We start from the raw sequence: 57,671 nt of genomic DNA on the forward strand, positions 1-57,671 counted from the left end.
TCGATGATAATTTATTATGCGCAATAGATCGGGCCACTACTTCCAAGGGTTCGGGGAGATAATCACTGCAACATACTTCACCCGCATAACGCGCAGCGATCAAAGAAGGGAGCGCCAGGCCTGCGGCCAGTTCCAGCACTTTTTTGTTTCGTAGTAAAGATTTGTTTTCAACCACCCATCTGCCCATTGCTATGGAAGCAGGCCATAAACGGGCCCAATAAGGAAAAGGAGCCGTAGTATTTTGCTGGTACAAACGGCGTACCTGCTCCTGGTAGGGAACATACAATGCTTGCTGGTGACCATCCCATTCAAAATGCCGCAGTTCCAGTTCAAAAATCATGCGGCAAAGGTGCAACAATCAACATCAACTGCCCCAGATATTCGGGTGTTCTGCAAAATAAGGCAGCGCAAATGCACCCAAGATGCCGGTAATGATCTCAGTGCCCATGGTAAGACCGCGTGCAGCAGGAGGCATGGCAACACCCGAGGGTAACATGTTGGGCCCAAGGGGAATGAATGCTACGATCACGGTCAATATTACCGCAAGAACGATATACACGATGAGACCGTTTTTAATGTATTCGCGAATAAAGGCATACACGATTCCCGCAGCGATCAAAGTAGGAATGGTAAAGAAAATGATGGAATTGATGCCGATGTATTCGGCGAATTCATAACCGGTGATCTTACGGTAAATAATGTCAAAGGCAAGATTGATAACTGTTCCAGCGATGCCTACAAACAAACCTCCGAGGATTCCTCTCACGGGGAGGGTGTACTTATACGGTGAAGGGGATTCCATATATTTCTGGTTTTAAGTTCATTACTGAAATCATAAACCATACAACCGGGAAATGCCATGCTGGTCCAATGCCTTGTAGAAGAGCTTTTACACTACAAAGTTGGTTAAATTTATTTACATTTTTCCAGGTTCGGTGTTTTATGTCTGAAATAGGGTGTTTTTCCCATTGCAAAAGCTGGCCGCAACGAGTAATTTAACAGCTCGTACGCCAAATTGATCTCCTATGAACCTACCATCTATTCCCATCCTGTCCATAGCCGTTTCCATTGTTATTTGCTGGGCGCTGTTTGCCGTGCTGTGCAGCATGGTCCACGAGTCCGTTACGAGGGTAAAAGCCGAACGAGGCCGGTTCATGAAGCAATACCTGCTTCAGCAACTACACGACTATCCCAACGACATCAACTGGGCGAAGCTCCTTTATGCGCATGGCTCGATCGATCTGTTGAGCAGGGCGGTCAATAAACCTACCAGTAATATACCGCCTGAATTATTCGCGGCAGTCATGATAGATATTGTGGGCCAGTCGCAATTGGTACAAAGAAAAAAAGAAGCTGCCGCAGAAGCGATCCGTTACCAGAACCCACTGTTGCACGATTTCAAAGCAGCTACCCTTGTGCTGCAGCCCAGCGATGTGATGGTTTCATTGAAACAATTCATGGATAATGCAGAACTGCGGTCAACTGTCAACGGCACGGTAGATGAATCGAAAGTATATGAGCTGCTGCTGGCAAACATAGCACAGTGGTTTACAGAATTGACAGGCCGCATAACAGAATGGTACCAGAAAAAAACACGCATGCGATTGTTCATGCTGGGTGTATTGATCGCATTGCTCATCAATGTTGACAGTATACAATTGTTCAACCTGTTCAGCAAAGACAATAACAGCAGGGGAGCGATCATCCATTTTTATCAACAGAATGAAGAATGGCTGGAAAAACAGGCAAAGGGCGATACCGCGCATGCCGATCTGCAAAGCATGATCCGGCAGACACAGGCTTATGAAAACAAAATAGATTCATTATCCCAATCGCTGAAACTACCGGTGGGCATGCGTCACAGCATTATCAAACGATCGGTGTGGCACGCGATGAGCTGGAATGAAATATGGACAAAGTTATTGGGCATCCTGATCAGCGGTTTTGCTGCCAGCTTCGGCGCTCCCTTCTGGTTCAACCTGCTGAAGCGAACCAACACCAACATTCCAAAACCTGCTAAATAATCCTGCCATGCAATATTATAATGTACACAGTCATGTTTTTACGATGGACAATGCCCCCAGGCGGTTCCTGCATATGTATTTGCCCGATGCTGTTGCAAACGCCATTGATACCATGACGAATACCCGGCCCGGAGCCCTTGCGCTTGCGTGGCTGTTGTCTAAATTACCCGGAACAGCAGGAAAACGCTACGCCAGTTTTTTGAAGATCGGCAAAAGCTGTGGGCAGCTCGATGTTTTTGAAGACTTGTTGAAGCAATACAACGATCCGGATATCAAATTCGTGGCGCTGTCTATGTTCATGGAGGAGTGCGGCGCCGGCAATTCCACTTCGGGCTTTGCAGGGCAGATAGAGGAATTGTTGCAGGTGAAACAGCAGTATCCCGACAGGCTCCTGGTATTTTTAGGGCTCGACCCGCGATGGGATGCCAAAGGGAAGAAACTGAAAGATATGGTGGCCGGTTATTTTGATACCAAGCTCCGGATAAATGCTTCCCGTTCGGTATATCCCTTTGTGGGCCTGAAATTGTATCCCAGTACGGGCTTTTATATTTTCGATGAAAGGCTGAAGGAAACACTGGAATGGGCTGCAGAAAATGAAGTGCCCGTTCTCAGTCATTGTAATTACCTGGGAGGCATTTACAACAATGATACCCGCCACCTGCAATCGACCCTGAACTTTTATGATCCCTATGCCAGGAAAATGTACGACCAGCCCGTTTATCAGAAGGAGTCTCATTTCTGGAAGAAAATATTCGGCACCAATACGGCGAACAACAACAAGATCAGTTGCTCGTATTTCCTGGAGCCGGCCAGTTACAAATCGGTGCTGCACTATTTTAAATACCAGTTCAAGAAAGAACTGAAACTATGCCTGGCCCATTATGGTGGCGACCAGCACATCCTGGCGGCACATGGTTATCCCATCAACGAACGTACATTATATGGTGTTGAAAAAAAGAACTGGTGCAGCCAGATACAGGAACTGATGCAGGAGTTCTCTAACCTGTACACAGATATCTCTTATGCAGTGCACAATACCAAAGTGCATGCACCGGTCTTTGATGACCTGAAAAACAACTTGTTTACCGACCGCCTTCTTTTTGGTACCGATTTTTTCATGACAGAACAGGAGATACCGGAAAAGGATGATTACAATAAATTCAAAACCGATGCCATGGCGCAATCTTGTGGTAGTGGCACTGCCTGGGACCAGATGGCGGGCCACAATGTGGAGCAGTTCTTACAGAGCAAATATTATCCAGGGCGGGTAGTATAAAAAAATAAGCATACTTATATGCTATTTATGCAAAGCCATCCGAAGAAGGATGGCTTTTTATTTTTTCCGCTTATTTTAGAGCATTCACCAATCTTTTGTTTGCCATGAAGCCTTCCGAAAAATCACGCCGTTCCTTTTTAAAAAATGCAGCATTGTTATCAGCAGCATCTGCATTCCCTTCTATCATCACCAAAGCATGGGGTGGGCCTGCACCGAAAACCATCAAGCCCGGCGAAAAAGTGAACCTCGCCTGTATTGGCATCGGTAACCAGGGCGGATCGGATGTAATGTCTTTCGATAAAACAGGACTGGCCAATTTTGTTGCGTTTTGCGATGTGGATATGGGAGCGCCCCAGACACTGGCTGTATTGCAAAAATTCCCCAACGTGCCCCGCTTCCAGGATTTCCGTGTGATGTTCGATAAAATGGGCAGCCAGATAGACGCGGTATGCATCGGCGTACCCGATCATTCGCATTTCGCTATTACCATGATGGCATTGGCACTGGGTAAGCATGTATATGTGGAGAAGCCCATGGCACGCACTTTCAATGAGGTAGAGTTGATGATGAAAGCTGCTGCGAAACATCCTAAAGTGGTTACACAAATGGGTAACCAGGGACATTCAGAAGCCAATTATTTCCAGTTTAAAGCATGGAAAGAAGCAGGCATCATCAAAGATGTTACAGCTATCACAGCACACATGAACAGTGCCCGTCGCTGGCATGGCTGGGATGCACATATCAAACAACTCCCTCCCAAAGAGCCCATTCCTTCTACGCTCGACTGGGATACCTGGCATGGTGTAACACAACTGCACGACTATAACCACGATTATATCAACGGCCAGTGGCGTTGCTGGTACGATTTCGGTATGGGCGCATTGGGCGATTGGGGTGCACACCTCATCGACACCGCTCACCAGTTCCTGTCATTAGGGCTGCCTTATGAAGTGGGTATGCTGAAAGCAGAAGGACACAATTCATTCTTCTACCCGCAATCATCCACCATCCTCTTCCGTTTCCCCGAGCGTGGCAATATGCCGGCCTGTGATATCACCTGGTACGATGGAGTGAACAACCTGCCGCCAATCCCTAAAGGGTATGGCGTGATGGGACTCGACCCCAATATCCCGCCGCCCAGCAGCGGAACACTGCAGGCGCCCAAACTGAATCCCGGTAAGATCATCTACAGCAAAGAGCTTACTTTCAAAGGCGGGTCGCACGGAAGTACACTTTCCATTATACCCGAAGAGAAAGCAAAAGAAATGGCTTCCAGGTTGCCGGAAGTACCCATAAGCACTTCGAACCATTATGCCAACTTTTTGAAGGCTTGCAAGGGAGAAGAGGAAACGCGTTCACCATTCGCGATTGCCGGTCCGCTGAGCCAGGTATTCTGCCTGGGTGTGCTAGCGCAAAAACTGAACACTAAACTGCAGTTCGACCGGAAAACGAAGACCATCACCAATAACAAAATGGCCAATGAAATGCTGACGGGACTTCCGCCCCGCAAAGGATGGGAGCAGTATTATAAAGTATAATGGCAGCTACTCTTTCTTGAACTTTCTTTTCAAACGGATGATCCGGAATTTAACGCTGTCGTAAATCAAACCGGCTAGCAGCATTACAGCCCCAACGGTAAGCGCATGCATTCCAATCTTTGTATAAAAGATACCGCCTGCAACGCCTCCTATAAAAAAGAAGCTGATGATGGTAAAACGGAGTTTGATGGATGAACGCAGCTTTTTTTTCTGTTCTTCAACCTTATAGAAAAACAATTGGGACAGTTCGATGCCCAGGTCTGTAAACAGACCCGTCAGGTGTGTGGTCCTCACACTGGCGTTGGAGATAGTAGTTACCAGGGAGTTCTGTAAACCCATCGCAAATAATAAACAACAGGCAATAGCATCCGGACTGTCAACCATCCAACGCCATCCCCAAAAACCCAACAGGCCCAGGATAATGCATTCTATAGAAGCGGGTATGGTATAGATGAATCGTTCACTCTTCCTGGAAATCACCTCGATGAGCAAATTAGATACAAAGGAACCCAGGAAGAAAAAGAAGATGTAAGAAAAATAAACCCATCCCTGCCACCAATGTAATTTGAATACCTCGTCGATGAAGAAAGCGAAATGCCCGGTTACGTTGGTGGTTAGCCGACGCACGGCCAAAAAGCCCGCTACATTTACCAGCCCTGCCACTGCAGATAATAGCGAAGCGATTTTGAGGTTGTGCTGTAAGGTTCGTGTTTTGCCCTGGTGTCTGAACATGACACTTTATTTCCCGGTCAGAATAGAGGTTGACGGAATCAAATATAGAAAAGATTTACCTTCGGCTGTATCGCCGTAGAATAATACATCAAATGCACTGGAAGCAATTAGTTGATCCGTTTGATAATATAACATTATCTGCATTGGCGGCCCTTTTGCCAATACTGTTTGTATTCTGGGCTCTCCTGGTTAAAAAGATGAAGGGCTACCAGGCCAGCCTGCTGGCAACCGCCCTGGCCATACCCATTGCTGTTTTCATTTACCAGATGCCTGCTAAACTTGCATTATTGTCTACTGCGCATGGCATTTTATATGGGATATTCCCGATATGCTGGATCATGATTACCGCAGTATTTCTTTTTAATGTAACGGTAAAGAGCGGCCGGTTCGAAATCATCAAGCAGTTTATGGCTTCCATCACACCCGACAGAAGGTTACAGGCTTTGCTGATCGCTTTTTCATTTGGTTCTTTTTTGGAGGGAACAGCAGGTTTCGGATCGCCTGTAGCCATTACGGCAGCTATGCTTGTAGGGCTGGGCTTTGATCCGTTGTATGCAGCAGGCTTATGCCTGATCGCGAATACAGCGCCGGTTGCCTTTGGTTCTATCGGCATCCCGGTAACAGTTGCATCGCAGGTAACAGGGATACCCGAAATGGCCATATCACAGATGGTGGGAAGAACACTGCCATTTTTATCTATGCTGCTTCCTTTTTACCTGGTGGTATTGATGGCCGGATGCAGGAAGGCCATGGAAGTGCTGCCCGCGATTTTGGTATCGGGTTTGTCCTTCGCTTTTTTTCAGTGGTTCACATCAAACTTCCTGGGGCCCACACTGCCGGATATCATTGCAGGCGTGTGCTCGATCGTTTCTTTGCTGGTCTTGCTGCGTTACTGGAAGCCAAAAACGATATGGAGATTTCCCCATGAACCGGCTGTGGCGGCATCGAATGAAACCCCTCATTCTACTAAAACCATTATCAAGGCATGGGTACCGTTCATGGTGCTCACGGTTTTTGTGATTGTATGGGGATTAAAGCCGGTAAAAAGTTTCCTGGATAGTATCAGTCTTTTATCGTTTCCAATACCCGGTTTGCACAATGCCATTATGCTGCCGGAAGGAGACAAATTGTTACCGCAAGTGTTCAAGTTTAATTTTCTTTCCGCGGCGGGTACCGCTATTTTATTTGCGGCTATGGTGGGGGTATGGTTATTAGGATTAAGCGTTAAAGACGGATGGAAAATATTCATACAAACCCTCGCACAGCTTAAAATACCCATTATTACGATTGCTGCTGTTTTGGGCTTTGCTTATATCCTGAACAATTCAGGTATTACCGGCACCTTATCGAAAGTATTGTCCAATACGGGCGTACTGTTCCCCTTCTTTGCGCCGGTACTGGGCTGGCTGGGTGTTTTTGTAACCGGCTCCGACACATCGTCCAACGCCCTGTTCTGCCATACGCAAAAAACAACGGCGGTTTCAATAGGCGTTGATCCGGTGATTACGGTTTCAGCCAATATTTCCGGGGGCGTAGTAGGTAAAATGATCTCGCCATCCTCTATTGCCGTAGCGGCCGCAGCCGGCTCTATGATTGGCAAAGAATCGAACCTGCTCCGGTTTACGATAAAGCATAGCTTTATCATGCTCTTGTTCATCAGTATGATGACTTTGGCGCAGGCATACTGGCTTAAGTGGATAGTGCCTTAAAATAGAACAGACATGAAAATAGTTGTATTGGATGGATATGCATTGAACCCGGGAGACCTCTCCTGGGAGGCTTTGCAACAATCAGGTGAGTTAACAGTTTATGACAGAACCCCGGCAGATCAAATCGTAAAAAGATGCGAAGGCGCTGAGATTGTTTTTACAAATAAAACACCGCTCACAGAGGAAACGCTGAAACAGTTAAACAAGCTGCAATACATAGGCGTATTGGCCACCGGGTACAATGTGGTAAATACAGCTGCTGCTAAAACGCAGAGCATCATCGTGTGTAATGCACCGGATTACAGTACGGCATCTGTGGTGCAAACGGTTTTCGCGCTCCTGCTGGAACTAACCAATCATGTACAGCGGCACAGCGATGCCGTAGCATCGGGTAAATGGAGCCAGTCGAAAGACTGGTGCTTCTGGGATTATCCGCTTTCAGAGTTATCAGGTAAAACCCTTGGTATCATTGGGTTTGGCAATATAGGCCAAAAAGTAGCTGCTGTTGGCGCTGCATTTGGTATGCATATTTTGTGTACCAGCAGAACCCGGCGGGCACATGCGGGTGTACAGGATTTCCGCTGGGTAGACACGCCGGAGTTGTTGTCAAATGCAGATGTGATTAGCCTGCATTGTCCGCTCATGCCCGAAACAAAAGGGTTGATCAATAAAACCACTTTATCGCAGATGAAACGAACGGCTTTCCTGATCAATACATCGAGAGGGCCGGTAGTGGAAGACGATGACCTTGCGCACGCACTCAACAACGATGTGATTGCCGGCGCAGGACTGGATGTATTGACTACAGAACCTCCGCCACTGGATAATCCGCTGTTGAAAGCCAAAAATTGCATCATCACACCACATATCGGTTGGGCAAGTAAAGAAGCCAGGCTTAGGTTGATGCAGATTACCATTGACAACCTGAACGCATTTATGCAAGGCAAACCGGTAAATGTTGTAAACTAAAATTCACCATGCATATCCTGATCTCACCGAACGCTTTCAAAAGCAGTCTTGATGCAGGCAGCGTTGCCGATGCTATTGAGATGGGATTGCAAAGCAGCCGGTTGCATTTCACCAGCGAAAAAATACCGGTTGGCGATGGCGGCGATGGAACAGGAGAACTGCTCATCAAACAAAGCAATGGCATTCATATAACGGGCAGGGTACATAATGCTTTGGGAAGTATCATAGACAGCTCATTCGGACTAATCGATAACCAGGATACTGCTGTGATAGAAATGGCCAACGCCGCGGGTATCCGTTTATTAGAACGGGCAACCCTGAACCCATTGAAAGCCTCTTCTTACGGAACAGGCGAACAGGTAAAAGCAGCGCTGGATAAAGGCGTAAAGAAAATCATCATCGGCATGGGCGGCTCTGCAACGGTAGATGGCGGGGCCGGGATATTACATGCATTGGGGGTTCGATTTTTAAATGCATCGGGTGAGGAGCTATTTCCCAACCCGGAGAACCTGGCAGCACTAAATGAAATCGATACCAGCAAGCTCGACAAGAGAATACCGGGTACAGAAATTATTGTCATGTGCGATGTTCAAAATAAGTTATTGGGTGATAAGGGTGCGGCCAGGGTTTTTGGTCCGCAAAAAGGCGCTACAGCAGAAGGGTTGATCATACTTGAAAAATACCTTACACAGTTTGCAACGATCATTCATCGCAACACGGGTAAAAAAGTGGATGACATCAATGGCGGTGGTACGGCAGGAGGAGCGGCAGCAGGACTGTTCGCGTTCCTCAATGCTCAACTGGTGAATGGGATCGATTATTATCTCGACCGGGTAGGGTTTGAAAATGCCCTGTCAAAAGCCGATCTTGTGATTACGGCGGAAGGCAGTATCGATGAGCAGAGTCTTGAAGGCAAAGCGCCGTTTGGAGTTGCATTGAGAGCAAAAGTAAAAGGCATTCCGGTGGTAGGGATGGCAGGGAAAGTGCCGTTGAACACCGATCAGAAACTCAACCGATATTTCGATGTTTTATTGTCGATAGCAAATGAACCATCGCCTTTAACAGATGCATTGAAACATACGCATCAAAACCTGGTAAGACTTGCCGGTCAGCTGGGAAATTTATTAACGTTGAACACCTAAAAACAGATACATGATAAACATAAATGCAATTGTTGCAAAAGAAGTGGTGCCGGGTTTTTGGGCAAGATTCGTTCATAGCGATTCCATGACACTGGCCTACTGGGATGTAAAAAAAGGATCTTCCATTCCATTGCATAAACACATCCATGAACAGGTAATGCAGGTACATGAAGGCGAATTTGAATTTACGGTTAATGGAGAAACGAAAGTGTACACCCCGGGCATGGCCGTGGTCATCCCTTCAATGACGGAACACGGCGGAACGGCTCTTACCGACTGTAAACTTTTCGATGTCTTCAGTCCGGTTAGGGAAGATTACAAAGCCTTTACCACGTAATATTTTAGCCTTGTTCAAAGTGCTGGGTTTTTATACCGGCAGGCAAGACCTTGCGCATATCAGTTTTGTGCAGGAAGCCTAGCCGACCGACTTTTTTGTTTTTATATGCTGTTTCAGTTTTTCTTCATCGATGATGCGTATGCTTTTCCCCGAAGTGGCGATGATCTTCTTTTGTGTAAGTTCTGAGAGAAATTTAAACACGGTTTCGTAAATGGTGCCGGCATAAGCGGCTATATCGCGCCTGGCCACAGGAACCGAAATATAACCTTCGCTGTTAATACCCCATATTTCTTTCATTTCCAGCAGTGCATCGGCAATCCTTGCATTCACTTCCATAAGCGCCAGGTTGCGCATGCGTTTTTCGGCTTGCTGTAGTTCAACTGCATAAAACTGTACCAGCTTATGGGTAAGCGCGTGATTGCTTTTCATGGTTGCTTCCCAGAAAGCATTCTCAATAAAACAGAGTTTCACATCTTCCAAAGCTGTTGCAGAGATCGGGTATATCGGATCGCTTCCCATACCCCGGTGCCCCAGGATATCTCCTTTTTTTGCAAAACGGATGATCAGTTCTTTTTGCTCCCCCCATTCTTTATGCACTTTTACCGACCCGGAATACAGGAAATAGATACCAGTCACTTTCTCACCTTCACTAAATATTTGCTCTCCTTTTTTGAAACGCAGGGTCGTCTTTTTTACTTCTACCAAGGCCTTCCATTCGGGCAGGCAGGAGCTGCACAGAAAACAATCTGAAATATTACAGGAACTCACTTGCATATAGCAATGATACAAAGATTATGTACAAATACGGGTTTTATAAAATATGGCATATACCATGTTTTTAATATTATTTAGCTTTCAAAATGATTAAAAACATATTATTTGCAATAATTTTGCACCTGCTGGAAGAAAACCGCTAAAGAAATTAATTTTTATCATAATAAAACAAGTTTTATGGATTACAATTATGAGCAAACGCCTTTTTCGAAATCGGTTTTCACGGGTTTGTTTGCGGGGCTTGCAACAACGCTGTGTTGTTTGGTGTATGATTTTATTTACAGGTATAATACCGGGTTTACGCTTTCGGCCATTATCAATGTAGCTTCTATCATTTTCGCTTGCAATGTAATATTGGTTGCTTGCGGCATGTTGTACCAGGCATTCAGGAAAACGATCAAAGGCGGTGGCGTTGTGTTTATTGTGCTGTTTACAGCGCTTTCATTGTTTTGCCTTTGGAAAGCAGCAGGTGTTCAGCGTTCTCCTATCGAATCGGTTTCTGTGCAGTTCAGGGGTTTGCTCATGGGCGTGATTGCTATAACCGGCGCAAGCATTTCCTTTCTTGTTCCCTACCTCTACCATAGTAAGAAGTTTGCCGAACACGTTATATAACATGGCAATATTGAGAAAGGACTGTTCTTTTTCATCGCAGAAGGCGATGAAGAGGCTTACTCTTTCGTCGCTTTTCTCAGCATTGCAATACTTTTTGGTACAGCGGTAGCGGCATTTTCTTTTCCTTCGTATTCGAGCGAAAGATAACCGTGATAGTTTACGTTGTTGAGTATGGAAATGATGCGGTCGTAATCAAGGTCGAGTGTGTACCATTCACCTCCTCCGTAATAGGTCTTTGCTTGCACAAAAACGGCTTGGGGCGCAATCTTCTCTAGTTTAGAATAAGGATTTTCCAGGAAATTACCGGTATCCATTAAGAGGCCCAGCCAGGGTGAGTCGATGGCTTTTTTAATGCGCAGCATACCTTCGGGAGTGGAGCAGAGGCCCCAATGGTTTTCCAGTGCCAGCACAACACCGTGCTGTTCGGCTGTGGGAATGCATTGTTGAATGGCTTCTATGCACCATTTGAAACCGTCGTCTTCTGTGTAGCCTGGAAGGATGGGTTCGATACCACGGTTTTTCATCAGTTCATCGAATGATGCGGTAGTACCCCATCTGCCCGAATTGAGCCGCATGCAGGGTACACCCATTTTTGCAGAGAGTTCAATCCATTCTTTTGTATTATCGATATTTTTTTGCCATTCTTTTTTATCGGGTGTTACAAACCCCTGGTGAATAGAAAGGCAGGTGAATGCAATGCCGTTATTATAGGCGCGCCGTTTTAGTTCATTGATGTATTTGGTGTCTGTGCCGTTCATTTGCCTGTGCAGGATATCAATGCCTTCCACTCCCAGTTTTGCCGCTTCATCAATTACTTTTTCAATGGGAAATTTTTCTCCTTTGAAATGCCAGTACGAATAAGAAGAGATACTGAGTTTGATACGCGGTTTGGGCTGTATAGCAATTTCGTTGGTGTTGCTGATATGAACGGCGGGTAAAACGACGGTGGCCAGTGCACTGCCAAACCCATTGCGGATAAATGAACGACGTGAGTTTTTCATACTTGATGCAATCAGGTTTTAGAGGTTATTTGAAAATTAATAAATTATATTCAATAATCGTAAACCCTTTTTTTGTATTATTAATGAATAATTGTTCCTAACACCAACTACCATCTTTATGAAAAAGATCTGTACACTTTTCACCGGATTGTTTTTACTGCTTTTATCTTTTCACGCCAAAGCCCAGTCGCCACAAACCAACGACTATTTTGTAGGCAAATGGAATGTTGATGTGAAAGCTACACCCGAGGGCGACAAGAACCTGATCGTTAACCTGGAGCGTAAAGACGGCAAGCTGGTTGGCTATTATACTTCAAAAGCAAGACCCGATACCGTTCAGTTTTCTAAAGTGGAGGAAAAAGAAAAATCCGTGACGGTGTATTTTACTTACAATGGAAACGACGTGTACATCAGGCTGGATAAGAAAGACGATGATCATACCGCCGGCAGTACACTGGACACGTACGATACCATCGGCGAGCGCATCAAAGCGGCAGATGCCAAGTTGTAACCAGTGATTCAACCATTCGAGACTCAGGCACGAACAATGGTGCAGATATAACAGCAGGCGATGGCACTTCTTAGATGAAGGAAGTCGATGTGAGCGTTTTTCTCAAGGACCTGGTTGATCTGTTGTTCAATTTCCAGGTTGTTGGGAACCAGTTCGGTATGCACCATGCGTTGTTCATGGCTGTAACCAATGAGTGTGAGATGAAAATCAGGATTTTCTTTGACGGCAGGAGGGAAACCCGGCAAGGACCCAGTCCGGTTGCAACTTCTTCTACAATTTGGTGGCCAAAATCATCTACCCGGCTGCTACGCAATTTTGCTGCATATTCTTTCGATAGGGGCACTACTTTGAATTTGTTCATGATGGCATGTTTTGATCTCAAAGGTCAAAACATACATACGGCAGCACAACCCGAAACTTGCGGAATCTTCAATAAGAATAAGTCAAACTGAGATTCCAAAGAAAATCATCGTCTGGTATGGTTGTCCGGATTGTTTTATTCATAACCGATGAAACAGAAAAGGGGTAATTTTTTTTGGATAATGCAACAGACTAACTTTTGGCCGCAATAAGCCCGTGTTTTGCCATTACCATCTTTAGTTTTTCTATATCGGGCGGGCCACCGGCATTAATAATTTCGGCCATTTCCTTGAAGAAAACAGAGCCGAGCAATCCGGGTGTAATAACCGCTAAACTTTTAGCCTGCGCTTGTTGAAGATTGTTGAAGCCATGAACAGCGCCGCGGGGAATAAAGCAGGTGTCACCAGGACCAATGTCGATGGCCTTTCCATTCACGGTAAAAGTGATGATGCCTTCTAAACCATAAATGATTTCATCATAGCTTTCATGGTAATGCGGAACAGGAACCCTGGCACCTGCAGGAACGGTGAATTCAAACATGGCCATCGAGCCAATGGTATCTGCCGCTTCAAGGAGGAAATCGATGGTAATCTGACCTAATTTAATGGTTTGCTTATTCATGATGATCAATTTTTTCTTCTAATGCCCCAACAACGTTCGCAGCGAATTCTTTTGGATTGCGGCATTAAGATATTTAAAAGTCATCTATTTATTGTACCGGGGAATCCATTAAGGCTTCAATTTGTATTTTTCAATCAGCGGTTGCCGTTTTTCGTGAAAAGTAGTAACACCAAAACGGCTGTCGAGTTCGGCCATGCGTTTAACAATGACCGGGTCTGCAGGCGACAAGTGCAGTTTCTGCATATCCGGTATGATTTGATGGAACAGCTCTTCTAAGAAATCTTCAAAATTCTGGTTGAAATACATATCAATGAAGCGAAGCGGTTTATCAGCGCCGTTCCAAAATGTATGTGGTATTCGCCTCGGCCGCAAATGCCATCCGCCTGCTGCTATTTCCTGTACTTTTCCATCCATCCATACTGTAGCTGTTCCTTCCAGTACAAACATAATTTCATCCAAATCATGGTGAACATGCGGAGCTGGTCCCATTTGCTTGGGCGCTACTGCTGTTTCTACGCAGGAAAACTGCTTATTGGTTTGTGAGCTTCTTACCCAGGTTCTTATGTTATATCCGATGGGGCCGGGCTGTAAAGGAGGTTGGGGAGGCAGGTAAAATGGAGATAGCTGCGGCAAATTTCCATGCGCATTAACAACGGTATTGCCGGCGGCAACATTCAGCAAGGCCATTCCGGCACCTGCCATCGTAATATGTTTAAGAACAGAGCGCCTGCTGACAGCAGCAATTTCCTGGGTTGCTTTTACTTTCATGGGATATCTTTTCATACAAAGAAAACTTGTTGACCCAGTAAAGCGAAGAGATTTACGTTAAGGTAATTAGCTTACTTTTAAGTAACTAAAGGTCATTGCATGGCAACAAAACAAATGCTGGCGGGTTGTCCGGTACAACATGCCCTTCAATATATTGGCGGTAAATGGCAAATGGGTATTCTATGGCACTTGCGAAAAGGGGCTACCAGGTTCAATGTTATTAAAGAAGCCTTGCCCGGTTTGAGTGAAAAAGTATTGGCCGATAACCTGAAGTTTTTTGAAAATGCCGGCATTGTAGAAAAGCAGGTTTTTGCTGCCGTTCCACCCAAAGTGGAATACAGGCTTACGCAGGATGGGCAAACTTTGCTTCCTGTTATTGAGAAGGTCGTGGCATGGGGCTATGCCCATTTACAGGAAGAGAAAGTAAATGCTCACATGCAGTATACGCCTTTGTCAACCATGGAGGGATTTGCCGCTTCGAGCTACCCTGTAATGATAGGATGATATTGGCTATATAGCAACATACAGGCTCCCTTTGGGAACAACGGTAGTTGACGACAAAACCGAATAAGGCAAATAAAAGTATCCGTAATAGCCCCAGCCGGTGCTCCATGAATTTTCACAAATGAAAACCCCGCCTCCCGGCTGATTGGCATCGTTGATATAGCCGATGATCGGCACGGCATGTCCTCCCAGGAGCCTTACTCCTGAAATAAGTTTACCATTTGCTGTCAGTGGATTATAAGTATACGAGCTGGTATTCAATCCTTCAAAATACTGGTACCTGCTGTTATCGTATACATTAAAGCCCATCATAACAGGCTTGTTATTGACCAAAGCCGTTTTTACATCGGCCACAAGATTGGTTGAATTTATTACATAATAACCTGCATTGGTAGTGCCGCTGCTGCCTGTTGTGCCTGACTGAACGCCTATTTCAAAATTAGTGGCGTTGGCTATGGCTGTAGCATTGGGTGGTGTGGTATATTCACTGGATGTGTTTGACCCGTTGGAAGGATAAGGGTATAAATTTTCCATACAATTTCCTGCAAATGTTGTTCCGTTCAGCGTAAGTGGTGTTCCCGATCCGGTGTTGTTGCTTAACCCTTGCAGTGTTTGTGGAATGTTTACCATATAGGCGCCCTTATCTGTGGTGATGGATTGTTTATTGATAACGCAACGCTCTACATAATACAGGAACAACGGACTTAAAGCGGAAGATGAACCGAACAATGCGGAAGGATTTGAAAACTGTGTAGTGGTAGCAGTAGCTGCTCCGTTGGCTACTGTAAGGTTGGTTGCGGCAGCAGGACTGTTGCTCTTGTAATAGTATAATATTTCACCAGCTTCCGATCCGCAAAAACCGGTGCAGGAGCCAATCTGGCCCTGATTTCTTACGGCAGGAGAGGTAAGCAGGTAACTGCCCGGAAATGCGGGTGCATAGGATAAACCATTTGATCTTACAGAACCCATGAAAATATCGGCCGAAAAGGTTGGTACGCTCACCCATTGCTCAGGCTGCATGGGTAGCACACCATAATTATGTAATGCTGTTACGGAAGCATCAGGAGACTGCGGGTTGCTATTATCAGCGGTTTTGCTGCAACTGAATAATAACACACTTGAAAATGAAAGTGCAGCAAGGATGGTTTTAATGGAGGGTTTCATAGACAGAGATTTTAACGGTTATTAAAGGTGCCTATTAAAATTAGAAAATGGTTTAGGAAAATCAAAGCGGAGAAATCCTTATAAATAGGTATAGTGCAGCCTTCCGTGCGGATAAAAACCTTATATCTGGCCACAACTCGGCTATTTTATGACTTATGGCTCGATATAATTTAATATATTTGTCCACAAGTGTCTTTTTTTATGACTTGTGGCTAAAGATAATTCTATGGATACTGTAATTGGAAGGAAAGAAGAAAAGAAAATTCTCTCGCAGGTACTTGCTTCGGAAGATCCCGAACTGGTAGCTATTTACGGAAGAAGAAGGGTGGGCAAGACTTTTCTGATTCAGGAAACTTTCAAAGACCATATGGTCTTTGAATTTGCAGGCATACACGGGGCCAGCATGGCGCAACAACTAGAGAATTTCAGCAAAGCGATGCAACGGGCTGCAGGATCACCTTTGCCGGTATTGCCGCCAGCAAACTGGATTCAGGCTTTTAGCCAACTGGAAACAATAGTTCAGCCCAAATTGAAGAAGGGCAAAGCTGCCCTGTTTTTTGACGAATTTCCCTGGATCAATTCGCCTCGTTCCGGGTTTCTTGAAACTTTTGCTCATTTCTGGAATACATGGTGTACCAGGCAAAATAACCTGGCAGTAGTTATATGTGGCTCAGCAGCTGCATGGATGATCAGGAATGTGGTCAATAACAAAGGCGGACTACACAATCGTATCAGTCGCAAAATCCGGTTAATGCCCTTTTCATTGGCAGAATCAGAGGCATACCTAAAAAGCAGGCATATCAATTTGGACCGCTACCAGATTTTACAAATCTATATGACCATTGGAGGCATACCTCAATACTTAAAGAACATTAAGCCGGGTCAAAGCGCTGTAACAGTTATAAATGAATTGTGTTTTGCCAGAAATGGATTATTACGTGGAGAATTCAATAACCTGTATCAATCTTTGTTCGACAAGGCAGAGCATCACATGAGTATTATCAAAGCATTAGCGGCTAATAAATCGGGTTTAACACGAAATGAGATCATTAAGACCTGTAAGTTATCTACAGGTGGAACAACAACAAGGTTAATGGAAGAGCTGATAGAGTCTGGATTCATTGCACAATACGTTCCTTTTAATAAGGACATCAGAGAGAGCATATATAAAGTAACAGATGAATATTCACTGTTCTATTTAAAATTTATGGATGGTAGAACGGCAACAGCAAAAGACACATGGGACAAAATGAGTGGTTCATCTTCCTGGAAATCTTGGAGTGGTTATGCTTTTGAAAGCATTTGCCTGAAGCATATAAAACAAATTAAAGAAGCTTTGGGGATACCAGCCGTAATAACCCAGGAATCAGCCTGGCGCTATGTTCCCGGCAAGGGAGAGAATGGCGCACAAATTGACCTGCTGATCAACAGGCAGGATCATTGCATTAATCTTTGTGAAATGAAATTTTCTTTAAATGAGTTCACCATTGATCCTGCTTATGCAAAGGAGTTAAAAAACAAGGTCGATGTGTTTAGAGATAAGGCTAGAACCAGGAAAACATTATTCTTAACAATGATTACTACACATGGTGTGAAGCATAATGCCCATTATTTAGGGTTGGTACAACAGGATTTCAAGATGGATATTTTGTTTTTGTCATAAGATTAATACCGGAAGGCACTTGCCATGCGATCCTGTTCAGTTTTTCTGATACCGATTTTACCAGCTATTACCGCCCACTGTTGTACAGCCAGTTTTACTTCCGTGATAATGGAATTCATTTGCTCGTTTCGCAACTGAAAAAAAGTACCTACACTTTTTGCAAGTTCAAAATCCAGGGCGTTGTTGTCCATATCAATATTCAGGGCGAGGCCATCTTTGTCTACAGAAGGATTGAGGTCGTAAGCAGGCGAAAGGCGCCATCCATTGTTTACCACGATGAATCCATGGTTTCGGAAATGATCATCGGTGTTAGATACTGCAATATTAAAAACAATCCTGCGCCAGAGTTGCTCGAGGTCTGCAGCGATATAAGACCCTGAAAATTGGATGAATTCAGCCATCTCCAGGTAACTGCCCGGATGATCCCGGATGGTATCTTCGTTATTACCTGTCATGGTCATAGCAGAGGCGAAATGAATGCGTTCTCCGTTCAACCGGTCGAACCGTTTAGTAAAAAAGGTATGATATTTCCCGGCAACCTTTTCCAACCTTGATTCCGACATTTGCACACCGGCTAGTTGTGCCAGGCGATAAACCAGGTATTCCCAGGCTGCTTTATCATTGTTATCGTTGGCAGAAGGAAATTTAGCGATCCATGGGTGACGTTGATCATCCAAAACATTGGCTTTTGGCCGGGCCCCACCCAGGGATGAGCCTGGTGCAATTAATAGAGCGATCCATTTTTTTATTGCTTCATTATCCTTGTCTTCTTCAATCACTTTTGCTGCATATTGCAATTCCTTTACGTGAGACCAATGCGGTGTTGGCGCTTCAGCATTGTTATCGAGGAAAGGCCCTTCGGGGTCCTTTTTAAAACGCAGAGCACCCATTCTGCTTTCATCATAAACGCCCAGTAAAAAATCGATATCGTATAGAGTTGGCGTCGGTTTACCTTCTTCCCATGCCTGTTGTGCTGCCCGTCTTTTCATGAGGGTTCGTCCCCAGGTATCGGGCATGGAGTCAAGAAAAACGCCGAAATTCTCTTTTTCTTTTGGGTATTGCGCACCTGTGTACCACTCGATATCCGGATCGAGCACCAGTTGCGCTTTCGTGCTGATCCAATCTTTGTTGTATTCGAAGCTGAATGCTTTTTTGCCCTTTGCCTGTTGGGCAGTGAGCACCCCAATGCATTGCGGAACTTCCATCCCTTGCCAGTGTACATAAACCCATATATCTGTATTTACAGCCATAGCTATTTAGTGTTTATGAGTTCCAGGTCTTGCAGTTTGCGCCCAAAACTGTCGTCTGCCGCCAGCTTAAGAAAGTCATCTTGTAAGCCTAAGACCCTTAGCGTATTGAAATAGGCTCCCAATGATACGCTCGGGTTCCCTCTTTCTATCTCATACAGTGTTGAACGATCAATTCCTGCCCGTTCGGCAGTCTGCATAGTGGTGAGCTTACGCCGTTTTCGCGCAAGTTTGATCTGCTCACCCACCTGCTCCAGGATCTTTTGGTGTTTGGGGAATACTATTTGCTTTTTTGATCTCATTTGTTGGTTATTATCCGCAAAATACGTTAATTTGTAGAAAATAACCAACAAAATAAAGCGCTTGAAAAATTTGAGCAGTTTAAAGGGGGTAATTATTACGCTACAGATCCCGTTCAACAACTGGCAAACGGTGTTTAACAGTTGTCAGATTCCATCCAACAGTTGGTAGAAACCGTGCCACAGTCTTATTTCTGATATTTTCTACCTGGTCCCCAGTAATACCATACAAATACCCAACCCCGCAAAGCGCTGTATGGGAGGGCAATACCCATCATCAAGGAGAGTCCCATACACAAAAAGAGAAACCGGATCATTATATTTATAAAGCAGGTAATATTCTATTGCTCACAACCGTATTGACCAAGATCGACAATAAGCTGAGCAAGGCACACAATAGTGCTCCTAATCCCATGGCACTTGATGAAAATAATGCGTCACCCGGGTGCCAGATTCTGATAATGGTCCACACAAATGCAATGCCTATGCCGCAGCCGGCTGAATAGCTGGTAGCTTGTAACCCAGCAGCCATCCCATGGTCTTCTGGGTCGGCATAGCGTACAGATAAAGCCGTGATGCTGGGATAAGCAATGGCCATTGACAATCCGTTGTTGAAAAGAACAGACAGCAGCAGCCATCCCCAATGATATTGCCGGCAGCAAATGGCCAATAAAAGGCCGCTCAGCGTCATGAAAGCCAATCCAATGTTCACAACAGCCGTAAGTGACCATCTTTTTTGCAATAGAGGCAGCCACCATTTCGATACAGCCGCAGACAATATGCTGAACGGGAACAACAACAAACCGGTTTCTATCAATGACAAGGACACTACTTGCTGAACATAAATAGAAAGGAGAGAAATATAACTCATGAAAGAAGCACCCATTAACACACCCGTGAGGTTACTACTAATGATGCCATTGTTCTTAAAAAGATCGGTATTGAACAAAGGAGTAGCATTCCTTTTTTCGAAATAACGGAACAGAACGAAAAACAATACGGCTAATGCCAGTGCCGGCAGCAATAGTACCTGGTGTGTTTTGGAACCACTTGCATGGATGGTGAAAGTCAGCAGTAACAAAACCAAGGTTAGTAAAGTGCCACCCCAAAAATCACTGTCTTCTTGTCGCAAGGCTTTTTTGTCGGCAGGGATTATTTTCAATGCCAGCAGAATAATGGGAGTGATGATGAATACGTTCAGACCAAATATCCATTTCCAACCCAGGCTGCTCACAATGATGGCACCGAATACCAGGCCCGATGCAAAGCCAATGGCAGCAAAGGCGCCAAATATACCTAACCCCCTGTTCACTTCCGTGGCATCATCGTAAAGGTTGCTGATGATAGAGATGGCTGCGGGAATGGCAAATGCTGCGCCAACTCCCTGGGCCGCACGGCATACCAGTAAAAAGGAAAGCGAAGTGGCAAAGAAAGCCGCCAGGGATGCGAGCAGGAAAATACCAGAACCTGTTATGTAAATGCGCCTCCTGCCCAGCTTGTCGGATAAGCGGCCACCCAGCAAGAGAAATCCTCCATAAAAGAGTACGTAGATAGACTGTATCCAATCGAAATAATCTGCAGCCGAATGCCATTCTCTTTGCAACGAGGGGATGGCCAGGTTGACGGCCGACACGTCTATCGTTTCAAAGAAAACAGACAAACAGGCAATCAGGAGGATTATCTTTTTCTGCATAGGGCCGCTATTTAAGTAAAGGTGGCCTTTCTTCGCAGAAATCCTGTGCGCTGTACAAACATTCTGTTATAAGTATTGTAGTGCTATCAAACCCTGTAACAAACAGCATTGATATTCATCCCCGCCCCAACCGACGCAAATAAGATCACATCGCCGCGCTGTATATCATGATTGTCCAGTATACCTCTTTTCACTAAATCAAAGAGTGTAGGAATGGTGGCAACAGAGCTGTTGCCCAGCTTGTGAATGCTCATAGGCATTACATGCTCGGGAATATCTTTCAACCCGTATAACTTGTACAATACTTTAATAAAGCCTTCATCCATTTTTTCATTCGCCTGGTGCAGGAAGAATTTTTTTACTTCCGTTACATGTATGCCCGCTTTTTCCAGGCAGGCTTTCATGGCTAATGGAACATGCTTCATGGCATACTCGTATACTTTTCTTCCTTTCATCTTAATATACCGCACATAGGGGTCGGCGCCAGGCTGGTAAGATTTGCCCATGCTCAAGTAATAAGCTTCGTCTACACAATGGCTTTGCACACTCGAAGCCAGTATGCCGCTGCCATTTTCCAAAGGCTCCAGCGCTTCAATTACACTGGCGCCGGCGCCATCGCTGAAGATCATACTATCGCGGTCGTATTTGTCTATCACCCGGCTCAGCGTTTCCGTTCCAATCACCAAGCATTTTTTGGCAATGCCCGCTTTAATAAAAGCATCGGCTTGTATTACCCCCTGTATCCAACCAGGGCAACCGAACAACAGGTCATAAGCCACGCAATTGGGGTTGCGGATGCCCAGCGCCTGTTTCACGCGCGAGGCCAGTGCAGGTAATATATCGGTCTGGATGGTATGCTTCACCACATTACCAAAATTGTGCGCAACAATGATCTGGTCCAGCGTTTCGGGGTCTATGCCCGCATCTTCAATGGCATGCTTGGCAGCTACAATGGCCATGTCGGAAGCGTTGAATTCATCACCTACATAACGGCGTTCTTCAATACCCGTGATATCGCGGAACTTTTCAATGATCTCGTTGGGGGCCGATACAATGCGTTCGTGGTCTTCTGTAAAGAAATCCTGCGATACAAATTCCTGGTTGGTCTTGATATGCGGAGGGATATAGCTTCCTATACCCGTAATAACGGTTCTGAGTGGCAGCATGGCATTATGATTGGCCCAAATCTAATCATTTGTGGCATTATAATTGAATGTATATGCAGCGAAGGGCAATATAGCACTGTCATACTAATACCCCCCTTCCGCGGTTTATACTGTTATGGTAAAACCATTCATTAATATGTACATCCAGAGTCTACAACCCATTTTGGTAGAGCATAGCAGCTACCTCACCGTGCAGTCGGATAAAAACGCGCGGCTGGTACTGAAAGTGCTGGATGTGGAAGGGCGCATGGCCAAAACCATGGTTACCAGTATCACCGAAGGTATCCAGCAACTGGTACTGAATATGAGCGACCTGGGAACCGGCCGTTACATCATCAACGCCTTTGCAGAAGATGTATTCATCAAATCGATCCGTTTCGAAAAACAATAACCCCTCAGGTATCTACATCAGGTACTAATTTGCGTTAGTTTTGTATTTTTCCAGGCTAAACCGCATTCCTGATTCTTAAAACCAAATCCCATGGCTATTCCGGTGGTAGACCTTGCCGATTTCCTGAGTGGCAACGCCCAACAAAAGGCGGCCTTTGTACAGGAACTGGGAAAAGCTTACGAAGAAGTAGGCTTTGTTGCAGTGAAAAATCATGGCATACCCGATGCATTGATCGCCGACCAATACGAACACGTTCAACAATTCTTTGCGTTGCCTCTCGAGAAAAAGCTGACTTACGAAATTCCCGGGCTGGCCGGCCAGCGGGGCTATACCAGTTTCGGCCGTGAACATGCCAAAGGCAGTGAGGCTCCCGATCTGAAAGAATTCTTCCAATACGGACAAACCGTGGAAGACAACGACCCCATCAAAGCTGAATACCCCGATAACGTATCGGTAAAAGAAATTACCCCTTTCAATAAAACCCTGTTCGAAGCCTACCGCAATTTTGAAAAAAGCGGCAAGGCGCTGTTACGGGCCATCGCCCTTTACCTGGGGCTCGATGAACATTATTTCGATGCACACATCAAGAATGGTAATTCCATCCTGCGCTGCATACACTATCCGCCCATTACCAACGAACCCAAAAGCGCCATTCGTGCCGAGCAACACGAAGACATCAACCTCATTACTTTACTGGTAGGCGCTTCGGCCGATGGTTTGCAAATACTCACCAAGCAAGGCGAATGGGTGAACGTAACATCCTTACCCGAGCAAATTGTGGTGAATGTGGGTGATATGCTGCAACGCTTAACCAATAACAAGTTGCGCAGTACCACACACCGTGTGGTGAACCCACCCCGCAACCTGTGGCATACCAGCCGCTTCTCTATGCCGTTCTTCCTGCATCCGCGCAGCGAAATGAGCCTCGCCTGCCTGGAGAGCTGTATCGATGCATCGCATCCCAAAGCTTACCCCGATGCTACTGCCGGTGAATACCTGGACGAACGTTTACGCGAGATAGGACTTAAAAAATAGCTTGATACTGGTTCGACACATATCTTTTTTACGGGCTGTATTATGGCACAGCATCACTGCTTTCGGCGGTCCGCAAGGCCACTTGGGCATGATGATGAAAACATTTGTACAGCAGCGGCGCGATATTACCGCGGAAGAGCTGATGGAGTACAATGGTTTCTGTCAGCTGCTGCCCGGCGCCTCGTCTACCCAAACACTCACACTGATAGGCTATAAAAGAGGAGGCATTCCGCTGGCCATCCTTACTTTAATGATATGGATATTACCCGCCTGCACCATTATGAGCGGGCTTTCTTTTTTACTGGAATATTTTTCAATGGAACATAGCCGGAAAGATATTTTCCAGTTTATCCAGCCCATGGCCATCGGCTTTATTGCCTATTCTACTTTCCGCATCTTTGGCATAGCCATACACAATACCATTACACGCGTGATCATGGTAGTGGCCACGGTAGCTACGTTTGTAGGGTTCAAAACACCCTGGATATTCCCCGCATTGATCATAGCAGCGGGTATCGCCACCAATTTCAGCGACAAACGCATCCCGCAAAAAGGCATCCCGCCCAAGAAAGTGAACTGGGGCAACCTGCTCATCTTCTTTGCCATCTTCGGTATCGCCGGTTATTTCTCTGAAACAGCCGCCACACAAAACTGGAAAACGCGCAAAGAGTTCAACCTATTTGAAAACTCCTTCCGTACCGGCAGCTTCGTATTCGGAGGCGGCGATGTGCTGATGACTTATATGTATGAGCAGTACGTAACACGCCCCACTACCAGGCATATACGTGAAAAAAGGCCCGATGTACTTAAAATGACCAAGGAAGAATTCCTCACTGGTTCGGGAATGGTAAGGGCCATACCTGGTCCTGTGTTTTCCATCAACGCATATACGGGTGGTATGTTGCTGCGGGGCAAGGGGCCGGGCTTCCAGTTATTGGGTTGCTTCATTGGAACGATTGCCATTTTTCTGCCCAGCATCTTATTGGTATTGTTCTTTTTCCCCGTATGGCATAACCTCAAACGCTATGCGGTCATCTTCCGTTCGCTCGAAGGTATCAACGCTTCAGTGGTGGGCATCATGGCGGGCGCTACCTGTTACCTGATGAAAGATACTTTTCTTACCCAATTATGGCAGGGACAGGCAATAGCAATATGGGATATTGCCATCATCGCAGCTACTTTTTTCATCCTTTCCCGCAACCGCATACCGGCACCCTATATAGTAATGGGCTGCCTTTTATTGGGTGTGCTGGCCTGAATCATTTTCTGTTTACAAAAAACTTGTATATTAGAGTATGGTCACATTAGCACTCTACAATCTGAAAGGTGGTGTTGGTAAGACGGCCGCCTCAATCAACCTGGCTTATTTAGCTGCCAGGGAAGGATATAAAACATTGGTATGGGATTTAGACCCGCAGGGGTCTTCTTCATTTTACCTCGGCGCCAAAGCCCCGGTAAAAAATGAAGCCCGTAAATTGCTGAACGATGAAATGGAACTCACAGAAGCCATCCTGCCATCGCCGTATGAAAACCTCAGCATCATTCCGGCAGATATCTCTTCAAGGCAGGCAGATATTCTGTTGAATGAAATGAAGCAATCGAAACGAAAGCTCGCTTCCATGCTGGCAACTTTGAAGAAAGAGTACGCCGTTGTGATATTGGATTGTCCGCCCGGCATTTCTGTATTGCACGATGCGGTTTTCGTGGCGGCAGACTGGGTGCTGATGCCCAATATCCCTACTACTTTGTCTATCCGTTCTTATGAAACGGTAGATGGCTATTTCAAAGAGAACGATTTCGACCGCTCTAAACTGAAATGCTTTTTCAGCATGGTAGATCATCGTAAGAACCTACACCACGAAGTGATGAATGATTTTTATAAAGACAAATATTTCCTGAAAAGTTATATACCCTATCTCAGTGATGTAGAGAAGATGGGCGTACACGAAGCGCCGCTGGAAACCTATGCTGCCAGCAGCTATGCCGCGCAATGCTACCGCGATCTTTGGAAAGAGATCCGGAAAACCTGTATCGAATAACCCTGTGCGTTATGAAAAGAGAGATCACTGCCTGGTATAGCCCCGCCCTGGGAAAAGATATGCCCCTGGCATCTTACGGGCATTATGGATTTGCTTTGCTGCTGGTCCCTACTGCCGCCGCAGATTACCTCGAATACGAACGGTTTCAACTGATAGAATCATTGGCGCCCTATATCAACGGCGGTAAGATACGTGTGTTCAGTATCGACAGCATGAACCGTGAAAGCTGGATGAACAATGAAATGCTGCCGGAACACAAAGCCATCCGGCACAACCAGTTCAACGAATATGTTTTCAACGAGGTGATTCCCTATATCCGCACGCATACCAGTAATGAAACAATGATCTATACCTGCGGTGCCTCTTTTGGTGCACTGCATGCCATGAACCTTTTTTTAAAAAGACCCGATATCCTCAACGGCGCCATCAGCATGAGCGGCGTATATGACCTTACTGAATACACCAAGGGTTTCTGGGACGACCAGGTGTATTATAACAGTCCCCAGCATTACCTGCCTAACCTTGCCGACACATGGTATTTAGATAAGATCAGGGCCAGCCACCACATACATATTTATACAGGCAGTGGTGCCTATGAAGACCCCAATGCATCGCGGAGCTTTGCGGGTATCCTGTACAACAAAGGAATCAACTACGACCTCGATGTATGGGGTGTGGAGATCAATCACGACTGGCCCACCTGGCGTGCCATGCTTCCTTACATCATTGACGTTAAATTTTAACTACCTGTAAAAGAGTAGTTAATTCTGCGGAAGTCTGCCGGGGCTGTTATAATATTACAGCTCAATTGAAGGATTTGATCAAAAGGCTACCCGTTCTGTTCGTATTACTGACCCTTTGCTTTGTACTGTCGCAGCGAGCGGCAGCTCAGTTTGTTACGGTAAAGGGAACAGTATACGATATCAGCGCCCGGCGGCCCATCGAGGCTGTGGCCGTTATAAGTAATTCGGGCAGGTCGGCACTTACCGACTCTTCCGGCAGGTACCTCATCACCGTTTTGCAACACGATTCCATCTGGTTTTCCCTGATTGGCAAATCCACCATGAAATACGCGGTAGACACTATCAGCAATATGGATAATTTCAATATTATGATCCATATAAGAGTGGCCGAACTGCCCGAAGTGAGGGTGCGGAATAGCTACTATAAGTACGATTCTATGATGAACAGGCGCGATTACGCCAAGATCTTCGATTTCAAAAAGCCCACCATCAGCCTAAGCAAGGACTACGGTTATAACCCTGGCGGCCTTACGGTAGGCTTCGACCTCGATGCCATCATCAATATGTTCCGTACCAAACACAACCGAAGCATATTAACCCTGCAAGAACGTTTGTTACAACAGGAGCGCGATAAATACATCGACCATCGTTTCAGTAAGCAGTTTGTACACAAGGTTACCCAACTGCAGTCGCCCGAGCTCGACAGCTTCATGAAACGGTACCGGCCCGAATACGAAGTGGTGACGGCCCTCAACGACCTCGAACTGGGCTATTATATACAGCAATGTTTTGAGCAATATAAAGCCCTTCCGCGAAAAGGATGGAAGGGCGCATTGTGGCGTAGGGAGGAATAATTCGCCCGTTCAACCATTTATATATTGTTCTGCGGTAGCCATCAAAATAATTTTATCTTTAGCGGGTTTAAATTTTTAAGCCCCTTGAACAAATATTTTGTTTCCTTATTGGTCTTGCTGGTCATGGTATCCTGTAAAAACAGCAAAGGCGACCCCCCCGCAGATAAACAGAAAAAAGGCCCTTCCGAAACCATCGTTGATGTGCTGGTAGCGCAGTCGCAAACCATTTCCAGCCAGGTAGAGGCGAACGGCACCGTGGTAGCCAATGAATACGTAGAACTCCGCCCCGAAACCAGCGGCCGGCTTGTTTACCTCTATGTGCCGGAAGGAAACCTGGTTAAAAAAGGAACGGTCATTGCCCGCATCAATGACGCCGATCTGCAGGCGCAGCTGAACAAGACCAAAGTATTGCTCGACCTCGCGCAGAAAAATGAAGAGCGGCTGGCCAAGCTGCTGAAAGTGAATGGCGTGAACCTGTCGGATTATGATGCTGCGCTGAGCACTGTTAACGGATACAAGGCCGACCTGGTATACACCCAGTCACTCATAGATAAAACAGTGATCAAAGCTCCCTTCGACGGGATGATCGGATTACGCCAGGTAAGCCTCGGCGCCTATCTGAGTCCGGCCATGACGGTAGCCACTATGCAACAGCTCGATAAGATCAGGATCGATTTCACCCTTCCCGAAGAATACAGCAGGCTGATACAAAAAGGGAATACGGTAGATGTAACAGTAGATGCCACCCGCCAGACCAAAACCAGGGCCCGCATCATTGCTGCCGAGCCGCAGGTTGATCAGAATACCCGCAATCTGAAAGTAAGGGCCTTACTCGATGGAGGCAAGGTAAATCCCGGCGCATTTGTAAAAGTCGTTGTTCAATCGGGCACCGATACCAAAGCCATCATGGTACCTACCAACGCCATCATACAGGACGACCGCAGAAAACAACTGATACAGGTGAAAAGCGGCAAGGCCAATTTCATAACGGTTGAGACGGGTGTTACACAGGCTGATTTTGTAGAGATCACCAATGGGGTGAAGCAAGGCGATACGATTGTAGTCACCGGCGTATTATTTGCAAGACCCAAATCGCCCCTGAAAGTGCGCAGCGTAAAAACACTGGAACAGCTCAAGAATTAAGCGCGATAGCCCTATGAATATTTCTGAATTATCGTTGAAGCGGCCGGTACTGGCTACCGTGATGAACCTCCTGATTATCCTGTTCGGGGTGGTGGGATATAGCTTTCTCGCAGTACGTGATTACCCGGCCATCGATCCGCCCATTATCACCATCAGCACCAACTATACAGGCGCCAATGCCGATATCATCGAAAGCCAGATCACAGAACCCCTGGAAAAGCAGATCAACGGTATTCCGGGTATTCGTACCATCACTTCATCCAGCGCACTCGGCAACTCGCAGATCACTGTGGAGTTCAACCTGGGGATAGACCTCGAAGCGGCGGCCAGCGATGTGCGTGATAAAGTAGGACAGGCGCAGCGAAGCCTGCCACAGGATATAGACGCGCCACCGGTAGTATCCAAAGCAGATGCCAACAGCGACTTCATTCTGATACTGGCGGTGCAGAGTCGCACCAAGAGCCTGCTCGAGCTCAGCGATTATGCAGAGAACGTATTGCAGCAACAGCTGCAAACGATCAAGGATGTGAGCTCCGTGAACATTTTTGGCCAGAAACGATACGCCATGCGTATCTGGATGAGCCCCGATAAAATGAGCGCACACAATGTGGCGTTTACCGATATCAGAACAGCGCTCAATACAGAAAACATTGAATTGCCGCCCGGTAAGATCTATGGCAACAATACTGAACTGATCATCCGGGCACTGGGGCGCCTCACCACCGAACAACAATTCCGTGACCTGATCATCAAATCCGATTCATCGGGCATCGTTCGCCTGAACGATGTGGCCAAGGTAGAACTGGGACCGGAACAGTTAGAGCAGGCATGGAAATACAACGGTGTGAACGCCGTGGGCCTGGCCATCATTCCGCAACCAGGCGCTAATAATATTGAGATCGCCGATGAGTTCGACAAAAGGCTGGTACAGATCAAAGCGGCCAACAGATCGGATATCGAATTCAATGTACTCATCGATAATACCACCATCATCCGAAGATCACTCTCGGAAGTGAAGGAAACGCTGATGATCTCATTCGGACTGGTAGTGCTTGTGATCTTCTTCTTCTTCCGCAACTGGCTGATCGCATTGCGGCCGTTGATAGATATCCCCATTTCATTGGTGGCCACTTTCTTCATCATGTATATTGCCGGGTTCTCTATCAACATACTGACCCTGCTGGGTATTGTGCTGGCAACGGGCCTGGTGGTAGACGATGGTATTGTAGTAACGGAAAACATATTCCGGAAACTGGAAGAAGGACTTCCCATCCGCAAAGCGGCGCTGGAAGGAAGCCGTGAAATTTTTTTCGCGGTGATCTCTACATCGATCACCCTGGCGGTAGTGTTCCTGCCGGTGATCTTTTTACAGGGATTCGTGGGCAGGCTGTTCCGCGAATTCGGTGTAACACTCGCTGCAGCAGTACTGATCTCCGCCTTCGTTTCGCTTACCATCACGCCGGTGCTCAACGTTTACCTGAATACAAAAAATGCGCACGAAGGCTGGTTCTATAAAAAAACAGAACCCTTTTTCACCGGCATGGAGAACGGCTATAAAAACTTGCTGAAAGCTTTTATGCGCGTGAGATGGATAGCATGGGTGATCGTACTGGTGTGCGGATGCATGATCTGGTGGATCATGAAAGGATTGCAAAGTGAAATTGCACCACTGGAAGATAGGAGCAGCGTACGTTTCAGCGTGGTAGCGGCAGAAGGCACCAGCTACAACTACATGCAGAAGCTGGCCGATAACCTTACCGATTACCTGTACGATTCGGTACCTGAACGGGATTTTGTGTTCGCCCGTACTCCATCGTTCGGCGGTACCAATACCACGCAGCCAAGGATCGGGCTGGTAGACCCTCAAATGAGAACCAGGAGCCAGAACGATATTGCCAACGACCTGCAGAAGAAACTGAGCCGTTTTAACCAGATGCGTGTGTTTGCCATACAGGAGCAGACCATTTCGGTGGGCCTTGGCTCGCGGGGTTCTTTGCCCGTGCAGTTCATCCTGCAAAACCAGGATATTAACAAGTTGCGGGAGATCATACCTAAATTCCTGGATGAAGTGCGGAAAGACAGAACCTTCTCCAATGCAGATGTGAACCTGAAATTCAATCGCCCGGAAGTACAGTTGACGGTAGATCGTATGAAAATAAAAGATCTGGGACTCAGCACTGCCGATGTGGTATCGGCTATACAGGCTGCATTCAGTGGAGGAAGGATGGCTTACTTTATTATGAATGGTTACCAATACCAGGTAATCGGACAGGTAGACCGCGGCAATCGCGATAATCCAAACGATATCAGGAACCTCTATGTAAAAAATAATAAAGGAAAGAGTATCCCGCTCGATGCGGTGGTACACCTGGAACAAAGCAGTAATCCTTCAACGCTCTATCACTTCAACAGGTACAAAGCGGCAACCATTTCAGCATCACTGGCCGAAGGCAAGACCATTGGAGATGGTATCAACGCAATGAATGCCATTGCCGGCAAATTGCTCGACCAGAGTTTCCAGACCTCCCTGAGCGGCCCTTCGCGTGATTATTCTGAAAGTTCTTCAAATATTGTGTTTGCCTTCATACTGGCGTTGATATTGATCTACCTGGTATTATCGGCACAGTTCGAAAGCTTCCTCGACCCGCTTACCATCATGATCACCGTGCCGCTGGCACTGGCCGGGGCGTTGTTGAGTTTGTTCGTATTCAAACAAACCCTCAATATTTTCTCGGAGATTGGTATGATTATGCTGATAGGACTGGTAACCAAGAATGGTATTTTAATCGTAGAATTTGCCAACCAGAAAAGGGCCAATGGCCTGCCCAAAATGCAGGCGGTGGTAGAAGCCGCTACACAAAGGTTGCGGCCCATCATCATGACCAGTCTGGCTACATCATTGGGAGCCCTGCCAATTGCGTTGAGCCTGGGCGCCGCTTCCACCAGCCGTATACCGCTGGGTATTGTGGTGGTAGGGGGTATCCTTTTCTCGCTGATCCTTACCTTGTTTGTGATACCGGCTGTATACACATTCATATCGGGTAAGCACAAGGCCAGGACTGTAGATATTACCGAATAGTGCAATTTTATGTCGCTGCTTGTGATACCTTTATGGGACTAAAACCCCAGGCTTATGGCAGCATCATCTATTGCAGACATCAGGCGTGATTATAAATTACAATCTCTCGACGAAAACGATATCGCCGCCGATCCCATTACACAGTTCACCCGTTGGTGGGAAGAGGCTATTGCCAGTCATATTGATGAAGTGAATGCAATGACCCTTGCCACGGTAACCCCCGAAGGTCTTCCGGCCGCGCGCATTGTATTGCTCAAAGGATACGATGAACAGGGCTTTGTTTTTTTCACCAATTATAAAAGCCGCAAAGGCATGGAACTGGAAGCGAACCCGCATGCAGCCCTTGTATTCTTCTGGAAAGAATTGGAAAGGCAGGTACGCATAGAAGGCACGGTATCTAAAACAAGTACTGCAGAAAGTGATGATTATTTCGAATCAAGGCCTGCCGGAAGCCGCATCGGCGCCTGGGCCTCCCCTCAAAGCCGTGTGGTGGCTAACCGTACCGAGATAGAAACCAATTACAGCAAATACGAACAACAATTTGGTTATGAAAACATCCCAAGGCCCGAGAACTGGGGAGGCTATATTGTAAAGCCCAGTGTTATTGAATTCTGGCAGGGACGCGGCAGCCGGTTGCACGACCGGCTACGATATACAGCTTCCGGTGCTCACAAATGGAAAAGAGAAAGGCTGGCGCCGTAACAGCGAACTACTTCCGGCTCATTACTTTTTCTGCAGCCGCAACGATGAAAGGTGTATCGAGGCCGTATTTGGTAAGTAGTTCAGTGGGTTTACCGCTTTCGCCAAAAGTATCGTTGGTGCCGATATACTCAATAGGAACAGGCTGGTGTTTAGCGGCTACCTGTGCAACAGCATCACCCAATCCACCAATAACGTTGTGCTCTTCTACAGTAACAGCACATTTGGTTTTGCTGATAGACTTGATAATGGCTTCTGTATCGAGTGGTTTGATCGTGTGTATGTTAATGAGTTCTACGCTGATACCTTTTTCTTCCAGTATCCTGCCGGCTTCAATGGCTTTCCATACCATGTGACCGCAGGCGAAAATGGAAACATCGGTTCCTTCGCTCAGTTGTTGTGCTTTGCCAATCACAAAATCGCTGCCGTCTTCTTTGGTGAAGTTGGGCCATTTGGGTCTTCCGAAACGAAGGTAAACGGGACCTTCATAAGAAGCGATGGCTTTGGTGGCTGCTTTGGTCTGGTTGAAGTCGCAGGGAACGATCACCGTCATGCCTGGCAACATTTTCATCAAACCAATATCTTCCAGTATCTGGTGGGTAGCGCCATCTTCACCCAGTGTTAAACCGGCATGGGATGCGCAGATCTTTACATTCTTACCGCTGTAAGCTACGCTCTGCCTGATCTGGTCGTATACGCGACCGGTGCTGAAGTTGGCGAAGGTGGTGGTATAAGGGATCTTGCCACCTACCGTCATACCGGCGGCAATGCCAATCATATTGGCTTCGGCAATACCTACCTGTACAAAACGATGTGGGAAATCCTTGATAAAAGGGCCCAGTTTGAGTGAGCCGGCAAGGTCGGCCGTGAGTACTACCACGTTCTCATTTTCTTTGCCAATTTCATAAATGCCTTCACCGAAACCGCCGCGGGTTTCTTTCTCGTTCAGTACCTGTATGTCTTTTAACTTCATGATCGGGAGCTGTTTGCTTGAAAGTGCTGCAAAGTAAAGGAAAACCGCTTAATTGACCGTCACGACCTCCTTTACATTTCCGGTTCTTTTTAAAACACCCCAATGCTGCAGCTCGCCCTGGATGGCCCGCTTAAAGGCCCGGAGCAGTACAATCAGCATCAGCCAGCGATAAATGATCCGTTGTGGTATGAGCGATACCAGCTTCAGCATGTTTTCACGCTCGTACCGGAAGGAAACCATGGCGATGACCAGGTCTACCAGTAGGAAAAGCAGGTAATAGGCGCCTATTTGCGCGATATTCCCTGTTAATAAACCAATAAGCATCAGCAGGTCGGCAATAGGTGTTAAAAAAGGCACGATGTATTTGAACACCAGCATATCGGGTAAAACAATCCAGCCCACCCGGCCTGCTTTGAAATTGAAGAGCGCATCCCTGTTTTTCCAGAAAGTCTGCATTACGCCAAAGGTCCAGCGGAAACGTTGTTTCATGAACTGTTTCAATGTTTCCGGCGCTTCAGTGTATGCAATGGCTTTGTTTTCATTTTTGATATTATAACCACAGCGCAGGATACGAATAGTAAGATCACAATCTTCGGCCAGTGTATCGGTGGTAAACCCGCCTGCATCTTCAATGGCCTGCTTGCGGAAAGCGCCGATGGCGCCCGGAACAACGGTAATTCCGTTAAAATACGCAAATGCATTGCGGTCGATATTCTGGCTTGAAATGTATTCAATGCTCTGCCAGTGTGTGAGGATGTTCACTTCATTGCCCACTTTCACATTACCTGCTACAGCGCCGGCGTCCTCATCGGCAAAATGCCGCATCATCAGGCTCACGGCATTGGGTAATAATTTGGTATCCGCGTCAATACAAATCACATACTCGGCATCGGTATGGCTGATACCGAAATTCAACGCAGAAGCTTTTCCACCATTGGGTTTGCTGAATACTTTCACCAACGGATGGTTTTTGAATGCTTCATTCACCCGGTCGAATGTATGGTCGCTGCTACCATCATCTACAAAAATGAGGTTGAAGTTAGGATAGTCGCAACGCAGGAGATTGTGCAGCGAGCCAACGGCATTCACTTCTTCATTAAAAGCGGGTACAATAATAGATACCAGTGGAGAATCCGCGAGCGGAGACAGAACCGTTCGTTTGTCTTTCCGTCTTTGCAGTATAGATAATACCAGGATGATGAGCATGCGCACAATACCCAGTACGAGGAATAAGATAAACAGGCCCGAGAAAAAGTTGCCCCCATAAAAGCCGGCTTTGAACAACCACAGGTCTACCTGCATGAGATCATAGCCACTTCCCTTGGGGAGAGGGGGCATCATTTCATCTTTTTTCCTGCCCAGCAGGTTGGCGATGGACACAAACTGGTAACCGTTTTTCTGAAAATATTCAATGATGCGTGGTAATGCTTCAACAGTAGCATCGCGGTCGCCACCGGCATCGTGCAACAGGATGATATTGCCGGTATCCTTCAGCCTTACCACCCGGTTGAAAATGGTATCGGCTGTCAAAGTATAGTCGGCATCGGTTTGCCAGTCCTTCGGGTCTATGTTCTCACCAATGGTGAGGTAATCTTTGGTTCTGCGCAGGCTGATGGGCAACAAGGCTTCCATCTCGCCCGGGTTATCATTATCCGCATCGCTGTATGGCGCGCGAAAGAGAATGGTGCTGTGCCCGGTAATACATTCAATCAGCAGCCTTGTGGCATTGATCTCCAGGTCGGCCCGCTGTTTACCCACTTTGGCAATATTAGGATGGGTGAAAGTGTGGTTGCCTATTTCATGTCCTTCGCGGTAGATGCGTTGCACCAACGGGATATGCTTTTCCGCTTCGATACCTACCAGGAAGAAAGCGGCAGGCACATGGTAATGTGAAAGAATATCCAGCACTTTACCGGTGTATTTAGGATCTGGCCCGTCGTCGAAAGTGAGCACTAATTTTTTGCCTTGAGGCGCGCCCATTTGTTTTACCATGAACATGGAAGGCAGTGAATCGTAGGTTTCTTCTGCAATGAGGCCCGCTGCCGAATCTATTTGGATACTGATATGACCACTGCGGGGCATGGCAATCACTTTCATGATATCGCCGCTGCCAATATAATCCACGTTGTTGCTTCCCGCCATCTTGTTGAAGATCGAAAAATCGAACTGGCGGAGGGCATCTTTGTTCATGGATTTGTTGTAGAACTGCCAGAGCCGAAGGTCTTCACTCCCCAGCCGCCACAGAGCCGTACCCGCCAGTTGGTATTCGGTAGCAAAACGCAGGGTATTGAAATTGGTGGCTGCATCGGTAAAATGCACTTCGTGCAGGTCGTTGGTGTCGTCGTAATAAAGATAGCTGAGGTTATACGTGTCGTTGTCGAACCGTATCTGACCCTCACTTTCCCTTGCTACGGTGATCGCATCGCGGTAAGCGAGCGTGGTAGTGGAACCCGAGCCGCCACCGTTCACCCAGTCGTATCCAAACGCAGCCATACACAATACAACTTTACTGGGTGGTATCTTTTTGGTAATCTGATCGAGTGCTTTTTCTACCCAGCGCTGGCTGCTGATGGGGCCCGACCTGCTGTCCGCCGAATGTTCATCGTAAGCCATCAGGAACAGGTAATCGTTGTAATTGGCCAATGCCGACTGGTCGTAGTCTTCATTGAAAGGACTCACATCCTGCGATACCATCAATCCTGCAGCATGCATTTTTTCATAGAGATCTTTCTGGAAAGCAGTGAGTACTTCGTTCTTGGCTTCTATTAATGCTTCGAAGTCGATGTTCACGCCCGAAAGATCGTATATCTTACAAACCCGTATGATGTCGTTGATGAGCTTACTTTTCTTCACGGGATCATTGATAATGCGGTGTACTACATCACCATGCCATGTCTTCTGAAAGTTATTGGTGAGCAACGGCATGATCTTGATACCTGCTGCTTTCATGATACCGAGGGCATTCCTGTCTATGTCCAGCAACAGGCTGTCGCCCTTGGTATCCAGGAAAAACCATTCGGGTATTACGAGATTGATCTTGTCAATATTCTTTTGTAGGGAGATGAGCGACTGGGGGTCCCAATTTACGTAAAAAGCCGCCCGGATACCCACGCTGTCGTTGAAATATGGCGAACTGGAAAGATCGATCACCTGGTTGTTCTGCCCGCAGCCAAGTCCCTTCGCCCACTTATCATTGATGAATTTTCTGATGCCCTGGTATTCTTTGGTGATAGGCTCTGTAGGCTTATCGGGCTGCAATACCTTTTTCTTGATCTCATCCTGGAAAACGGGTAATTGCTGCGGCTTGTTGGCAGAATAATTATAAGCGATGACAAAAGCGGTAGCGCCTATCAGCAGTAAAAAAAGAACCAGCCGGCTGCCCCATTTGGTTCGTTGCCAACGGGAGGCATTGTTCGTCTGGAAAATTTGTGCGGTTTCTCTATTCATGTAAAGGGTTAGCGGTCAGGTTTACTGGACTATCCCTCAAAGGTACTATAGAAATAAGGTGTTTTGGCTTCGAACTCGGCACTGCAGGTATCTACCATCTTGTACACCCTGGTAATACCCAACGCTTTTCTTTTCTCATACACTTGCTCGTCTGTGCAGTCGCCATGCAGGATGCGCGCGATCTGCTCATCGGAGAAGCCGTTCTTTTTAGCATCTTTCAACAAGTCATCCGGTATGGTAGCGATGGAATATTTAGCAATTTCTTTTTCCATATTGCAGATGAGCTGTATCTGGTAAATGAACCAGCGGTCGATACCGGTTGCCTGCACGATGGATTTAACAGTAGAACCCTGCATCAGTGCATCTTTGATGCGGAAGATGCGATCCCATTTCGGGGTTTTGATGTATTCTACCAGCTCGGCGCTTTTCATAAGGCTTTTACCATAATAACCCAATCCCACTGCATCGTTCTCCAGGCTCTGACAGGCTTTCTGAATAGCTTCTGAAAAACTTCTGCCGATGGCCATCACTTCACCCACACTTTTCATTTGCAGACCAAGGGTGTCGTTAGCGCCTTTGAATTTATCGAAGTTCCAGCGGGGTACTTTTACGATCACATAATCCAGTGCAGGCTCAAAATAAGCCGAAGTGGTTTGGGTGATCTGGTTCTTCAGTTCATCGAGTGAATAACCGATGGCGAGTTTGGCTGCGATCTTGGCAATGGGATAACCGGTTGCTTTGGAAGCGAGAGCTGAAGAGCGGCTCACGCGGGGGTTAATTTCCACGGCGATGAGTTCTTCTGTTGCGGGGTTAAGCGCGAACTGCACGTTACAACCGCCGGCAAAATTGCCCAGTGAGCGCATCATGAGGATGGCTTTGTTGCGCATTTCCTGGAAAGCGGTATCGCTGAGGGTCATAGCCGGTGCTACGGTGATGGAATCGCCGGTGTGCACGCCCATGGGGTCGAGGTTCTCCACTGTACAGATGATCACCACATTATCCTTCTGGTCACGCAGGAGCTCCAGCTCATATTCTTTCCATCCCAAAACTGCTTTTTCAACCAGCACCTCGTGGATAGGCGAGGCTTTCAAACCTCTGTCAAGGGCTGCATCGAGGTCTTCTTTGCTGTGTACGAAACCGCCGCCGGTACCGCCGAGGGTAAATGAAGGACGGATTACGAGGGGAAATCCGATTTCCTGTGCAAACTCCTTGCCCTCCAAAAAGCTGTTGGCCACCCTGCTGGGAGCCACAGCCATACCGATCTTCACCATCAGCTGGCGGAATTTCTCGCGGTCTTCTGCTGTATCGATGGCGGCAACGTCTACCCCTATCAGATGAACGCCATATTTTTCCCAAACACCCAGCTCGTCGGCCTCTTTACAGAGGTTGAGGGCTGTCTGACCACCCATGGTAGGCAGTACCGCATCGATCTGGTTCTCGTCGAGTATCTGTTCGATGCTCTCTACGGTGAGGGGCAACAGGTATACCTTATCGGCCATCATGGGGTCGGTCATGATAGTAGCGGGGTTGCTGTTGATAAGGATCACTTTGATGCCTTCTTCACGCAGGCTGCGGGCAGCCTGGGAGCCGGAATAATCGAATTCACAGGCCTGGCCAATTACAATGGGGCCAGAACCGATGATGAGCACAGATTTGATGGAAAGGTCTTTGGGCATGGTTGCTAAAAAATAAATTGTGCAAATGTAGGACTGATAAGGGAATTATAGGCGATTATTTTCTTGTTACGAACTTGGGCCTCTTATAGTGAGGGTGCCATAAATAGGTCATTATCAGTTAATTTTGCCCTTCAAAGTGTACATAGAATGGCAGTTTTAAAAGAAGGAAGCAAAGCTCCTGTTTTTAAGGGGGTTGACCAGAACGGGAAAGCGATTTCATTGGAAGATTTCAAAGGAAGCAAAGTAGTACTCTATTTTTACCCGCACGACGATACACCCACCTGCACCAACCAGGCATGCAACCTGCGCGACAATTACAGCGAACTCACCAAACGAGGATTCAAAGTGATTGGAGTAAGTACCGATAGCGTGAAAAAGCACAAGAAATTTGAAGCTAAATACAGCCTGCCTTTTTCGCTTATTGCAGATGAAAACCTGACCATCGTGAACCAATATAAAGTATGGGGCGAGAAACAATTCATGGGCCGTACCATCATCGGCACCAAACGCACCACTTTCCTGATAGATGAAAAAGGCATCATCAAAAAGATCATCGCAAAACCGGTTTCAAAAAAACATACCGAAGAAATACTTGCTGCCTGGGATGGGCAATAAAATGTATTCTTCCCGAATAAATGCATAACTTGTTTCACCAGACTAATCACGTCATGAAACAAATTATGTTCCTGCTCGGTTGCCTGTTATTGATAACAGGAAGTTTTGCACAAAAAACAGATCAACACCTCCAGCAACAAATTACCCAACTGATCGCCGGTTTTCATGGAGATATCGGTATCTACGTGCACGATCTCAAAAAGAATCGCACAATAGCCATCAATGCCGATACGGTTTTTCCTACGGCCAGCATGGTCAAAGTGCCTATTCTGACAGGCATCATGGATAAGATTCATAAAAAAGAACTGGATTATCACCAGGTACTCACTTATAAAGACTCGCTCCTGTACGAAGGGGTAGACATATTGGGTTCTTTCAAGAACGGCGAAAAGATTGAACTGAGCAAAGTGATGATGCTCATGCTTACTATGAGTGACAATACAGCCAGCCTCTGGTTACAAACCCTGGCAGGTAAAGGCACACGCATCAACGAGCTCATGGACAGCCTCGGTCTGAAAGTAACCAGGGTGAACAGCCGCACACCGGGAAGAGAAGTCAACAGGAATATGTACGGGTGGGGACAATCATCGCCCAGGGAAATGGCATCACTCATGGAAATGATTGTGAAGAAGCAGGTGATCAGCGACAGCTCCAGCCAGATGATGCTGCGTTTGCTGGGCAGGAATTATTGGGATGAGAATGCTATTTCGCAGATACCGTCCGATGTTTTTGTTGCCAGCAAAAGCGGTGCGGTAGACGCTACCCGGAATGAAGTGCTGTTTGTGAACGGAAAGAAATGCAGTTATGTTTTTTGCATCTGCACCAAGAACAATAAGGATATCAGTTGGGATGAATCTACCAACGAAGCCTGGGTGCTCACGCGCAAGTTATCGAAGTTGTTATGGGAATATTATAACTAGAAGAGGTGATATACCAGGAAGCTCATGGAATAAGCCAGTATGGTCATGTACGTGAACTGGAATACAGGCCATTTCCACGACTTGGTTTCACGTTTCACCACTGCCAATGTACTCATGCACTGCATGGCCAGTACATAAAACACCATCAACGATAAAGCGGCAGCCAGCGTATATACAGGCCGGCCATCGGGATGCCGGGCCGATTGCAGTTTTTCACGCAGAGAAGAATTATCAGATTCTTCCACACTATATAGCGTGGCCATGGTACCCACGAATACTTCCCTGGCTGCAAACGAGGTAATGAGGGCAATGCCGATCTTCCAGTCATAACCCAATGGAGCAATCACCGGCTCAATCGTCTTGCCCAGGATACCTGCATAAGAGTTCTGCAGTTTTTCGGTAGACAGGTGTTTTTGCAACGAGTCTTTTTGCGCCGGCATCTGCTGCATCAGCACCGCATATTTGTCTTCCAATTTTGATATCCGGTGATCGGGTCCGTAATTGCTCAGGAACCAGAGCAGTAAACTGATTACCATGATCACTTTACCGGCATCGGTTACAAAGATCCTGGCTTTTTCCACCATGGTAATGGCCGCGTTTTTCCAGCGCGGAGCCCGGTATACCGGCAATTCCAGTATGAAGAAACTCTTTTCCTGGATCTTCACGAACCATTTCATTACATAACTCACAATCAATGCCATAGTCGTTCCGAGGAGGTAGAGACCCATCATCACCAATCCTTGCAGGCTGAGGAAACCGAAATAATATTTGTCATCGATCACCAAAGAGATCAATATGGTGTATACAGGCAAACGCGCACTGCAACTCATCAATGGTGTGATAAGGATGGTGAGCAACCGCTCTTTGCGGTTCTCAATGTTGCGGGTACTCATGATGGCAGGAACGGCGCAGGCAAAACCACTGATCATGGGCATCACACTTTTGCCGTTCAGTCCCACTTTACGCATGAGCTTATCACTCAAAAAACTGATGCGCGCCATATAACCCGTATCTTCCAGCAAAGTAATGAGTCCGAACAGGATCATGATCTGTGGAACGAACACCAGTATACCACTCAATCCGGCTACAATACCGTTGATGAACAGATCGCTCCACCAGGCTTGCGGCAGCACATTACCCAACCAACTGCTGGCCTGCTGAAAACTCCATTCAATACCATCCATAGGAAAACGCGCCAGCCAGAAAATGCTCTGGAACAACAGGAACAGTACAGTCAGTAAAATGATATAACCCCAGGTACGGTGCAGGAGCAGGTTATCGAGTTTGTCGGTGAACAGTTTTTTCTCCAGCGGACCAGGCTCCACCACATTCTGTTGCATGATCTGCCGGATGCGATGGTATCGCTGCATGATCTCTTCAGCCTGTGTTTTGGTGGGGTTGAATTTGTGATCGATCTCCACCTGTTCAATGGCCGCCTGTAAAGTATTGTTCAGCGGAAACTGTTCGTGGTTGATGAGGTAATGCACCGATGCATAATCGCTCAGTTGCGGCACCAGTTGCTGCACGCCATGAATGGCCTCGGGCGCCAGCTTTTTGGTATCGATGAAATCACGGGTATGCGTGGCTGCATGGATGCGGGCTACCTGCTGTAATACTTTTTTCAGGGTACCGATACCTTTGTTTTTACGCGGGTTTACGGCTACAACAGGTATACCCAGTTCGGCTTCGAGTCCGCTGATATCAATGTTGATGTTCTTTTTTGCAGCGATATCGTTCATGGTCAGCGCCATCACCACCGGTATTTTCAGGTCGATGATCTGGCTGCAGAAAAGCAGGTTGCGCTTGAGGTTGCTGGCATCCGCTACCAGTAACACCACATCGGTTTGGATATCGGGATCGGCACCCATGAGCACTTTATAAGCCACCCATTCATCGGCCCGGCGGGGATAGAGGCTGTAAGTCCCGGGCAGGTCGATGAGCTCAGCCTGCTGCTGGTCATCCAGCCAGAGCGAACCTGTTTTCTTATCTACCGTAACACCGGGGAAGTTGCCCACTTTCTGGTTCAGGCCGGTAAGGGCGTTGAATAAAGAGCTTTTTCCGCTGTTGGGATTACCAACCAGGGCTATATGTACCGATTTCTTTCCCAAAGTCTAAAATGTTTGCAAACTTAGTTTGCAAAAGTAGCCTCAATACAAGGTCTCTGCTTACGACTTTGGGAACAGAATAACAACGGCATTATTTTTGCCATCCTAACTGTACATATGAAGAAATTTTTATGGATGGTACTGCTGATACCGACTGTTACTTATTCCCAAAGCCAAAGAAAGAAAAGAAAGGCCGAAGAAAGGGCCAATGCAGAAATGGTTGTGAACCTGAAAGGATATACCCGGCAATTAACGGAATGGCCCCTCAATATGCAATACCTGGCGCAGCAATACCAGCAAATAGGCCTGGAGCCGAAAGGGGTTCACGGATATTTGCAGGAATTTGATGTGAGCGAAGGCAAACAGATCGACCCGGCCACGCAATTGAAAGTAGATGGCCAGCTCCTGGATCTGCAAACCGATTACACCCCTCTCGCATTCAGTGCTTCAAAGCAAGTGAAAGGAGAAGCCGCTATGGCGTTGAATGAAAACAGGCAGCCGTGGTTCAGGGACCTGAAAGAATTGCTGGAAGACCAGAAAGACAATACGCAGTTCAACCTGGAGGCGGAGATCAGAAAAATGACAGACATCGCTTTTAAAAAAGGCGCCAGTGCTTATTTGGTGTACAACAGTTCATCCATCCCCGATCATCTCGGCTTCAACAAACGCGATACCACCGCAACAGCAAAGATCCCGGTGATCTATATAACAGCACAGGGATTGAAAAATCATTTCCCCGACCATTCGGCAACACTTTCCATAGAATTGAAAACGGGGTTTACTCCCCGAACCTACCATGTGAAAAACCTGCTGGGCTTTATCAATCATCATGCAACAACTACCATATTGCTCTTTGCTGCTCTCGGGCAACAAAATGATGGAGGCGCGGATGCGGCTGTTCTGATGGAGATTGCCAGGCAACTGAAAAAAAATGCGACACCCCATTATAATTACCTCGTGGTGCATTCCCTGAACAGGGACCATGCAAATGGCGAGAAAGAGCCGCTGTATGGGCACCTCAATCTTCCTGTTGCGCCTAACTATATAATCAGGCTTACAAAAAACCCGGTTTCCAGCGGTCCCATCAATTACGAAGCAGAGAAAGACAGGGTAAAGCAGGTATACGATCTGATCCTTTCAACGGATACGCAGGGAAAACTTTCTTCCACTCAAATGGAATTCTAACTTTGCGGGAATGAAACTGCGCCTGAACATAGAAGAACTCAATGAAGACTTCTTTGAAGATACCCGTTTGCTGGGTATAACGGCCCCACTGAAAAATTACCAGTTCTGTTTGCAATTGAATCATTTACTAGGTTATGATTTTCGCGTGAATCCCGGCATTGAAGTGCACCTGAAGAAAAAAGACCGTAGTTATTACTTTACAGTGTATGAGTCGAAAGAGCCGAACAGTTTTTTAACGCATTACCTGTACCATAACCAGTTCGATGGCGAATACCTTTTGCCCGAGTTCAGGCACATGGACTTTCTTTGGCTGATGAAAGGCGATTGGGTAGACGATGAAAAATGCAGTTGGATCAAACAGTCGGTGAAGAACCTGAATGGTGTTCAGCTGGTAGCGGAACTCACCAATGAGCAGATTAAGAACAAAGGGAACATGGTGTTTTGACAAAACGATCAAATCAGAAATCTCCTCTTATGTGGACTGAACAAAACAACAGCCTGTACCGGAAATTCGAGTTCAGGAATTTTTCGGAGGCCTTTGCTTTCATGACCAGGGTGGCCATCGAAGCAGAAAAAATGAACCATCATCCGTTGTGGACCAACGTATGGAACCGCGTAGAGATATGGCTCAATACCCATGATGCAGGTGATGTGATCACGGAAAAGGATCATGCACTTGCTAAAAAGATCGATGCTTTACTCTGAAACAAGGTTTAAAATATCCATTCTACTTCACCGAACCTGAACTGGTCCTGTATTCCCCCTTCTACCAGTAAGGCCCCGTCGGGGTTCACACTTTTGATGGTGCACTGAAAACTTACGCTCTCCTTTTTCAATTTCATGGTTTCATTGCGCATGAACAGGAGGCGGTTATACTCATCGAGCAGGGATTCGAACTGTCCTGTGAGGAGCTCCTGATAGCGGCGTTCGAGGCAGGCACAGAGCTCGCGGGCCAATGCGGGAACATCGTATTGTTTGCCGGTGATCTGTTTCAGTGAAACAGCGCGCCGGGCCTGTGGTGGGAATACCGTTTGATTGATGTTGATGCCCATTCCTACAACCGCCCACTGCCATTTATGGCCTCTCACAAGGGTTTCGATGAGGATACCCCCTGCCTTTCTGTCACGCCAGTAAAGATCGTTGGGCCATTTTATTTTGGTCTCTTCGCCGGCATAGCTGCTGTAAAAATCGTGGCAGGCCAGGGCCACCATCGCGCTCAGGTAGAACTGCTGGGTAATCAGCAGGAAAGAACTGTCGAGCACAACCGATAAAATGATATTGCTTCCCGGTTCACTGTCCCACTCTTTACCCCTTTGCCCCTTGCCGGCATACTGTGCATAAGCGAAAAAAGCGGTACCATGAGCGGCCATATTTGCCTGTAACTGCCTGATGGCATGGATGTTGGTACTGTCTGTATTGGATAATTCCACGAATGGTGAACCGACGTGACGTTTAGCAGCCATTGGTGACAAAGAATTACTATTTTTGACGAAGTTAATTTAATAATGATTGGAACCACTTTCTGTTTTAAAAAGCCGTAAAAAGAACACCGTAACAAGGCTCTCACGCAATTCGAAGATCTTCAAGACCATTATCAAAGCTATACAGGATAAGAAGGGAGAGAACATTGTGAGTCTGGACCTGCGAAAAATACCCGAAGCTTCGGCCGACTTTTTCATCGTTTGCCAGGCTTCCAGTGGCATACAGGTGAGGGCCATCAGCGATTATATCGAAGAACAGGTAAAACTCCTGTGCGAAGAAATTCCCTATAAACACGAAGGTAAGCAGGCTTTACAATGGGTGCTGATAGACTATGTGAACATTGTAGTACATGTGATGCGCCCTGAATCGAGGAAGTTCTACAGGCTGGAAGAGATGTGGAGCGATGCAGAGTCGCAGTTACACGAGCTATAATTGTTAAAATAAAAAGGAACGCCGAACGTTTACCACCAATAAACCTTATTATTACCAGAGAGAAGAACCGTTATGTTACAGGAAAATAAGAATACGAAGCCGGGCATGCAGGACAAAGGCGATGGACCTCGCAAGGGATTCAAATTCAATCCCTACTGGGTTTATGCCATTATTGCCATCATCCTGCTTTCGGCGCAGTTCATGCGTTTTGCGCCCGACCTCACCCGTACCACGGAGCAGGAGTTCAAACAAAAAATGCTGATCAAGGGCGATGTGGAGAAGCTTGACCTGGTGACCAATAAACACGAGGTAAGGATTTATATCAAACAGGATAGCCTGGTAAAAGATTTCTATGTACAGAAATTCAAGCAGGTGCTTACAAAAGATAAAGTAAAACAGAGTCCCCTGTTTGTGTTTAAAGTGACCGATTGGACCGCTTTCCAGAGTGGCTTGGCCGATGTATATAAGACCTACAAGATAGAAGAAGTACCCCAGAATGCGATTGAAGAAGCGGAATGGTTCAGTCCCGTTATCAATGCTGTATTCTCTCTCGGTCTTATCATTGTTGTATGGATACTGTTAATGCGTAAGATGGGCGGCCCCGCAGGCGGTGGCGGTCCGGGCGGCATTTTCAACATTGGCAAATCCAAAGCCACCCTGTTCGACAAAGGCGCCAAAGTGAACATCACTTTTGCCGATGTAGCCGGTCTCGATGAAGCCAAAGTGGAAGTGATGGAGATCGTGGACTTCCTCAAAAACCCTAAAAAATATACCTCACTGGGTGGAAAGATACCCAAAGGTGCGCTACTGGTGGGTCCTCCCGGAACCGGTAAAACCCTGCTGGCCAAAGCCATGGCGGGTGAAGCGCAGGTTCCTTTCTTCAGCCTCAGCGGTAGCGATTTCGTGGAAATGTTCGTGGGTGTAGGCGCCAGCCGCGTACGCGACCTGTTCAAACAAGCCCGCGAAAAAGCACCCTGTATCATTTTCATTGATGAGATCGACGCCATCGGACGTGCCCGCGGACGCAATGCCATCATGAGCAACGACGAACGCGAGAATACATTGAACCAGTTGCTGGTAGAGATGGATGGTTTTGGCGGTGATACGGGTATCATCATCCTCGCGGCCACTAACAGGCCCGATGTGCTGGACAGCGCGCTGTTGCGCCCCGGCCGTTTCGACAGGCAGATATCGATCGACAGGCCCGATGTGAAAGGAAGGGAAGCGATCTTTAAAGTACACCTGGCCCCGATCAAAATTTCCGAAACACTCGACCTGCATAAACTAGCCGAACAAACACCTGGTTTCGCAGGTGCGGATATCGCCAACGTATGTAATGAAGCGGCGCTGATAGCAGCCCGTAAGAATAAAGAAGCGGTGGATATGAGCGATTTCCAGGATGCGATCGACAGGGTTATCGGCGGACTGGAAAAGAAAAACAAGATCATTGCGCCGAACGAGAAAGCCGTGATCGCGTACCATGAAGCCGGACATGCTATCTGTGGTTGGTTCCTGGAACACGCTTACCCGTTGTTGAAAGTAACCATCGTACCGCGCGGTACGGCAGCATTGGGGTATGCCCAATACACGCCTACAGAGCAATACCTCTATACAACCGATCAGTTGATGGACCAGATCTGTATGACCCTGGGTGGACGCGCCGCAGAAGAGATATTCTTTGGTAAGATATCTACCGGCGCAGCCAATGACCTGCAACAGATTACCAAGATCGCTTATAGTATGGTAACGGCTTATGGTATGAACAACAAAGTAGGAAACGTAAGTTTCTACGATCCTTCGCAGGAGAATACCTTCACCAAACCTTACAGCGAAGAAACCGGCAAGATCATCGACGAAGAAGTAAGGAACATCATTGATGAAGCATATAAGCGCACTTTGAAGTTGCTCACAGAGAAAAAGCAGGAAGTAGAGATACTGGCGAAAGAACTGTTGGACAAAGAAGTGCTGCACAAGAGCGATGTGGAGGAACTGATCGGAAGAAGACCTTTTGAAGAAAAGAAACTGCTGGAAGTATCGGCAGAACAGAGCAACGGCCATGCCGGACAGAATGCCCCCGGCGAAACCATTGCACCTCCTGAAACCACAGTGATTTCATAATGACAAATACAGCTAAGAAAAGTATACTGCAAAAAATAAAACAGGCACTGGGTCAACCGGTGCCTGTTCCCTTTCCTGAAAGTGCGGGCAGTTCCAGTGTATTCCAGCCACAGCAACAGGAACTGGAGATTGCCTTTGCAGAGAATTTCAACAAGCTGCAGGGGCGGTTTTCATTTTGTACGAGTGAAAAAGAGCTGGCGTCTCAACTGGGTATGCTGGCTATACAGCGCAAGTGGACGTCGGTCTATTGCAGGGAAGCCGATTTGAAAAAAAGACTTACAGATGCAGGTTTTGCGGCCATGACAGCACCCGATGTGCAAAGCTGTGATGTGGCCATTACAGGTTGTGAATGCCTGGTAGCCAGAACAGGCAGCCTGTTGATGAGCAGCGGCCAGCAAAGCGGGCGTACCGTAAGTGTGTACGCCCCGGTGCATATTTGCATCGCCTACACCGATCAGCTGGTATACGATATTGCCGACGCGATAGAAAAAATGCGGCACAAATACAACACACAAATGCCATCACTCATCACGCTGGCCAGCGGCCCGAGCCGTACCGCCGATATCGAAAAAACATTGGTAGTAGGGGTACATGGCCCTAAAGAAGTGTTCTGCTTCCTGGTAGAACGCTGATGAGTCAATGATAGAAATACCTGATCAATGGATGTAACAACAACCAAGAAAATATATTTTTTATCAGATTTTCATTTGGGTGCGCCTGATTTTGAGAGCAGCCTGGTGAGAGAGAAAAAAGTAGTGGGTTTTTTAGACAGCATCAAAGCAGATGCTGCGGAAATATTTATTGTGGGCGATATTTTTGATTTCTGGTATGAATACAAAGCAGTGGTTCCCAAAGGGTATACGCGCCTGCTGGGTAAACTGGCAGAATTGACCGATAGTGGTATCAAAGTGCATGTATTTGTTGGCAATCACGATATGTGGATGAGCGGATATTTTGAAAAAGAACTGAACATCCCGGTATACCACGAGCCGAAAGTATTCGAACGCAACGGCAAACAATTCTACATTGGCCATGGAGACGGACTGGGGCCGGGCGACAAAGGCTATAAATTCATCAAAAAAATATTCCGCAGTCCGCTGTGCCAATGGTTATTCGGACAACTGCACCCTACCTGGGGTATAGGGCTGGCCAATTATTTCAGCCGTAAAAGCCGTGAGAAGACGGGTTCTGCCGACCAACATTTCCTCGGTGAAGACAACGAATGGCTGATCATTTACTCCAAAGAAGTGCTTAGGCAAAAGCATTTTGATTATTTCATCTTCGGGCATCGCCACTACCCCATTGATTTTAAGCTGAGCGATAACAGCCGCTACATCAACCTGGGCGATTGGATACGCACTTTCACTTATGCCAGTTTCGACGGAACCGATGTGCAACTGCACGAATGGAAACACTAAGACCGGTTCTTCGTAACTTGCAGATATGAAGAAATTCTTGCAGCAGGAGTTCCTAAACAATACCCTCGAAGCTTATTTATATGTAGCAGGTACGATATTGCTGGTGCTGCTTTGCAAAAGGATCATCACCAAATTCCTGGCCAGGCTCATTTACCGGTGGACAATGGCCAAAGAAGGTAAGGCTGTTGGCCCACAATCCTTCCTCGACCTGGTGGTGGGGCCCTTGGAGACTTTCCTGGTACTACTCATTTCCATGATTGCATTGGATAAGTTAACCTTTCCAAGTGCCCTTGACTTCAGGATATTTCATGTTACTTCCAGGCAATTGACCGATTCCATTTCCGACGGGGTACTGATCGGTGTTTTTATATGGCTATGTCTGCGCATCATCGATTTCCTGGCTTTGATATTAAAAGAAAGGGCCCATAAAACAACGGGACAGGCAGATAACCAACTGATCGGTTTTATCAAAGATTTTGTGAAAGCCATACTGGTGATCATGGGCGTGCTACTCATCATACGCGCTTCATTTCATCAGAATATCAGTAGCGTACTCACCGGCTTAAGCCTCGTGGGTGCCGCAGTGGCCCTGGCTACAAAAGAGAGCATGGAGAACCTGATCGCTTCTTTCATCATCTTCTTTGATAAACCTTTTAAAACAGGCGACCTTGTAAAAGTGAGCGGCTTTACCGGTAATATTGAAAAAATAGGTTTGCGCAGCACCCGCATCCGCACCATGGACAAAACTTTTATCACGGTGCCTAATAAACAAATGGTAGACACCATCATTGACAATATTACCCTTCGCACACAAAGAAAAGTGGAACTCAGACTGGAGCTGGAACTCAGCGCTACCGCCGATCAACTGGCGAGTCTAACGCCGGCTATCAAAAACATCCTGCAAAAGCCCGAAATAGAAAACAAAGTGGTGTACCTGATGGATACGGGCAAGAATGCACATATCATGGCAGTGGATTATTTCTCTACCATGGAACAGCCCATAGAAGATTTTTTCCGCATGCGCGAACAGGTGAACCTGGAAGTGATTGGGCTGCTCGAAAAAAATGGCATTGGTCTGGCTGCTTCATCAACCGATGTGGTGGTGCATAACAACAAAAACAACGCCTGATATCAAAGGGTTGCTTTCAGTTCCAGCAAGAAAGATTTGAATTTGGTCAATGATTGCACCAACTGGGTTTGGGTATCTACTTTCTTTTTATTGGTCTTGAGGTAATTACGTGCACCGGCAATCGAAAACTTACGCTGGCGCAGCAGGTAATAAATAAGTTGCAGGTTCCTGATGTCTTCCGCGCGGAATAAACGATCGCCTTTGCGGGTCTTGCGCGGTTGTAATATATCGAACTCGTTTTCCCAGTAACGCAAAAGCGAAGTATTTACATTGAACCAGCCGGCTACTTCACTGATGGAATAATAAAGTTTCTGTTTGAGGACTTCTTCATCGGGTACGTTGATGAGATCCACTTCACTGTCGATCTCCTTGAAAGATTTACGTCCTCTTTTACCGGTTGTTTTGGCTCTGGTAACAACAGGATGCGTTGAAGCGGGAACAGCTGCAACAGCTGGAACTGGGTCAGGAGCAACTGCAACAGGTAGTGCAGGCTCTTCTTTTTTAGGTGCAGCCTTCGGTTTGATCTTTACCACGATGCGCTCATCGGCAAAGACCACCGGCTCACTCGGAATGGCTTTTGGCTCTTCCGGCACAGGTACTATGGTCACTGGTTCTTCCATGACATCCTCCTCCATCACAGGGCTTTCCGGCATCGCCGAAAACATGTCTAATTGCAAAAGGTTCTTTCGCATGGTATAAAAGTACTACAACAAAATGTCAGCATATTGTTCAGCCTGGCATAAGTGGAAAAGATGTTAAGTATCTTGCAATAATATCCATCTCTTCCGTATGGCACCCATCCAAACGATATGCGTATGTGGCGCCGGCACCATGGGCAGTGGTATCGCCCAGGTTTCGGCCGCAGCAGGCTTTTCCACCATCCTCTTCGATGTCAACGAAACCATGCTTGAAAAAAGCAAAGCTTCTATTGAAAAGAATCTGCTGAAACTATCCGAAAGAGGAAAATTGCCCCCTGATGAAGTGAATAAAATACTGGATCGTATGGTATTCACTGCATCCATTGACCATTGCCGCGCAGACCTGATTATTGAAGCCATCATTGAAGAAAGAGAAGCCAAAGCAACACTTTTCCGTCAATTGGCGGCCATCAACCAGGATGATTGCATACTGGCTACCAATACCTCTTCCATACCTGTAAGTGAAGTAGCAACAACCATACCAGTCCCGGCGAGATTTGCAGGGATGCATTTTTTTAACCCGGCCCCACTGATGAAACTGGTGGAACTGATCAAAGGAAAACAGACCAGCGAAGAAACCATCAACCGGCTGATAGCCGTATCAAAACAGATGAATAAAACGCCGGTGGTATGCAAAGACTCGCCGGGGTTCATTGTGAACCGGGTGGCCCGCCATTATTACCTCGAAGCCATGCGGCTGGTGGAGACCGGCAAGGCCGATATAGCTACTGTTGATAGCATTATGGAGGCATCGGGCTTCAAAATGGGGCCGTTCAGGTTGATGGACCTGATTGGCATGGATATCAATTACAACGTGAGCCGGATCGTTTGGGAAGCGCTTGGCAAACCCGAAAGACTCCATCCCTCGCCCTTGCAAAAATCAAAAGTAGATGCGGGGGAACTGGGCCGGAAAACAGGGAAAGGATTTTATGAATATATTTAAGTCTAAGCACAATCGCCTTATGAAAAAAATAACATACTTATTAGGGATCGTTTCCCTTTTTGCCTCCTGCAAGTTGAGCAACAACAACCAGAATGGGGCCGACAACAAAGAGCTGGCTGCCATGCTCGACAAATATTATGAAGAGCGCATGCAATTGTTTCCTGTGGAAGCCACTGTCAATGGGGATAACCGGTATAACGACAAGCTCTACGCCGATTTTACCGACAGCTATCGCAAAAAACTAAAAGATTTTTACAGCAACTACCTCGTTTACATCACGCATTTTAACAGGGAGAGCCTCAATGACAACGACCGCCTCAGCTATGATATATTCAAGCGTGAAATGGACATCAACCTGGAAGGCCTCGGCTTCAACGATAACCTGATGCCCATGGACCAATTCGAAAGCATGCACCTGGTATTTGGCCAGTTCGGCAGCGGCAGTGTGATTCAACCTTTCAAAACAGTGAAAGATTATGAAGACTGGATCAAACGGGCAACGGCATTCAGCGGCTATGCCGATAGTGCCATTGTTTATTTCAGGAAAGGTATTGCAGCCAATACGGTACTACCGGAAAAACTGGTCATCAAAATGATTCCCCAGATGGAATCGATGGTCGTGCCTGATGCGAAGAACAGCCTGTTTTACGGGCCCATCACCCACTTGCCTGCCGGTTTCAGTGAGGCCGATAAAAAAAGATTCACCAACGATTATGTGAAGCTCATCAACGAAGAGATCACACCGGCCTATAAGCGGCTGGCCGATTTTCTGAAACAGGAATACCTGCCCAAAGCCAGAAAAACAACCGGTATCAGCGATATACCCAATGGCTTGAAATACTACCGGTACCGCATCAAAGATCAAACCACTACCGATAAAACACCCGATGAAATTTACCAAACAGGACTTTCTGAAGTGAAACGCATCCGCACAGAAATGGAGCGGATCAAAACGGAAGTTGGGTTCAATGGCGATCTGAAGGCTTTCTTCGAATACATGAAGACCGATAAAAAATTCATGCCATACAAAACGCCGCAGGAAATATTGGCCGCGTTTGAAAAGATACACCAGACCATGGAGCCGAACCTGAAAAAGATGTTCGGCCATACGCCCAAAACACCTTTCGAGATCAGGCAAACGGAAGCTTTCCGCGCAGCCAGTGCCAGCGCAGAATACAACCAGGGCAGTGCCGATGGCACACGTCCGGGTATCTTTTATATTCCCATTCTCGACGCTACCAAATTCAATACCACCAGCGGTATGGAGAGCCTGTTTCTGCACGAAGCCATTCCGGGGCACCACTACCAGATCAGCCTGCAGCAGGAGAACCAGGGCCTGCCCAAATTCAGGCGTTTTGGCGGCAATAATGCCTATGCAGAAGGATGGGCGCTTTACTGCGAGAGCCTGGGAAAAGAATTAGGCTTGTACACCGATCCTTACCAATACATGGGAGCGCTGGGTGATGAGATACACCGGGCCATCAGGCTGGTGGTGGATGTAGGCATGCATGCCAGGGGCATGACACGTGAGCAGGCTATCCAGTATATGATGGATAATGAACCAATCAGTGAAGAAGGAGCCACCGCCGAAATAGAAAGATATATGGCCATACCGGCGCAGGCATTGGGTTATAAGGTTGGCGCACTCAAGATCAGGGAGCTGCGTACCAAGTATGAAAAACAACTGGGCAATCGATTCAGCCTCTCAGACTTTCACGATAATATCCTGAAAGATGGTAACATGCCCCTGGATGTGCTGGAGAAAAAAATGGACGCCTGGGCTGCGAAGTTCTAATTTTGCGTATGCGCATCGCTGTTAACCGTTTTTCACAGGCTGGCCAACAGCCCTCTACATACCATCATTATATCGTACAACTCTTCAGCCGGTTGAGCCTTGACCGGCCGGCTGAAGAGTTTGTTTTTATTGATGAGAAACACAACAACCCGCCACATCCCCAACCCGGCCTGTGGGTGAAACAACCCGCCGATGCCAGTATGCGAACCACCATACCACAAATATTGATTGCCGATGATTGGGTGGTGCCAGGCAGCTTTTTTCGGAAATGGCTGGTGCCGCTGAAACTGCGCAAAGCAAAACAGGTAATAACCCTCTCGGCTTTTGTAAAAGATAAACTGGTGAATGAATACCGTATCCCGGCATCACAGGTAACGGTATTGCCCGGTGCGCCTGATCCTTTATTGCAGCCGGCCGACTGGCAACAGAAAGAAACCATCAAAGCTGCTTATGCAGAAGGGCGGGAATATTTCCTGGTCAGCGGAGGCATGTACCAGGACGCGCTTTTATTAAATCTCCTGAAAGCTTTCTCCCAGTTCAAAAAATGGCAGCACAGCAATATGAAGCTGATCATTACCGGTACGGTATCCAAACAACACGCCGGTCTTGCAGAAAAGCTTGCTACATATAAATACAGGGAAGATGTAGTATTGACCGGCTTGCTTCCAGCAGCAGCAAGCACCCTGTTGATAACGGCAGCGTATGCGCTGGTTCATACCACTGCACCCTGTGCATCGGAGCTGATCATGCTGGATGCCATGCAGGCGGGTATCCCTGTTATTGCAGCAGAAAATAATAACCTGCCGGAAACAGGTGGCGATGCGGTCCTGTATGCAGATCCGGCCAACCCGGAAACCATCGGCAAGCAGATGCTTGCGCTGTACAAGGATGAAAACCTGCGCGGACAATACATCGAAAAAGGAAAAGAAAAGGCTGCACAATTTAGCTGGGCAACTACTGCAAAAGCATTCTGGCAACTGTTGGTTTCATGAAAATGGGCGATTCAGGGATTCCTAGTACTTTTGCGGTTCTCAATCAATTCAGATGCATACTTCAACGATTTCGATAGACGTTCATTTAGATGAAAACAAAGTGCCGCAGGAGATCAGCTGGTCGGCCACCGATAGTACGGCCGATATGGCGCAGCACGCTAAAGCCATGATGGTGGCTTTCTGGGATGCGGCCGATAAAAGCGCACTGCGCATCGATCTCTGGACCAAAGACATGATGGTAGATGAAATGGCCGATTTTTATTACCAGACCCTCATGGGCATGGCCGATTCTTATATGAGGTCCACACAACAGACCGAACTGGCGGCCGATATGAAAAAATTCGCCCAGGATTTTTATAAAAAATTCAGGGAAACACAATTGAAAGAAAACCAATAAACCATTCGTTATGAGCTTAGAAGAACAAGTGATGTCTGGCATGAAAGATGCTATGAAGTCCAAAGATGAAGCCATGCTGCGCGGCTTGCGCGCCATCAAGGCGGAGATCATCAAAGCGAAAACAGAGCCGGGTGCGAACGGACAGGTTACAGCTGAGGGTGAATTGAAGTTGTTACAGAAGATGATGAAGCAAAGAAAAGATTCACTCGATATCTACCAGCAACAGGGCCGTGCAGACCTGGCGCAGAAAGAACAGGAAGAGATAGCGATCATAGAAAAATTCCTTCCCCAACAATTGAGTGAGGAAGAATTGAAAGAAGCCCTTAAATCTATCATTGCTTCTGTAGGAGCTGCCGGTCCGCAAGACATGGGCAAAGTAATGGGTGTAGCTACAAAACAACTGGCCGGTAAAACAGATGGGAAAGCTATTTCGGCAGCAGTAAAGACCTTATTGAGTTGATAGATGTTTGTTGAATGCTCATAGACTCGATATTTTTAGTACTTATGTTCATGGCTCTTTGGAAGGGCTACCGCAACGGGTTGGTTGTGGGCGCGTTTTCATTCCTGGGCATTATCATTGGTCTCGCAGCTGCGCTTAAACTTTCGGCTATTGTGGCGGGCAAACTCAAAGAGAGCACGCAATTAACAGCCACCTGGCTACCCATTGTTTCATTCCTGCTGGTGATGTTGGGCGTGGCCTTGCTGTTAAGAGTAGGGGCTACGATCGTTCAAACCACACTTGAACTGGCTTTCCTGGGATGGGTTAATAAACTGTGCGGTGTTGTTTTATATGCCTGTCTTTATATCACCGTATTCAGCGTACTGCTTTTTTATGCCGTGAACATGCACCTGATCAAGCCCGAAACACTGGCTGCATCCCGTTTCTATCCTTTTGTTGCGCCCTGGGGAAGTAAGATCATCAATGGTTTCGGAGCGGTGATCCCCGTTTTCAAAGGACTCTTTGATGAGCTTACCCAATTCTTTGAAAGCATCGGCAAGCATATCAGGTAAAGCTTTCTCATTATTGTACATACGATCGATTGCGTGGTTTCGCTTGAGAAGCCAATCTGCTGTTTTTAATGTTAAAATCAGTATTTTAGCATTCATCCATCATATTTATATAACAGGAGCATTGTAACGTTTCCGTATTTAATTGAATGGATTTCCTTTTATTTGTACTGAGCCAATCTGCTGGCATAAGAAAATGAAGTAATGAATTACGAGATCAAACAACAGGATAAGTTCAGATTTATTGAAGAAGGCCAGGGAGAGACCCTGCTGCTATTGCACGGATTATTCGGCGCATTGAGCAATTTTGAAGACCTGATCGAGCACTTTAAGCGGAATTACAAAGTAGTGGTTCCCATACTTCCGCTGTTCGACCTGGATATTTTCCATACTACCGTAGGTGGATTGGAGAAGTATGTCCATAAGTTCATCGAGATGCGGGACTACCAGCAAATTCATCTCCTGGGTAATTCGCTGGGCGGGCATGTGGCGCTGATACATATCTTAAAGCATCCCGAAAGGATCAAGTCGTTGATCCTTACCGGCAGCAGCGGGTTGTTCGAGAATGGCATGGGCGACAGCTACCCGAAGCGTGGCGATTATGATTATATCAAAAAGAAAACGGAGTTGACGTTTTACGATCCTGCCACCGCCACCAAAGAACTGGTGGATGAAGTGTTCGAGATCACCAATAACCGGATCAAAGTGATCAAGATCATTGCCCTTGCTAAAAGTGCCATCCGTAATAACCTGGGTGAAGAACTCAACCAAATTAAGCAGCCTACTTTACTGATCTGGGGTAATAATGATTCGGTTACGCCTCCTTTTGTAGGACGTGAATTCAACCGGCTGATCCCCAACAGCGAGTTGCATTTTGTTGACAAATGCGGACATGCACCTATGATGGAAGTGCCGGAAGCGTTCAACGAAATACTGGCCGGCTTTCTGAATAAACTGAAAAAACCTGCCGCAACCATAGCATAGATTTTTACGTATTAGTAAAGAAAGAACAGTATGCTGGCATCGCAATTGATCCATACCGGGTTTCCCGCCATCAACCTTTTCGACAGGGTGGCGCTGGCACTGCAACTGATGGAAGATTACGACGTGTTGCACCTGCCGGTATTGAGCGAAGAAAAGTTCATTGGCCTGGTAACCAAAGACGATTTGTTCGATGCCGATGAAGATGCCTTAGTGGCTTCCCTGGAACATTCACTGGTTAAAGTATCTGTTAAGACCGAAGAACATTTTTTAGTAGCTGTGAAACAGGCCGCAGCACACCAGCTTTCACTGGTGCCCGTGGTCAATGAGCAATCGGAGCTGGCCGGTGTGATCCCTGCCAAAGACCTCCTGCAGCATCTCTCGCATTTTCTGGGCAATGATGAACCGGGCGGTGTAATTGTACTGGAAACAGATAAAAGGCATTTTTCTTTTGGAGAGATCAGCAGGCTGGTAGAAACCAACGATGCCTATATCACCCAACTGAATACTTATGCAGAAGCAGATACGGGCCTGGTAGTAGTAACCATCAAGATCAACAAGATAGAAGTGTCCGATATCGTGGCCACTTTCCAACGGTATGAATACATTGTTCGCTATTATTTTGGCAAAGAACAATATGCCAATGAGCTCAAAGAGAACTACAATCACCTGATCGCTTACCTGAACATATAAATGGTAATCACTGATGAAATGAGTCCTTGCAAAGGACGAATTCCATCTGACAATGAAAAATGAATATTATCAGATGAAAGTATTACCAGTATTGCTTCTCCTTGTTTTATTCTTTTCATTTAATCGCCTCGATGCCCAGGATACTGCATCTGTCATCAAGGCGGATACAAGCCTCAAAAACATGGCTTTACTGGTAACAGATGTGGTTGTTTCGGGGAATAAAAAAACAAAACTGTTCATTGTATTGCGGGAACTGCCTTTTAAAAAAGGCGATGAATTGTCGGGCACCAACCTGCCCGCCCTGTTCAACCAGGCGCGGCAACAACTGATGAATACCCTGTTGTTTGTGGATGTAGCCATATACATTGCCGAAAGAAAAGGCAACCTGATCAGGATCAATGTAGACCTGAAAGAACGCTGGTACCTGTTCCCGTTACCTTATTTCCGGCTGGTAGACCGCAACTTCAACCAATGGTGGGTAGACCAGAAACGAAGCCTGGAAAGGGTGAATTACGGAATGAAATTCACGCAGAACAATGTCAGCGGACGTAACGATAATTTAGATATATGG

58 protein-coding genes (2 of these 58 only partly in view) are annotated in these 57,671 nt (G+C 46.7%); 39 read left to right on the plus strand and 19 right to left on the minus strand.

The window, feature by feature from the left end:
* Together SEDOR53_RS18495 and SEDOR53_RS0104570 are read right to left on the minus strand one after the other, a co-directional pair.
* Positions 1-340, minus strand: the 5' portion of a protein-coding gene (locus SEDOR53_RS18495) for a methyltransferase (protein ID WP_157576699.1). 296 nt of this gene lie to the left of the window's left edge; only the first 340 of its 636 coding nucleotides appear in the window; it begins with the start codon at positions 338-340; the stop codon falls past the left edge of the window.
* Positions 341-364: 24 nt separating this feature from the next.
* A complete protein-coding gene (locus tag SEDOR53_RS0104570; RefSeq protein ID WP_026768661.1) occupies positions 365-802 on the minus strand; it encodes a hypothetical protein in 438 nt (145 codons plus the stop codon).
* A 223-nt stretch (positions 803-1,025) separates the two neighbouring features.
* On the opposite strand from SEDOR53_RS0104570, the gene SEDOR53_RS0104580 reads away from it, so the two are divergent.
* From SEDOR53_RS0104580 to SEDOR53_RS0104590, 3 genes are all read left to right on the plus strand, one after another.
* The gene (locus SEDOR53_RS0104580) at positions 1,026-2,024 is read left to right on the plus strand and encodes a hypothetical protein (protein ID WP_157576701.1); all 999 of its coding nucleotides are present in this window, start codon (positions 1,026-1,028) and stop codon (positions 2,022-2,024) included.
* Between the two features lie 7 nt (positions 2,025-2,031).
* On the plus strand, positions 2,032-3,300 hold the full coding sequence (locus SEDOR53_RS0104585; RefSeq protein ID WP_037360557.1) for an amidohydrolase family protein: 1,269 nt from the start codon (positions 2,032-2,034) through the stop codon (positions 3,298-3,300).
* Positions 3,301-3,404: 104 nt separating this feature from the next.
* Positions 3,405-4,838 carry a Gfo/Idh/MocA family oxidoreductase gene (locus tag SEDOR53_RS0104590; protein ID WP_026768664.1) on the plus strand — a complete coding sequence of 478 codons (1,434 nt, stop codon included), beginning with the start codon at positions 3,405-3,407 and terminating at the stop codon, positions 4,836-4,838.
* Positions 4,839-4,844: 6 nt separating this feature from the next.
* Here SEDOR53_RS0104590 and SEDOR53_RS0104595 read toward each other — a convergent pair whose 3' ends face one another.
* Complete coding sequence (locus SEDOR53_RS0104595; protein ID WP_026768665.1) at positions 4,845-5,570, minus strand: YoaK family protein; 726 nt, start codon at positions 5,568-5,570, stop codon at positions 4,845-4,847.
* Between the two features lie 92 nt (positions 5,571-5,662).
* Between SEDOR53_RS0104595 and SEDOR53_RS0104600 the strand changes: the two genes are divergently transcribed.
* The 4 genes from SEDOR53_RS0104600 to SEDOR53_RS0104615 are packed head-to-tail and all read left to right on the plus strand — an operon-like array spanning position 5,663 to position 9,727.
* Complete coding sequence (locus SEDOR53_RS0104600) at positions 5,663-7,279, plus strand: L-lactate permease (protein WP_026768666.1); 1,617 nt, start codon at positions 5,663-5,665, stop codon at positions 7,277-7,279.
* A 12-nt stretch (positions 7,280-7,291) separates the two neighbouring features.
* The gene (locus tag SEDOR53_RS0104605) at positions 7,292-8,248 is read left to right on the plus strand and encodes a D-2-hydroxyacid dehydrogenase (protein ID WP_026768667.1); all 957 of its coding nucleotides are present in this window, start codon (positions 7,292-7,294) and stop codon (positions 8,246-8,248) included.
* Between the two features lie 8 nt (positions 8,249-8,256).
* Positions 8,257-9,390: a glycerate kinase gene (locus SEDOR53_RS0104610; protein WP_026768668.1), complete on the plus strand. Its 1,134-nt coding sequence runs from the start codon at positions 8,257-8,259 to the stop codon at positions 9,388-9,390.
* Between the two features lie 10 nt (positions 9,391-9,400).
* Positions 9,401-9,727: a cupin domain-containing protein gene (locus SEDOR53_RS0104615; protein WP_037327551.1), complete on the plus strand. Its 327-nt coding sequence runs from the start codon at positions 9,401-9,403 to the stop codon at positions 9,725-9,727.
* Positions 9,728-9,805: 78 nt separating this feature from the next.
* Here the strand turns inward: SEDOR53_RS0104615 and SEDOR53_RS0104620 are convergent, their stop codons facing one another.
* Positions 9,806-10,501: a Crp/Fnr family transcriptional regulator gene (locus tag SEDOR53_RS0104620; RefSeq protein WP_037360560.1), complete on the minus strand. Its 696-nt coding sequence runs from the start codon at positions 10,499-10,501 to the stop codon at positions 9,806-9,808.
* A 177-nt stretch (positions 10,502-10,678) separates the two neighbouring features.
* On the opposite strand from SEDOR53_RS0104620, the gene SEDOR53_RS0104625 reads away from it, so the two are divergent.
* Positions 10,679-11,113: a hypothetical protein gene (locus SEDOR53_RS0104625; protein ID WP_026768671.1), complete on the plus strand. Its 435-nt coding sequence runs from the start codon at positions 10,679-10,681 to the stop codon at positions 11,111-11,113.
* A 56-nt stretch (positions 11,114-11,169) separates the two neighbouring features.
* Here the strand turns inward: SEDOR53_RS0104625 and SEDOR53_RS0104630 are convergent, their stop codons facing one another.
* Positions 11,170-12,114 carry a sugar phosphate isomerase/epimerase gene (locus SEDOR53_RS0104630; protein WP_026768672.1) on the minus strand — a complete coding sequence of 315 codons (945 nt, stop codon included), beginning with the start codon at positions 12,112-12,114 and terminating at the stop codon, positions 11,170-11,172.
* Positions 12,115-12,232: 118 nt separating this feature from the next.
* On the opposite strand from SEDOR53_RS0104630, the gene SEDOR53_RS0104635 reads away from it, so the two are divergent.
* Positions 12,233-12,625 (plus strand): hypothetical protein, encoded by a 393-nt coding sequence (locus SEDOR53_RS0104635; protein ID WP_026768673.1) that lies wholly within the window; start codon positions 12,233-12,235, stop codon positions 12,623-12,625.
* Between the two features lie 23 nt (positions 12,626-12,648).
* On the opposite strand, the gene SEDOR53_RS19020 is transcribed toward SEDOR53_RS0104635, so the two are convergent.
* From SEDOR53_RS19020 to SEDOR53_RS0104650, 3 genes are all read right to left on the minus strand, one after another.
* Positions 12,649-12,870, minus strand: coding sequence for a DUF1203 domain-containing protein (locus SEDOR53_RS19020; protein WP_157576703.1), 222 nt, complete (start codon positions 12,868-12,870; stop codon positions 12,649-12,651).
* Positions 12,871-13,177: 307 nt separating this feature from the next.
* The gene (locus SEDOR53_RS0104645; RefSeq protein WP_051416495.1) at positions 13,178-13,606 is read right to left on the minus strand and encodes a cupin domain-containing protein; all 429 of its coding nucleotides are present in this window, start codon (positions 13,604-13,606) and stop codon (positions 13,178-13,180) included.
* A gap of 108 nt (positions 13,607-13,714) precedes the next feature.
* Positions 13,715-14,389, minus strand: coding sequence for a cupin domain-containing protein (locus tag SEDOR53_RS0104650; protein WP_157576705.1), 675 nt, complete (start codon positions 14,387-14,389; stop codon positions 13,715-13,717).
* 84 nt (positions 14,390-14,473) lie between these two features.
* Here SEDOR53_RS0104650 and SEDOR53_RS17115 point away from each other — a divergent pair, with 84 nt between their 5' ends.
* On the plus strand, positions 14,474-14,878 hold the full coding sequence (locus SEDOR53_RS17115) for a helix-turn-helix domain-containing protein (protein WP_051416496.1): 405 nt from the start codon (positions 14,474-14,476) through the stop codon (positions 14,876-14,878).
* A gap of 6 nt (positions 14,879-14,884) precedes the next feature.
* Here SEDOR53_RS17115 and SEDOR53_RS19025 read toward each other — a convergent pair whose 3' ends face one another.
* Positions 14,885-16,042, minus strand: a complete 1,158-nt coding sequence (locus tag SEDOR53_RS19025) for a C1 family peptidase (protein WP_026768677.1) — start codon at positions 16,040-16,042, stop codon at positions 14,885-14,887.
* Between the two features lie 208 nt (positions 16,043-16,250).
* Here SEDOR53_RS19025 and SEDOR53_RS0104665 point away from each other — a divergent pair, with 208 nt between their 5' ends.
* Positions 16,251-17,705, plus strand: a complete 1,455-nt coding sequence (locus SEDOR53_RS0104665) for an ATP-binding protein (RefSeq protein ID WP_232214716.1) — start codon at positions 16,251-16,253, stop codon at positions 17,703-17,705.
* Between the two features lie 2 nt (positions 17,706-17,707).
* Here the strand turns inward: SEDOR53_RS0104665 and SEDOR53_RS0104670 are convergent, their stop codons facing one another.
* From SEDOR53_RS0104670 to SEDOR53_RS0104685, 4 genes are all read right to left on the minus strand, one after another.
* On the minus strand, positions 17,708-18,955 hold the full coding sequence (locus SEDOR53_RS0104670; protein ID WP_026768679.1) for a type II toxin-antitoxin system HipA family toxin: 1,248 nt from the start codon (positions 18,953-18,955) through the stop codon (positions 17,708-17,710).
* A 2-nt stretch (positions 18,956-18,957) separates the two neighbouring features.
* A complete protein-coding gene (locus tag SEDOR53_RS0104675; RefSeq protein WP_026768680.1) occupies positions 18,958-19,254 on the minus strand; it encodes a helix-turn-helix domain-containing protein in 297 nt (98 codons plus the stop codon).
* 319 nt (positions 19,255-19,573) lie between these two features.
* Complete coding sequence (locus tag SEDOR53_RS0104680) at positions 19,574-20,944, minus strand: MFS transporter (RefSeq protein WP_026768681.1); 1,371 nt, start codon at positions 20,942-20,944, stop codon at positions 19,574-19,576.
* 86 nt (positions 20,945-21,030) lie between these two features.
* The gene (locus SEDOR53_RS0104685; protein ID WP_026768682.1) at positions 21,031-22,110 is read right to left on the minus strand and encodes a 3-oxoacyl-ACP synthase III family protein; all 1,080 of its coding nucleotides are present in this window, start codon (positions 22,108-22,110) and stop codon (positions 21,031-21,033) included.
* A gap of 136 nt (positions 22,111-22,246) precedes the next feature.
* On the opposite strand from SEDOR53_RS0104685, the gene SEDOR53_RS0104690 reads away from it, so the two are divergent.
* From SEDOR53_RS0104690 to pdxH, 9 genes are all read left to right on the plus strand, one after another.
* Positions 22,247-22,501: a hypothetical protein gene (locus tag SEDOR53_RS0104690; RefSeq protein WP_026774390.1), complete on the plus strand. Its 255-nt coding sequence runs from the start codon at positions 22,247-22,249 to the stop codon at positions 22,499-22,501.
* A gap of 90 nt (positions 22,502-22,591) precedes the next feature.
* Positions 22,592-23,536 carry an isopenicillin N synthase family oxygenase gene (locus SEDOR53_RS0104695; protein ID WP_026768684.1) on the plus strand — a complete coding sequence of 315 codons (945 nt, stop codon included), beginning with the start codon at positions 22,592-22,594 and terminating at the stop codon, positions 23,534-23,536.
* A 1-nt stretch (position 23,537) separates the two neighbouring features.
* Positions 23,538-24,794, plus strand: coding sequence for a chromate efflux transporter (gene chrA / locus SEDOR53_RS0104700; RefSeq protein ID WP_255346337.1), 1,257 nt, complete (start codon positions 23,538-23,540; stop codon positions 24,792-24,794).
* Positions 24,795-24,831: 37 nt separating this feature from the next.
* Positions 24,832-25,575, plus strand: a complete 744-nt coding sequence (locus tag SEDOR53_RS0104705; protein ID WP_026768686.1) for a ParA family protein — start codon at positions 24,832-24,834, stop codon at positions 25,573-25,575.
* 11 nt (positions 25,576-25,586) lie between these two features.
* On the plus strand, positions 25,587-26,318 hold the full coding sequence (locus SEDOR53_RS0104710) for an esterase family protein (protein ID WP_026768687.1): 732 nt from the start codon (positions 25,587-25,589) through the stop codon (positions 26,316-26,318).
* 74 nt (positions 26,319-26,392) lie between these two features.
* Positions 26,393-27,172, plus strand: a complete 780-nt coding sequence (locus tag SEDOR53_RS0104715; RefSeq protein ID WP_157576707.1) for a hypothetical protein — start codon at positions 26,393-26,395, stop codon at positions 27,170-27,172.
* An 84-nt stretch (positions 27,173-27,256) separates the two neighbouring features.
* Positions 27,257-28,315: an efflux RND transporter periplasmic adaptor subunit gene (locus tag SEDOR53_RS0104720; protein WP_037360567.1), complete on the plus strand. Its 1,059-nt coding sequence runs from the start codon at positions 27,257-27,259 to the stop codon at positions 28,313-28,315.
* A 13-nt stretch (positions 28,316-28,328) separates the two neighbouring features.
* Positions 28,329-31,394 (plus strand): efflux RND transporter permease subunit, encoded by a 3,066-nt coding sequence (locus SEDOR53_RS0104725; protein ID WP_026768690.1) that lies wholly within the window; start codon positions 28,329-28,331, stop codon positions 31,392-31,394.
* A gap of 54 nt (positions 31,395-31,448) precedes the next feature.
* A complete protein-coding gene (pdxH, locus tag SEDOR53_RS0104730) occupies positions 31,449-32,096 on the plus strand; it encodes a pyridoxamine 5'-phosphate oxidase (RefSeq protein WP_026768691.1) in 648 nt (215 codons plus the stop codon).
* Positions 32,097-32,103: 7 nt separating this feature from the next.
* On the opposite strand, the gene SEDOR53_RS0104735 is transcribed toward pdxH, so the two are convergent.
* From SEDOR53_RS0104735 to carB, 3 genes are read right to left on the minus strand one after another with little or no spacing between them, the layout of a single operon-like run.
* On the minus strand, positions 32,104-33,066 hold the full coding sequence (locus SEDOR53_RS0104735) for a transketolase family protein (RefSeq protein WP_026768692.1): 963 nt from the start codon (positions 33,064-33,066) through the stop codon (positions 32,104-32,106).
* 48 nt (positions 33,067-33,114) lie between these two features.
* The gene (locus SEDOR53_RS0104740; protein ID WP_026768693.1) at positions 33,115-36,513 is read right to left on the minus strand and encodes a glycosyltransferase; all 3,399 of its coding nucleotides are present in this window, start codon (positions 36,511-36,513) and stop codon (positions 33,115-33,117) included.
* Between the two features lie 29 nt (positions 36,514-36,542).
* The gene (gene carB / locus SEDOR53_RS17120; RefSeq protein ID WP_037361691.1) at positions 36,543-38,189 is read right to left on the minus strand and encodes a carbamoyl-phosphate synthase large subunit; all 1,647 of its coding nucleotides are present in this window, start codon (positions 38,187-38,189) and stop codon (positions 36,543-36,545) included.
* 147 nt (positions 38,190-38,336) lie between these two features.
* Here carB and bcp point away from each other — a divergent pair, with 147 nt between their 5' ends.
* The gene (gene bcp, locus SEDOR53_RS0104750) at positions 38,337-38,804 is read left to right on the plus strand and encodes a thioredoxin-dependent thiol peroxidase (protein WP_026768694.1); all 468 of its coding nucleotides are present in this window, start codon (positions 38,337-38,339) and stop codon (positions 38,802-38,804) included.
* A gap of 53 nt (positions 38,805-38,857) precedes the next feature.
* Positions 38,858-39,724 carry a serine hydrolase gene (locus SEDOR53_RS0104755; protein ID WP_026768695.1) on the plus strand — a complete coding sequence of 289 codons (867 nt, stop codon included), beginning with the start codon at positions 38,858-38,860 and terminating at the stop codon, positions 39,722-39,724.
* On the opposite strand, the gene feoB is transcribed toward SEDOR53_RS0104755, so the two are convergent.
* On the minus strand, positions 39,721-41,832 hold the full coding sequence (gene feoB, locus SEDOR53_RS0104760) for a ferrous iron transport protein B (RefSeq protein WP_026768696.1): 2,112 nt from the start codon (positions 41,830-41,832) through the stop codon (positions 39,721-39,723). The two genes, SEDOR53_RS0104755 and feoB, sit on opposite strands and share 4 nt — an antisense overlap.
* Positions 41,833-41,946: 114 nt before the next feature.
* Here feoB and SEDOR53_RS0104765 point away from each other — a divergent pair, with 114 nt between their 5' ends.
* The 3 genes from SEDOR53_RS0104765 to SEDOR53_RS0104775 are packed head-to-tail and all read left to right on the plus strand — an operon-like array spanning position 41,947 to position 43,719.
* Positions 41,947-43,014 (plus strand): hypothetical protein, encoded by a 1,068-nt coding sequence (locus SEDOR53_RS0104765; protein WP_026768697.1) that lies wholly within the window; start codon positions 41,947-41,949, stop codon positions 43,012-43,014.
* 10 nt (positions 43,015-43,024) lie between these two features.
* Positions 43,025-43,459, plus strand: coding sequence for an IPExxxVDY family protein (locus SEDOR53_RS0104770; protein ID WP_026768698.1), 435 nt, complete (start codon positions 43,025-43,027; stop codon positions 43,457-43,459).
* A 29-nt stretch (positions 43,460-43,488) separates the two neighbouring features.
* On the plus strand, positions 43,489-43,719 hold the full coding sequence (locus SEDOR53_RS0104775; protein WP_026768699.1) for a 4a-hydroxytetrahydrobiopterin dehydratase: 231 nt from the start codon (positions 43,489-43,491) through the stop codon (positions 43,717-43,719).
* An 8-nt stretch (positions 43,720-43,727) separates the two neighbouring features.
* On the opposite strand, the gene SEDOR53_RS0104780 is transcribed toward SEDOR53_RS0104775, so the two are convergent.
* Positions 43,728-44,477: a biotin--[acetyl-CoA-carboxylase] ligase gene (locus SEDOR53_RS0104780; RefSeq protein ID WP_026768700.1), complete on the minus strand. Its 750-nt coding sequence runs from the start codon at positions 44,475-44,477 to the stop codon at positions 43,728-43,730.
* Between the two features lie 46 nt (positions 44,478-44,523).
* Here SEDOR53_RS0104780 and rsfS point away from each other — a divergent pair, with 46 nt between their 5' ends.
* From rsfS to SEDOR53_RS0104805, 5 genes are all read left to right on the plus strand, one after another.
* A complete protein-coding gene (gene rsfS, locus SEDOR53_RS0104785; RefSeq protein WP_026768701.1) occupies positions 44,524-44,928 on the plus strand; it encodes a ribosome silencing factor in 405 nt (134 codons plus the stop codon).
* Between the two features lie 72 nt (positions 44,929-45,000).
* Positions 45,001-47,046 carry an ATP-dependent zinc metalloprotease FtsH gene (ftsH, locus tag SEDOR53_RS17125; protein ID WP_037360570.1) on the plus strand — a complete coding sequence of 682 codons (2,046 nt, stop codon included), beginning with the start codon at positions 45,001-45,003 and terminating at the stop codon, positions 47,044-47,046.
* Complete coding sequence (locus SEDOR53_RS0104795; protein WP_026768702.1) at positions 47,046-47,678, plus strand: LUD domain-containing protein; 633 nt, start codon at positions 47,046-47,048, stop codon at positions 47,676-47,678. The genes ftsH and SEDOR53_RS0104795 overlap by 1 nt, the downstream gene beginning before the upstream one ends.
* Positions 47,679-47,705: 27 nt before the next feature.
* Positions 47,706-48,464, plus strand: coding sequence for a UDP-2,3-diacylglucosamine diphosphatase (locus SEDOR53_RS0104800; protein ID WP_026768703.1), 759 nt, complete (start codon positions 47,706-47,708; stop codon positions 48,462-48,464).
* A 25-nt stretch (positions 48,465-48,489) separates the two neighbouring features.
* Positions 48,490-49,593 (plus strand): mechanosensitive ion channel family protein, encoded by a 1,104-nt coding sequence (locus SEDOR53_RS0104805; protein WP_026768704.1) that lies wholly within the window; start codon positions 48,490-48,492, stop codon positions 49,591-49,593.
* Between the two features lie 2 nt (positions 49,594-49,595).
* On the opposite strand, the gene SEDOR53_RS18840 is transcribed toward SEDOR53_RS0104805, so the two are convergent.
* The gene (locus SEDOR53_RS18840) at positions 49,596-50,285 is read right to left on the minus strand and encodes a MerR family transcriptional regulator (RefSeq protein ID WP_232214718.1); all 690 of its coding nucleotides are present in this window, start codon (positions 50,283-50,285) and stop codon (positions 49,596-49,598) included.
* 97 nt (positions 50,286-50,382) lie between these two features.
* Here SEDOR53_RS18840 and SEDOR53_RS0104815 point away from each other — a divergent pair, with 97 nt between their 5' ends.
* The 9 genes from SEDOR53_RS0104815 to SEDOR53_RS0104855 form a co-directional block, all read left to right on the plus strand.
* Positions 50,383-51,234 (plus strand): 3-hydroxyacyl-CoA dehydrogenase family protein, encoded by an 852-nt coding sequence (locus SEDOR53_RS0104815; protein WP_037327567.1) that lies wholly within the window; start codon positions 50,383-50,385, stop codon positions 51,232-51,234.
* Between the two features lie 19 nt (positions 51,235-51,253).
* Positions 51,254-53,029: a DUF885 family protein gene (locus SEDOR53_RS0104820; RefSeq protein ID WP_026768707.1), complete on the plus strand. Its 1,776-nt coding sequence runs from the start codon at positions 51,254-51,256 to the stop codon at positions 53,027-53,029.
* A gap of 8 nt (positions 53,030-53,037) precedes the next feature.
* Positions 53,038-54,021 carry a glycosyltransferase gene (locus SEDOR53_RS0104825; protein WP_026768708.1) on the plus strand — a complete coding sequence of 328 codons (984 nt, stop codon included), beginning with the start codon at positions 53,038-53,040 and terminating at the stop codon, positions 54,019-54,021.
* 52 nt (positions 54,022-54,073) lie between these two features.
* Positions 54,074-54,418 (plus strand): gliding motility protein GldC, encoded by a 345-nt coding sequence (gldC, locus tag SEDOR53_RS0104830; protein WP_026768709.1) that lies wholly within the window; start codon positions 54,074-54,076, stop codon positions 54,416-54,418.
* Positions 54,419-54,428: 10 nt separating this feature from the next.
* Positions 54,429-54,878 (plus strand): GatB/YqeY domain-containing protein, encoded by a 450-nt coding sequence (locus tag SEDOR53_RS0104835; protein WP_026768710.1) that lies wholly within the window; start codon positions 54,429-54,431, stop codon positions 54,876-54,878.
* Positions 54,879-54,892: 14 nt separating this feature from the next.
* Complete coding sequence (locus SEDOR53_RS0104840) at positions 54,893-55,429, plus strand: CvpA family protein (RefSeq protein WP_026768711.1); 537 nt, start codon at positions 54,893-54,895, stop codon at positions 55,427-55,429.
* A gap of 201 nt (positions 55,430-55,630) precedes the next feature.
* Entirely contained in the window at positions 55,631-56,410 is a 780-nt protein-coding gene (locus SEDOR53_RS0104845) for an alpha/beta fold hydrolase (RefSeq protein ID WP_026768712.1), read from the plus strand.
* Positions 56,411-56,440: 30 nt separating this feature from the next.
* Positions 56,441-57,100, plus strand: a complete 660-nt coding sequence (locus SEDOR53_RS0104850; protein ID WP_026768713.1) for a CBS domain-containing protein — start codon at positions 56,441-56,443, stop codon at positions 57,098-57,100.
* A 73-nt stretch (positions 57,101-57,173) separates the two neighbouring features.
* A protein-coding gene (locus SEDOR53_RS0104855) for a POTRA domain-containing protein (RefSeq protein ID WP_198018799.1) crosses the window boundary here: on the plus strand, positions 57,174-57,671 show its beginning. Its footprint extends 921 nt past the window's final position; only the first 498 of its 1,419 coding nucleotides appear in the window; it begins with the start codon at positions 57,174-57,176; its stop codon lies off the right edge, out of view.

Origin of the sequence: Asinibacterium sp. OR53 (assembly GCF_000515315.1) — a bacterium.
In the GTDB taxonomy this organism is placed as follows: domain Bacteria; phylum Bacteroidota; class Bacteroidia; order Chitinophagales; family Chitinophagaceae; genus Sediminibacterium.

Excerpts from the sequence above, each read along its gene's own strand:
- SEDOR53_RS0104815 (WP_037327567.1), top strand. The coding sequence starts at position 50,383 with ATGGCACCCATCCAAACGATATGCGTATGTGGCGCCGGCACCATGGGC.
- SEDOR53_RS0104835 (WP_026768710.1), top strand. The coding sequence starts at position 54,429 with ATGAGCTTAGAAGAACAAGTGATGTCTGGCATGAAAGATGCTATGAAG.
- SEDOR53_RS0104775 (WP_026768699.1), top strand. The coding sequence starts at position 43,489 with ATGTGGACTGAACAAAACAACAGCCTGTACCGGAAATTCGAGTTCAGG.
- SEDOR53_RS0104690 (WP_026774390.1), top strand. The coding sequence starts at position 22,247 with ATGTACATCCAGAGTCTACAACCCATTTTGGTAGAGCATAGCAGCTAC.
- SEDOR53_RS0104630 (WP_026768672.1), bottom strand. The coding sequence starts at position 12,114 with ATGAAAAACTCACGTCGTTCATTTATCCGCAATGGGTTTGGCAGTGCA.
- SEDOR53_RS19025 (WP_026768677.1), bottom strand. The coding sequence starts at position 16,042 with ATGAAACCCTCCATTAAAACCATCCTTGCTGCACTTTCATTTTCAAGT.
- SEDOR53_RS0104605 (WP_026768667.1), top strand. The coding sequence starts at position 7,292 with ATGAAAATAGTTGTATTGGATGGATATGCATTGAACCCGGGAGACCTC.
- SEDOR53_RS0104850 (WP_026768713.1), top strand. The coding sequence starts at position 56,441 with ATGCTGGCATCGCAATTGATCCATACCGGGTTTCCCGCCATCAACCTT.
- SEDOR53_RS0104615 (WP_037327551.1), top strand. The coding sequence starts at position 9,401 with ATGATAAACATAAATGCAATTGTTGCAAAAGAAGTGGTGCCGGGTTTT.
- SEDOR53_RS0104770 (WP_026768698.1), top strand. The coding sequence starts at position 43,025 with ATGAAACTGCGCCTGAACATAGAAGAACTCAATGAAGACTTCTTTGAA.
- SEDOR53_RS0104620 (WP_037360560.1), bottom strand. The coding sequence starts at position 10,501 with ATGCAAGTGAGTTCCTGTAATATTTCAGATTGTTTTCTGTGCAGCTCC.
- SEDOR53_RS0104710 (WP_026768687.1), top strand. The coding sequence starts at position 25,587 with ATGAAAAGAGAGATCACTGCCTGGTATAGCCCCGCCCTGGGAAAAGAT.
- carB (WP_037361691.1), bottom strand. The coding sequence starts at position 38,189 with ATGCCCAAAGACCTTTCCATCAAATCTGTGCTCATCATCGGTTCTGGC.
- SEDOR53_RS0104800 (WP_026768703.1), top strand. The coding sequence starts at position 47,706 with ATGGATGTAACAACAACCAAGAAAATATATTTTTTATCAGATTTTCAT.
- SEDOR53_RS0104595 (WP_026768665.1), bottom strand. The coding sequence starts at position 5,570 with ATGTTCAGACACCAGGGCAAAACACGAACCTTACAGCACAACCTCAAA.
- SEDOR53_RS0104845 (WP_026768712.1), top strand. The coding sequence starts at position 55,631 with ATGAATTACGAGATCAAACAACAGGATAAGTTCAGATTTATTGAAGAA.
- SEDOR53_RS0104755 (WP_026768695.1), top strand. The coding sequence starts at position 38,858 with ATGAAACAAATTATGTTCCTGCTCGGTTGCCTGTTATTGATAACAGGA.
- SEDOR53_RS0104840 (WP_026768711.1), top strand. The coding sequence starts at position 54,893 with ATGCTCATAGACTCGATATTTTTAGTACTTATGTTCATGGCTCTTTGG.
- SEDOR53_RS0104825 (WP_026768708.1), top strand. The coding sequence starts at position 53,038 with ATGCGCATCGCTGTTAACCGTTTTTCACAGGCTGGCCAACAGCCCTCT.
- SEDOR53_RS0104725 (WP_026768690.1), top strand. The coding sequence starts at position 28,329 with ATGAATATTTCTGAATTATCGTTGAAGCGGCCGGTACTGGCTACCGTG.
- SEDOR53_RS0104610 (WP_026768668.1), top strand. The coding sequence starts at position 8,257 with ATGCATATCCTGATCTCACCGAACGCTTTCAAAAGCAGTCTTGATGCA.
- SEDOR53_RS0104635 (WP_026768673.1), top strand. The coding sequence starts at position 12,233 with ATGAAAAAGATCTGTACACTTTTCACCGGATTGTTTTTACTGCTTTTA.
- bcp (WP_026768694.1), top strand. The coding sequence starts at position 38,337 with ATGGCAGTTTTAAAAGAAGGAAGCAAAGCTCCTGTTTTTAAGGGGGTT.
- SEDOR53_RS0104590 (WP_026768664.1), top strand. The coding sequence starts at position 3,405 with ATGAAGCCTTCCGAAAAATCACGCCGTTCCTTTTTAAAAAATGCAGCA.
- SEDOR53_RS0104625 (WP_026768671.1), top strand. The coding sequence starts at position 10,679 with ATGGATTACAATTATGAGCAAACGCCTTTTTCGAAATCGGTTTTCACG.
- SEDOR53_RS18840 (WP_232214718.1), bottom strand. The coding sequence starts at position 50,285 with ATGCGAAAGAACCTTTTGCAATTAGACATGTTTTCGGCGATGCCGGAA.
- SEDOR53_RS0104740 (WP_026768693.1), bottom strand. The coding sequence starts at position 36,513 with ATGAATAGAGAAACCGCACAAATTTTCCAGACGAACAATGCCTCCCGT.
- SEDOR53_RS0104645 (WP_051416495.1), bottom strand. The coding sequence starts at position 13,606 with ATGAATAAGCAAACCATTAAATTAGGTCAGATTACCATCGATTTCCTC.
- SEDOR53_RS17115 (WP_051416496.1), top strand. The coding sequence starts at position 14,474 with ATGGCAACAAAACAAATGCTGGCGGGTTGTCCGGTACAACATGCCCTT.
- SEDOR53_RS0104600 (WP_026768666.1), top strand. The coding sequence starts at position 5,663 with ATGCACTGGAAGCAATTAGTTGATCCGTTTGATAATATAACATTATCT.
- SEDOR53_RS0104795 (WP_026768702.1), top strand. The coding sequence starts at position 47,046 with ATGACAAATACAGCTAAGAAAAGTATACTGCAAAAAATAAAACAGGCA.
- SEDOR53_RS0104570 (WP_026768661.1), bottom strand. The coding sequence starts at position 802 with ATGGAATCCCCTTCACCGTATAAGTACACCCTCCCCGTGAGAGGAATC.
- pdxH (WP_026768691.1), top strand. The coding sequence starts at position 31,449 with ATGGCAGCATCATCTATTGCAGACATCAGGCGTGATTATAAATTACAA.
- SEDOR53_RS0104695 (WP_026768684.1), top strand. The coding sequence starts at position 22,592 with ATGGCTATTCCGGTGGTAGACCTTGCCGATTTCCTGAGTGGCAACGCC.
- SEDOR53_RS0104765 (WP_026768697.1), top strand. The coding sequence starts at position 41,947 with ATGAAGAAATTTTTATGGATGGTACTGCTGATACCGACTGTTACTTAT.
- SEDOR53_RS0104705 (WP_026768686.1), top strand. The coding sequence starts at position 24,832 with ATGGTCACATTAGCACTCTACAATCTGAAAGGTGGTGTTGGTAAGACG.
- SEDOR53_RS0104580 (WP_157576701.1), top strand. The coding sequence starts at position 1,026 with ATGAACCTACCATCTATTCCCATCCTGTCCATAGCCGTTTCCATTGTT.
- SEDOR53_RS0104585 (WP_037360557.1), top strand. The coding sequence starts at position 2,032 with ATGCAATATTATAATGTACACAGTCATGTTTTTACGATGGACAATGCC.
- SEDOR53_RS0104735 (WP_026768692.1), bottom strand. The coding sequence starts at position 33,066 with ATGAAGTTAAAAGACATACAGGTACTGAACGAGAAAGAAACCCGCGGC.
- SEDOR53_RS0104670 (WP_026768679.1), bottom strand. The coding sequence starts at position 18,955 with ATGGCTGTAAATACAGATATATGGGTTTATGTACACTGGCAAGGGATG.
- SEDOR53_RS0104685 (WP_026768682.1), bottom strand. The coding sequence starts at position 22,110 with ATGCTGCCACTCAGAACCGTTATTACGGGTATAGGAAGCTATATCCCT.
- gldC (WP_026768709.1), top strand. The coding sequence starts at position 54,074 with ATGCATACTTCAACGATTTCGATAGACGTTCATTTAGATGAAAACAAA.
- ftsH (WP_037360570.1), top strand. The coding sequence starts at position 45,001 with ATGTTACAGGAAAATAAGAATACGAAGCCGGGCATGCAGGACAAAGGC.
- SEDOR53_RS0104780 (WP_026768700.1), bottom strand. The coding sequence starts at position 44,477 with ATGGCTGCTAAACGTCACGTCGGTTCACCATTCGTGGAATTATCCAAT.
- SEDOR53_RS0104805 (WP_026768704.1), top strand. The coding sequence starts at position 48,490 with ATGAAGAAATTCTTGCAGCAGGAGTTCCTAAACAATACCCTCGAAGCT.
- SEDOR53_RS0104650 (WP_157576705.1), bottom strand. The coding sequence starts at position 14,389 with ATGAAAAGATATCCCATGAAAGTAAAAGCAACCCAGGAAATTGCTGCT.
- SEDOR53_RS0104680 (WP_026768681.1), bottom strand. The coding sequence starts at position 20,944 with ATGCAGAAAAAGATAATCCTCCTGATTGCCTGTTTGTCTGTTTTCTTT.
- SEDOR53_RS0104820 (WP_026768707.1), top strand. The coding sequence starts at position 51,254 with ATGAAAAAAATAACATACTTATTAGGGATCGTTTCCCTTTTTGCCTCC.
- SEDOR53_RS0104675 (WP_026768680.1), bottom strand. The coding sequence starts at position 19,254 with ATGAGATCAAAAAAGCAAATAGTATTCCCCAAACACCAAAAGATCCTG.